Origin of the sequence: Marinobacterium sp. LSUCC0821 (assembly GCF_012848475.1) — a bacterium.
Lineage (GTDB): Bacteria > Pseudomonadota > Gammaproteobacteria > Pseudomonadales > Balneatricaceae > Marinobacterium_E.
Map to the genome: position 1 here is coordinate 2,265,248 of NZ_CP051666.1, position 57,671 is coordinate 2,322,918.

The 57,671-nt window shown below is 47.6% G+C and carries 53 protein-coding genes and 4 tRNA genes (1 of these 57 cut by a window edge); 50 read left to right on the forward strand and 7 right to left on the reverse strand.

What is annotated here, in order from left to right; genetic code table 11:
• The 4 genes in view from rfbB to rfbD are tightly spaced (at most 8 nt apart) and all read left to right on the forward strand, a layout consistent with a single transcriptional unit that may run on beyond the window.
• Positions 1-902, forward strand: the 3' portion of a protein-coding gene (gene rfbB, locus HH196_RS11070) for a dTDP-glucose 4,6-dehydratase (protein ID WP_169452173.1). The gene continues 178 nt to the left of window position 1, outside the view; the window shows 902 of its 1,080 coding nt (coding positions 179-1,080); the start codon falls outside the window, past its left edge; its stop codon occupies positions 900-902.
• Positions 899-1,783 carry a glucose-1-phosphate thymidylyltransferase RfbA gene (gene rfbA, locus HH196_RS11075; RefSeq protein WP_169452174.1) on the forward strand — a complete coding sequence of 295 codons (885 nt, stop codon included), beginning with the start codon at positions 899-901 and terminating at the stop codon, positions 1,781-1,783. The genes rfbB and rfbA overlap by 4 nt, the downstream gene beginning before the upstream one ends.
• A complete protein-coding gene (gene rfbC, locus HH196_RS11080) occupies positions 1,770-2,315 on the forward strand; it encodes a dTDP-4-dehydrorhamnose 3,5-epimerase (protein ID WP_169452175.1) in 546 nt (181 codons plus the stop codon). The genes rfbA and rfbC overlap by 14 nt, the downstream gene beginning before the upstream one ends.
• 8 nt (positions 2,316-2,323) lie before the next feature.
• Positions 2,324-3,193, forward strand: coding sequence for a dTDP-4-dehydrorhamnose reductase (gene rfbD, locus HH196_RS11085; protein WP_169452176.1), 870 nt, complete (start codon positions 2,324-2,326; stop codon positions 3,191-3,193).
• Here the strand turns inward: rfbD and epmB are convergent.
• On the reverse strand, positions 3,186-4,190 hold the full coding sequence (epmB, locus tag HH196_RS11090; protein ID WP_169452177.1) for an EF-P beta-lysylation protein EpmB: 1,005 nt from the start codon (positions 4,188-4,190) through the stop codon (positions 3,186-3,188). The two genes, rfbD and epmB, sit on opposite strands and share 8 nt — an antisense overlap.
• A gap of 169 nt (positions 4,191-4,359) precedes the next feature.
• Between epmB and earP the strand changes: the two genes are divergently transcribed.
• From earP to epmA, 4 genes are all read left to right on the forward strand, one after another.
• Entirely contained in the window at positions 4,360-5,478 is a 1,119-nt protein-coding gene (gene earP, locus HH196_RS11095; RefSeq protein ID WP_169452178.1) for an elongation factor P maturation arginine rhamnosyltransferase EarP, read from the forward strand.
• Positions 5,479-5,521: 43 nt separating this feature from the next.
• Entirely contained in the window at positions 5,522-6,094 is a 573-nt protein-coding gene (locus HH196_RS11100; protein ID WP_169452179.1) for an elongation factor P, read from the forward strand.
• A 304-nt stretch (positions 6,095-6,398) separates the two neighbouring features.
• Positions 6,399-6,962, forward strand: a complete 564-nt coding sequence (gene efp, locus HH196_RS11105) for an elongation factor P (RefSeq protein WP_169452180.1) — start codon at positions 6,399-6,401, stop codon at positions 6,960-6,962.
• A 180-nt stretch (positions 6,963-7,142) separates the two neighbouring features.
• Entirely contained in the window at positions 7,143-8,111 is a 969-nt protein-coding gene (gene epmA / locus HH196_RS11110; RefSeq protein ID WP_169452181.1) for an EF-P lysine aminoacylase EpmA, read from the forward strand.
• On the opposite strand, the gene HH196_RS11115 is transcribed toward epmA, so the two are convergent.
• Positions 8,074-9,249: a MalY/PatB family protein gene (locus HH196_RS11115; protein ID WP_169452182.1), complete on the reverse strand. Its 1,176-nt coding sequence runs from the start codon at positions 9,247-9,249 to the stop codon at positions 8,074-8,076. The two genes, epmA and HH196_RS11115, sit on opposite strands and share 38 nt — an antisense overlap.
• 169 nt (positions 9,250-9,418) lie before the next feature.
• On the opposite strand from HH196_RS11115, the gene HH196_RS11120 reads away from it, so the two are divergent.
• From HH196_RS11120 to HH196_RS11145, 6 genes are all read left to right on the forward strand, one after another.
• Positions 9,419-10,957 (forward strand): 2-isopropylmalate synthase, encoded by a 1,539-nt coding sequence (locus HH196_RS11120; RefSeq protein WP_169452183.1) that lies wholly within the window; start codon positions 9,419-9,421, stop codon positions 10,955-10,957.
• 17 nt (positions 10,958-10,974) lie between these two features.
• On the forward strand, positions 10,975-11,817 hold the full coding sequence (locus HH196_RS11125; protein ID WP_169452184.1) for a hypothetical protein: 843 nt from the start codon (positions 10,975-10,977) through the stop codon (positions 11,815-11,817).
• A gap of 4 nt (positions 11,818-11,821) precedes the next feature.
• Positions 11,822-12,256: a ribosomal protein S18-alanine N-acetyltransferase gene (rimI, locus tag HH196_RS11130; RefSeq protein ID WP_169452185.1), complete on the forward strand. Its 435-nt coding sequence runs from the start codon at positions 11,822-11,824 to the stop codon at positions 12,254-12,256.
• 16 nt (positions 12,257-12,272) lie between these two features.
• Positions 12,273-12,941, forward strand: coding sequence for an energy-coupling factor ABC transporter permease (locus HH196_RS11135; RefSeq protein ID WP_248276858.1), 669 nt, complete (start codon positions 12,273-12,275; stop codon positions 12,939-12,941).
• A 183-nt stretch (positions 12,942-13,124) separates the two neighbouring features.
• Positions 13,125-14,708, forward strand: a complete 1,584-nt coding sequence (locus HH196_RS11140; protein ID WP_169452186.1) for a peptide chain release factor 3 — start codon at positions 13,125-13,127, stop codon at positions 14,706-14,708.
• Between the two features lie 11 nt (positions 14,709-14,719).
• Positions 14,720-15,496, forward strand: coding sequence for a TatD family hydrolase (locus HH196_RS11145; RefSeq protein WP_169452187.1), 777 nt, complete (start codon positions 14,720-14,722; stop codon positions 15,494-15,496).
• Between the two features lie 189 nt (positions 15,497-15,685).
• Here the strand turns inward: HH196_RS11145 and HH196_RS11150 are convergent, their stop codons facing one another.
• From HH196_RS11150 to map, 3 genes are read right to left on the reverse strand one after another with little or no spacing between them, the layout of a single operon-like run.
• Positions 15,686-15,982 (reverse strand): DUF1244 domain-containing protein, encoded by a 297-nt coding sequence (locus HH196_RS11150; RefSeq protein ID WP_169452188.1) that lies wholly within the window; start codon positions 15,980-15,982, stop codon positions 15,686-15,688.
• A 34-nt stretch (positions 15,983-16,016) separates the two neighbouring features.
• Positions 16,017-18,704 (reverse strand): [protein-PII] uridylyltransferase, encoded by a 2,688-nt coding sequence (locus HH196_RS11155; protein WP_169452189.1) that lies wholly within the window; start codon positions 18,702-18,704, stop codon positions 16,017-16,019.
• Positions 18,705-18,745: 41 nt separating this feature from the next.
• A complete protein-coding gene (gene map / locus HH196_RS11160) occupies positions 18,746-19,531 on the reverse strand; it encodes a type I methionyl aminopeptidase (RefSeq protein WP_169452190.1) in 786 nt (261 codons plus the stop codon).
• Positions 19,532-19,914: 383 nt separating this feature from the next.
• Between map and rpsB the strand changes: the two genes are divergently transcribed.
• The 26 genes from rpsB (at position 19,915) to rpoS (ending at position 47,363) form a co-directional block, all read left to right on the forward strand.
• Positions 19,915-20,652, forward strand: a complete 738-nt coding sequence (gene rpsB / locus HH196_RS11165) for a 30S ribosomal protein S2 (RefSeq protein ID WP_169452191.1) — start codon at positions 19,915-19,917, stop codon at positions 20,650-20,652.
• A 104-nt stretch (positions 20,653-20,756) separates the two neighbouring features.
• Positions 20,757-21,617: a translation elongation factor Ts gene (gene tsf / locus HH196_RS11170; protein ID WP_169452192.1), complete on the forward strand. Its 861-nt coding sequence runs from the start codon at positions 20,757-20,759 to the stop codon at positions 21,615-21,617.
• A gap of 95 nt (positions 21,618-21,712) precedes the next feature.
• The gene (gene pyrH / locus HH196_RS11175) at positions 21,713-22,462 is read left to right on the forward strand and encodes a UMP kinase (RefSeq protein WP_169452193.1); all 750 of its coding nucleotides are present in this window, start codon (positions 21,713-21,715) and stop codon (positions 22,460-22,462) included.
• Positions 22,463-22,464: 2 nt separating this feature from the next.
• Positions 22,465-23,022, forward strand: coding sequence for a ribosome recycling factor (frr, locus tag HH196_RS11180; protein ID WP_169452194.1), 558 nt, complete (start codon positions 22,465-22,467; stop codon positions 23,020-23,022).
• 40 nt (positions 23,023-23,062) lie between these two features.
• Positions 23,063-23,824: a polyprenyl diphosphate synthase gene (uppS, locus tag HH196_RS11185; protein WP_169452195.1), complete on the forward strand. Its 762-nt coding sequence runs from the start codon at positions 23,063-23,065 to the stop codon at positions 23,822-23,824.
• Positions 23,817-24,623: a phosphatidate cytidylyltransferase gene (locus tag HH196_RS11190; protein WP_169452196.1), complete on the forward strand. Its 807-nt coding sequence runs from the start codon at positions 23,817-23,819 to the stop codon at positions 24,621-24,623. The genes uppS and HH196_RS11190 overlap by 8 nt, the downstream gene beginning before the upstream one ends.
• A gap of 8 nt (positions 24,624-24,631) precedes the next feature.
• Positions 24,632-25,984 carry an RIP metalloprotease RseP gene (gene rseP / locus HH196_RS11195; protein ID WP_169452197.1) on the forward strand — a complete coding sequence of 451 codons (1,353 nt, stop codon included), beginning with the start codon at positions 24,632-24,634 and terminating at the stop codon, positions 25,982-25,984.
• An 18-nt stretch (positions 25,985-26,002) separates the two neighbouring features.
• A complete protein-coding gene (gene bamA, locus HH196_RS11200) occupies positions 26,003-28,336 on the forward strand; it encodes an outer membrane protein assembly factor BamA (protein ID WP_169452198.1) in 2,334 nt (777 codons plus the stop codon).
• Complete coding sequence (locus HH196_RS11205) at positions 28,336-28,830, forward strand: OmpH family outer membrane protein (protein ID WP_169452199.1); 495 nt, start codon at positions 28,336-28,338, stop codon at positions 28,828-28,830. Before bamA ends, HH196_RS11205 begins: the two co-directional genes overlap by 1 nt.
• Before the next feature lie 24 nt (positions 28,831-28,854).
• The gene (lpxD, locus tag HH196_RS11210) at positions 28,855-29,898 is read left to right on the forward strand and encodes a UDP-3-O-(3-hydroxymyristoyl)glucosamine N-acyltransferase (RefSeq protein WP_169452200.1); all 1,044 of its coding nucleotides are present in this window, start codon (positions 28,855-28,857) and stop codon (positions 29,896-29,898) included.
• A 3-nt stretch (positions 29,899-29,901) separates the two neighbouring features.
• Positions 29,902-30,339, forward strand: a complete 438-nt coding sequence (fabZ, locus tag HH196_RS11215; RefSeq protein WP_169452201.1) for a 3-hydroxyacyl-ACP dehydratase FabZ — start codon at positions 29,902-29,904, stop codon at positions 30,337-30,339.
• A 3-nt stretch (positions 30,340-30,342) separates the two neighbouring features.
• Positions 30,343-31,113 carry an acyl-ACP--UDP-N-acetylglucosamine O-acyltransferase gene (gene lpxA / locus HH196_RS11220; RefSeq protein ID WP_169452202.1) on the forward strand — a complete coding sequence of 257 codons (771 nt, stop codon included), beginning with the start codon at positions 30,343-30,345 and terminating at the stop codon, positions 31,111-31,113.
• Positions 31,097-32,266 (forward strand): lipid-A-disaccharide synthase, encoded by a 1,170-nt coding sequence (gene lpxB, locus HH196_RS11225; protein ID WP_248276859.1) that lies wholly within the window; start codon positions 31,097-31,099, stop codon positions 32,264-32,266. The genes lpxA and lpxB overlap by 17 nt, the downstream gene beginning before the upstream one ends.
• 1 nt (position 32,267) lies before the next feature.
• Positions 32,268-32,867, forward strand: coding sequence for a ribonuclease HII (gene rnhB / locus HH196_RS11230; RefSeq protein WP_169452204.1), 600 nt, complete (start codon positions 32,268-32,270; stop codon positions 32,865-32,867).
• A gap of 33 nt (positions 32,868-32,900) precedes the next feature.
• Positions 32,901-36,395: a DNA polymerase III subunit alpha gene (gene dnaE / locus HH196_RS11235; RefSeq protein ID WP_169452205.1), complete on the forward strand. Its 3,495-nt coding sequence runs from the start codon at positions 32,901-32,903 to the stop codon at positions 36,393-36,395.
• A gap of 68 nt (positions 36,396-36,463) precedes the next feature.
• Positions 36,464-37,423: an acetyl-CoA carboxylase carboxyl transferase subunit alpha gene (accA, locus tag HH196_RS11240; protein WP_169452206.1), complete on the forward strand. Its 960-nt coding sequence runs from the start codon at positions 36,464-36,466 to the stop codon at positions 37,421-37,423.
• Complete coding sequence (gene tilS / locus HH196_RS11245) at positions 37,423-38,682, forward strand: tRNA lysidine(34) synthetase TilS (protein WP_169452207.1); 1,260 nt, start codon at positions 37,423-37,425, stop codon at positions 38,680-38,682. Before accA ends, tilS begins: the two co-directional genes overlap by 1 nt.
• Positions 38,683-38,773: 91 nt before the next feature.
• Complete coding sequence (locus tag HH196_RS11250) at positions 38,774-40,402, forward strand: CTP synthase (RefSeq protein ID WP_169452208.1); 1,629 nt, start codon at positions 38,774-38,776, stop codon at positions 40,400-40,402.
• An 18-nt stretch (positions 40,403-40,420) separates the two neighbouring features.
• Positions 40,421-41,716 (forward strand): phosphopyruvate hydratase, encoded by a 1,296-nt coding sequence (gene eno / locus HH196_RS11255; RefSeq protein ID WP_169452209.1) that lies wholly within the window; start codon positions 40,421-40,423, stop codon positions 41,714-41,716.
• Positions 41,717-41,819: 103 nt separating this feature from the next.
• Positions 41,820-42,122, forward strand: coding sequence for a cell division protein FtsB (gene ftsB / locus HH196_RS11260; RefSeq protein ID WP_169452210.1), 303 nt, complete (start codon positions 41,820-41,822; stop codon positions 42,120-42,122).
• On the forward strand, positions 42,115-43,164 hold the full coding sequence (gene truD / locus HH196_RS11265; protein ID WP_169452211.1) for a tRNA pseudouridine(13) synthase TruD: 1,050 nt from the start codon (positions 42,115-42,117) through the stop codon (positions 43,162-43,164). The genes ftsB and truD overlap by 8 nt, the downstream gene beginning before the upstream one ends.
• Positions 43,165-43,182: 18 nt before the next feature.
• Entirely contained in the window at positions 43,183-43,941 is a 759-nt protein-coding gene (gene surE / locus HH196_RS11270) for a 5'/3'-nucleotidase SurE (protein ID WP_169452212.1), read from the forward strand.
• Positions 43,942-43,967: 26 nt separating this feature from the next.
• Positions 43,968-44,603, forward strand: a complete 636-nt coding sequence (locus HH196_RS11275; protein ID WP_371807859.1) for a protein-L-isoaspartate(D-aspartate) O-methyltransferase — start codon at positions 43,968-43,970, stop codon at positions 44,601-44,603.
• Between the two features lie 14 nt (positions 44,604-44,617).
• Positions 44,618-45,556: a DUF368 domain-containing protein gene (locus HH196_RS11280; protein ID WP_248276860.1), complete on the forward strand. Its 939-nt coding sequence runs from the start codon at positions 44,618-44,620 to the stop codon at positions 45,554-45,556.
• A 4-nt stretch (positions 45,557-45,560) separates the two neighbouring features.
• A complete protein-coding gene (locus HH196_RS11285) occupies positions 45,561-46,310 on the forward strand; it encodes a peptidoglycan DD-metalloendopeptidase family protein (protein WP_211160794.1) in 750 nt (249 codons plus the stop codon).
• Between the two features lie 57 nt (positions 46,311-46,367).
• The gene (gene rpoS, locus HH196_RS11290) at positions 46,368-47,363 is read left to right on the forward strand and encodes an RNA polymerase sigma factor RpoS (protein WP_169452215.1); all 996 of its coding nucleotides are present in this window, start codon (positions 46,368-46,370) and stop codon (positions 47,361-47,363) included.
• A 12-nt stretch (positions 47,364-47,375) separates the two neighbouring features.
• On the opposite strand, the gene fdxA is transcribed toward rpoS, so the two are convergent.
• Together fdxA and mutS are read right to left on the reverse strand one after the other, a co-directional pair.
• Complete coding sequence (gene fdxA, locus HH196_RS11295; protein WP_169452216.1) at positions 47,376-47,699, reverse strand: ferredoxin FdxA; 324 nt, start codon at positions 47,697-47,699, stop codon at positions 47,376-47,378.
• A 36-nt stretch (positions 47,700-47,735) separates the two neighbouring features.
• On the reverse strand, positions 47,736-50,342 hold the full coding sequence (gene mutS / locus HH196_RS11300) for a DNA mismatch repair protein MutS (RefSeq protein WP_169452217.1): 2,607 nt from the start codon (positions 50,340-50,342) through the stop codon (positions 47,736-47,738).
• 170 nt (positions 50,343-50,512) lie between these two features.
• Between mutS and HH196_RS11305 the strand changes: the two genes are divergently transcribed.
• The 10 genes from HH196_RS11305 (at position 50,513) to HH196_RS11350 (ending at position 57,454) form a co-directional block, all read left to right on the forward strand.
• Positions 50,513-50,989: a CinA family protein gene (locus HH196_RS11305; RefSeq protein WP_169452218.1), complete on the forward strand. Its 477-nt coding sequence runs from the start codon at positions 50,513-50,515 to the stop codon at positions 50,987-50,989.
• A gap of 81 nt (positions 50,990-51,070) precedes the next feature.
• Positions 51,071-52,120 carry a recombinase RecA gene (gene recA, locus HH196_RS11310; RefSeq protein WP_169452219.1) on the forward strand — a complete coding sequence of 350 codons (1,050 nt, stop codon included), beginning with the start codon at positions 51,071-51,073 and terminating at the stop codon, positions 52,118-52,120.
• 34 nt (positions 52,121-52,154) lie between these two features.
• Positions 52,155-52,643, forward strand: coding sequence for a regulatory protein RecX (locus tag HH196_RS11315; protein ID WP_169452220.1), 489 nt, complete (start codon positions 52,155-52,157; stop codon positions 52,641-52,643).
• A gap of 202 nt (positions 52,644-52,845) precedes the next feature.
• Entirely contained in the window at positions 52,846-55,440 is a 2,595-nt protein-coding gene (alaS, locus tag HH196_RS11320; protein WP_169452398.1) for an alanine--tRNA ligase, read from the forward strand.
• A 33-nt stretch (positions 55,441-55,473) separates the two neighbouring features.
• A complete protein-coding gene (locus HH196_RS11325; RefSeq protein WP_169452221.1) occupies positions 55,474-56,709 on the forward strand; it encodes an aspartate kinase in 1,236 nt (411 codons plus the stop codon).
• A 101-nt stretch (positions 56,710-56,810) separates the two neighbouring features.
• Complete coding sequence (gene csrA / locus HH196_RS11330) at positions 56,811-56,999, forward strand: carbon storage regulator CsrA (protein ID WP_169452222.1); 189 nt, start codon at positions 56,811-56,813, stop codon at positions 56,997-56,999.
• 61 nt (positions 57,000-57,060) lie between these two features.
• A tRNA-Ser gene (locus HH196_RS11335) sits at positions 57,061-57,150 on the forward strand.
• Positions 57,151-57,160: 10 nt separating this feature from the next.
• Positions 57,161-57,237 (forward strand) — tRNA-Arg (locus HH196_RS11340).
• Positions 57,238-57,277: 40 nt separating this feature from the next.
• Positions 57,278-57,354: transfer RNA gene (locus tag HH196_RS11345), tRNA-Arg, on the forward strand.
• A gap of 23 nt (positions 57,355-57,377) precedes the next feature.
• A tRNA-Arg gene (locus HH196_RS11350) sits at positions 57,378-57,454 on the forward strand.
• Positions 57,455-57,671 lie beyond the last annotated feature (217 nt).

The following is a 57,671-nucleotide window of genomic DNA, read 5'->3' on the forward strand; positions in this document are numbered from 1 at the left end:
ATATCTGTAATGGCGAACAACTAACCATGGTCTTTAATAGTTTCAAACCTGAAGTGGTGATGCATTTGGCGGCAGAGACTCATGTAGATCGATCTATCGATAGCCCAGCTGCGTTTATTGAAAGCAATATTGTTGGTACTTATTCAATTCTTGAGGTGACTCGGGCTTATTGGAGTCGATTGCCACGTGATCAAAAAGAGGCATTTCGTTTTCATCACATCTCTACGGATGAGGTTTTTGGTGATCTATCTTTTCAGGATATTGCTAGTACAGAGTCATCCTCCTATAAACCGAGCTCTCCATACGCTGCTTCAAAAGCAAGTTCGGATCATCTAGTGCGGGCCTGGCACCGCACCTTCGGGTTGCCGGTGGTTATTTCGAACTGCACGAACAACTATGGCCCATACCAATACCCAGAAAAGTTTATACCGCATACCATTTTAAATGCGTTAACGGGGCAGAATATTCCCGTTTATGGCGATGGCAAGCAGATTAGAGATTGGCTCTATGTTGACGACCATGTAGAAGCCTTGATTACTGTTGCGACTGAGGGGCGAGTGGGCGATAGCTACAATGTTGGTGGCAATAACCAGGTGGCCAATATTGATCTGGCCTATGCAATTTGTGAGCTGCTAGATGAGCTAGCCCCTAATAGGCCTAATGATCTGCAAAGTTATTCTGAACTCATTAAGTTTGTTGAAGATCGGCCTGGTCATGACAAACGCTACGCACTTAATAGTTCTAAGATATCGGCTGAATTAGGGTGGTTACCTAAAGAGAGCTTTAGTTCGGGCCTTCGTAAAACGGTCCAGTGGTATTTGGATAATCCCTCTTGGTGGCAAGCTCTCATTGAGGGTGGCTATACGCTGAATAGACTTGGCCTCAACGAGGAGCAGCAATGAAAGGTATTGTCCTTGCCGGTGGTTATGGCACACGTCTTCACCCTATTACCAAAGGGATCTCCAAGCAGCTCTTGCCCATCTACGATAAGCCTATGATCTATTACCCATTGTCAGTCTTGATGTTAGCGGGGATTCGGGAGATTTTGATTATTACCACGAGTGATGATCAAACAGCTTTTCAAAACCTATTAGGCGATGGGCGCGAATTTGGAATTACGCTTAGTTACGCTGTTCAGCCATCACCTGAAGGTATTGCCCAGGCTTTGCTTATTGGGGCGGATTTTATCGGTGACGAATCAGTCTGTTTGATCCTTGGTGATAATCTCTTCTATGGATATGGTTTTACAGCGCTTTTAAAGCAGGCGGCAGAATTGAATCAGGGTGCACATATTTTTGCATATCCAGTTAAGCACCCAGAGCATTTTGGTGTGGTTGAGTTAGATGAGAAAGGTAAGGTGGTTTCCATACAAGAGAAGCCAGCACAGCCAAAATCCGCGTTAGCGGTTACCGGTCTCTATTTTTATGACAATCGCGCCATTGATTTCGTTAAACAACTTGCCCCTAGTCAAAGGGGGGAGTTGGAAATTACCGATCTAAATAATCTGTATTTAAAAGATGATGAACTGCAGGTAACACAGTTAGGGCGCGGTTTTGCTTGGCTGGATACGGGTACCCATGACGCACTGATGGAAGCTGGACAGTTTGTCCAGGCAATAGAGCATCGTCAAGGCTTGAAAGTAGCTTGCCTTGAGGAGATCGGTTTTAGAAATGGCTGGCTAATCGCGCAAGCACTTAAAGAGCAGGGGCAACGTTTATCTAAAACCGGTTATGGCCAATATCTGCTTCGTATTGCAGAAGAAGGTTTTGATGAACGTAACTAAAACTCAGTTGCCGGGGGTGCTCATAATTGAGCCTCGGGTCTTTAGTGATGAACGTGGTTACTTTAAAGAGACTTTTCAGGTTGATAGATATGCTGAAGCTGGGGTTCACTTCCCTTTTGTGCAAGACAATGTGTCTCGATCCAAGCAGGGTGTGCTGCGCGGACTGCACTATCAACGCAATCATCCTCAAGGCAAGTTAGTTAGCTGTACCCTAGGTGCTGTCTACGATGTGGCTGTAGACGTAAATCCCACTTCAACAACCTTTGGTCAGTATGTAGGTTTAGAGCTATCAGCTGAAAATCACAAACAGCTGTGGATCCCGCCCGGATATGCACATGGGTTCTTGGTGCTCAGTGAGTTTGCCGAATCGCACTACAAATGTACTGAGTATTACCACCCACAAGATGAGGCAGGTTTGATCTGGAATGACTCAGATGTGGCTATTGATTGGCCGTCGGTCGAGCCCATCTTGTCCTATAAGGATTCTAAGCTTCCTACTCTTCGTGAGATTGCCGCGGGTTACTCGCGGTGAGAGTAATTGTGACGGGATGTAAGGGGCAGCTTGGTCAAGCGTTGTTGAGACTTTCTCGGCTCTCAGATCTCGAGCTTTTGGGTGTTTCACACACAGAACTTGATATCACTGATAAGTTTCAGATTGATGCTGTTTTTAAAAAAATTAAACCGGATTTATTGATTAATACAGCGGCCTTCACGGCAGTCGATAAAGCTGAAAGTGACTCACGCTCAGCGTTTATCACTAATAGTGAAGGCCCGCGTTATCTTGCGGAAGCTTGTAACCAAGCTGAGATTCCTATTATTCATCTATCAACCGACTATGTATTTGATGGTGAATTGGACCGCGCATATTGCGAATCCGATGTTCCACATCCTCTTAATGTGTATGGCGAGAGCAAGTTGTCTGGTGAGCGTGCAGTGCAGCAGGCAGCGGAGCGTCATATCATTCTGCGAACATCTTGGCTCTTCTCTGAGCAATCACCTAACTTTGTTATGACGATGCTTAAACTTGCTAAGAGTAAAGCTGAGCAACTTAAAATTGTGAATGACCAAGTTGGTGGGCCGACGAGCGCTACCTCAGTAGCCAATCTCCTGTTATTAATGGCAACCCGATATTCTGAACAAGGCGCTCTTAATTGGGGGACATACCACTTTGCAGGCCAGCCATATTGTTCATGGTATGAGTTTGCTGAGACGATTTTTACGTTGGCACAAGAGAAAGGTTTGCTAGAAAGAAGGCCCGACACAACCCCGATTCAAACGCATGAATACCCCAGTTTAGCCAAACGTCCTCAAAATTCGATGTTAGATTCTTCTAAGGTAAGTCGAGATTTTGGTGTGTACCCTTGTGATTGGAGGGCAGAATTGGAGAAGGTGCTTCAGAGAGTCACGTAATTAGAGTCTTAGAACTTCTGCCAGGAATCTCTTTAGCAAGTTTCGGCAGTAAATAGCCAGGTAGCTCCGCTTGAAGCTCCTTGTAAATTGTTAAACCTTCTTCATCTCCAACATCAAAGTGACTTGCGCCTGCTACAGGGTCAAAGAGGAAAAGGTAGTAAGGTAGCGCCCCGTGATTGAAGAGTTTGCGCGATAGGTTGGCCAGTTCGTTCGCGGTGTCATTAACCCCTTTTAGCAATACTGCTTGGTTTAATACCGTTGCACCAGCTGATTTTAGTTTGCTAATAGCATCGCCAAGATCACGATCGATCTCGTTACTGTGATTAATGTGCAGTACAACGACGCTGTTCAATCTCGTATTGGCGAGTATCTGGCAAAACTGCTCTGTAATTCGCGTTGGGATAACGACAGGAAAGCGAGTATGGAATCTGACTCGCTCTAGGTGCTCTATCGACTCAAGATCATTTAGCATTTTTAAGAGTCGTGTATCACTTGTTACTAATGGGTCGCCGCCTGAGAAGATCACCTCTTTAAGATCTGTGTTTTCTCTAATATATTGCAGTGCGAATTGCCACTGCGCGCCGCCCAGTTGGTTTTCTTCATAGGGGTAGTGTCTACGAAAACAGTAGCGGCAATTAATGGCGCAGGCACCGCTGGTTATAAGCAGTACTCTGTCTTTATATTTGTGCACCAGGCCCGGCACTGGAGATGCGCTGGCTTCTTCGAGTGGGTCATTACTATACCCAGGTACCTCAGCATGTTCTAAATGGATAGGAAGTATCTGACGCAGAAGTGGGTCATTTTCATTGCCTACTTCGATTCTCGATACAAACTCTCGTGGCACGCGAAGTGGAAACAGCTCTGCTGCAGATTTCGCTGCAGGTAGCAGCTCATTCGGAAGTTTAAGAAGCTGCAGTAACTCTTCAGGTCGAGTAACCGCATTGCGCAGTGCATGCTGCCAATCATCATTGTTACTGACTTGAATGAGGTTATTCATCGACTTGGGTAGATCGCTTGATAGATAGTTGCTTTGGTAGTTGTTTTGATAGTGGTGCCATCATGCCACATTGAATGATTTGAGGACATTATTTGAGTTTCGCTAGGCAGAAAGAGAGAAGGAAAGTTAGGTAGAATATGCTGATACATTTTTCGAAGGCTAAAGCGCTATGAAATCTTGGGATATCTTCTGTCACGTCATCGATAACTATGGCGATATTGGTGTTACCTGGCGCTTGGCACGACAGCTCTCCCAAGAGTTTAATTTTCCTGTGCGTCTCTTTGTGGATGATTTGGCATCATTCCAACATATCTGCCCAGAGGTTGATCAGTCTGCTAGTGAGCAATCCGTATATGGGGTTTCGATTATTCATTGGCTTGCGGATCTTTCGATAACTCCATCAGATATCGTTATTGAAGCTTTTGCGTGTGAACTTCCCGATTTATTGAAACGAGCGATGTCAGAGCGTACGCCAGCGTCGCTTTGGATTAATCTTGAATATCTAAGCGCTGAGTCTTGGGTTGAAGGGTGTCACCGTTTACCCTCACCGCAGATGATTGGCCCCGATAAATATTTCTTCTTCCCTGGGTTTGCTGCGCAGACCGGTGGGCTGCTGCGAGAGTCTGATCTTATCTCTCGACGCGATGCGTTCGACAAGCAACAGCAAACGGAGTTTCTTAAAAAGCTGGGTGTGGTGAGAGATGCTGATTCAACGCTGATTTCACTCTTCACCTATGAGAATACAGCTATAGACTCTTGGTTAGATGCTCTCTCTAACGCTCCAGATTCATCGCACCTTTTGGTTCCTCGAGGAAGAGTTGAATCAGGAGTGGCAGCTTGGTTGGGAGTTAATGGGCTTGAAAAAGGCGAGGTTCATAGGCGCGGCACATTAACCATTCAATCTATTCCATTCGTCTCACAGCTTGAGTATGACCAACTCCTGTGGAGCTGCGATATCAATTTTGTCCGAGGTGAGGACTCATTTGTGCGTGCCCAGTGGGCAGGTAAACCGTTTATTTGGCATATTTATCAGCAAGAAGAGTTGGCGCATATTGAAAAACTTGAAGCGTTTTTAAGCCACTATTTAGCCGATGCAGACCCCGTCACATCAAAAGTAATTAGAGATCTCTGGATAGCGTGGAATCTTGAAGAATCACTTGGTGATTCTTGGAACTTCTGGAAACTCAATGGGTTAGCAATAGCGGGGCATTCAGAGGATTGTTGCAGGCAACTTAGTAAGCAAAAAAGCCTTGCAGAATCTCTAGCAGAATTCACAGAAAACTGGTAAAAAGCGCGCAGCAATTTTGCTCACTTTTTAACCGAGAACCATCTTGAAAACAGCACAAGATATTAAAGTAAACAACGTCGTCCTAATCGATGGCGCACCATGGATCGTTCAGAAAGCGGAGTACACCAAATCTGGCCGCAATAGCGCGATCATGAAAATGAAGCTGAAAAACCTACTTTCAGGTTCAACATCAGAAACTGTATACAAATTTGATGACAAAATGGAGCAGGTTATCCTTGATCAGATCGATGTAACTTACTCATATAAATCTGATGAGATGTACGTCTTTGTTGATGAAGAGTACAACCAGTACGAACTCAACGCTGAAGACATCGAAAGTGTTATCCCTTACATCATCGACGGTATGACCGATGTATGTAGTGCCGTGTTCTTCCAGGGTAAAGTTATCTCTGTAGATCTACCAACAACGATTATTCGTCAGGTTGAATACACTGAAGGTTCTGACCGTGGCAACACCAGCGGTAAAGTTATGAAGCCTGGCCGTCTAAGCAACGGTACTGAGATTAAGATCCCAGACTTCTGTGAAATCGGCGACTGGATCGAAATTGATACACGCAATGGCGAATACAAATCACGTGCTAAGGCTCCGGTTTAATAGATTTACACTATATCCCGAAATCTAAGCTAAATCAGGCCCTGTGAATGCATAGTTCCCAGGGCCTGATTTATTTCTACTCTAGCGAATCTTCACTCAACCCCTGCCAAAAATCTTGCATTTCATTTGATCTTCTTAGATTTGAGTCCTATTTCGGCAATTTGTGCTCAATTTGAAGGGATTAAAGTTTTGACCCTCACCTCCCTAGGGGTATACTCACCGCACCATTAGTGCGCTCTTAATTGTTTAACACACCGTTAGAAGCTGATTGCGCGTCAAACAAGTAATTACACTGGGAATTTATATGGCAAACGTCTCTAGTGGCCAGTTCAAAACTGGTATGAAAGTAATGATCGATGGCGATCCATGTAACATGGTTGAAGTTGAGTTTGTAAAACCGGGCAAAGGTCAGGCTTTTACTCGCGTACGCCTTCGCAACCTTCTAACCGGTCGTATTTGGGAACGTACCTTCAAATCGAACGAATCAGCTGAAACTGCAGATGTTATGGATCGTGATATGGAGTATCTCTACAACGATGGCGAGATGTGGCACTTCATGGAACCGGACACCTTCGAGCAGCACGCAGCAGATCAGAATGCGGTAGCAGACTGTGCTAAGTGGCTGAAAGAGGGTGACAAAGTGATGGTTACTCTTTGGAACAACAACCCGATTGCTGTGACTCCACCAAACTTCGTAGAGCTAGAAGTAACTGAGACGGATCCTGGTCTCAAAGGTGATACGGCACAGGGTGGTACTAAACCTGCGACTGTTAGCACAGGGGCTGTTGTTCGTGTGCCACTCTTTGTTAACACTGGCGATGTATTGCGTATCGATACGCGTACAGGTGAGTATGTAAGCCGCGCTTAATTGTTATGTGGCTTTGAAACGGCAGCTTAGGCTGCCGTTTTTTGTTGGAAAGTGTAAATTGGAAATTTAGGGGTCAGAGTCGTCGAATCCGCAGGCAGGCTCGACTACTCTGACCCCTAACATCGTGGGTTAACAAGCGGTTGTCAGGCTGAAGCCGGACACCAAGGGTATAAAAAGTTAATGAATCGTAATCATTGGCAGCCAACGGCTGAGATTTTGACGCTTAGAGAGCGTGCCAAGATGCTGGCGCAGGTGCGAGCTTTTTTTGCTGAGCGTGGCGTAATGGAGGTTGATACACAGTGCATCTCTAAAGCGGCTGTGAGTGACCCCTTTATCGATTCAATTGAGGTCTCATTCCAAAGGCACCCAGCAGGTGACGTTGAACCTCACTACCTACAAAGCTCGCCCGAGTATGCCATGAAGCGTCTGCTAGCCTTCGATAGTGGCCCCATCTACCAGTTGGGTAAGGTTTTTCGTAACGGTGAAGTAGGGCGGTACCACAACCCCGAATTCACTATGCTCGAGTGGTACCGTCCTCGGTTCAGTGCTGACCAGCTCATGGACGAGGTACAAGCGTTGGTGAGTGCTATTTTGGGTGAGCAACACTGGCAACGTCTTACCTACAGAGAGTTGTTTCAGCAGTTCGTGGGAGTCGATCCTCATGCAGCTAGCATTGACGACCTCAAAGCCCTGCTAGAGCCTCATTTTGAATGCGCCTTTACTGATGCGCGAAAAGATACTTGGTTGGAGCTGGTGATGTCCCATCTAATTGAACCCAAGTTGATTGAACCAACACTCGTCACTGACTTTCCGGCATCACAGGCGGCTTTAGCAGAGATAAAGCTGGATGAGTTTGGGGTGAGTGTTGCGACCCGTTTTGAGCTCTATGCTGGGGGTATGGAACTTGCAAACGGTTACCAGGAACTTCGAGACCCGAACGAACAAGCCAATCGTATGGATGCTGACTGGGCCTTTCGTGAATCAGCAGGCATGCCACTTCGTCCACTTGAGACCCGTTTAGTATCAGCACTCGAAAGTGGCATCCCTCAGTGTGCTGGGGTCGCCCTAGGTTTTGATCGTCTCCTGATGATTAAAGTCGGCGCGCGAGATATCAAAGAGGTGATCCCCTTTGGGTTTGAGCGTTGTTAAGCGCCCGTTCCATTCTATCCAGTGCAGCTTTAAGCGTTGCGCGTGTGCATCCCAAATTCATCCTTACAAAATTGGGGTCTCCAAAATCCCTGCCGGGTGAGAGGCCGACACCTGCTTGCTCAAAAAAGGCGTGCGGGTCTTCGAGATTGGCTTTGCTGCAGTCTATCCAAGCCAGGTAAGTCGCCTCAAAGGAGTTAAGAGAGAGGCCGGGCATGCTATTGATACGCTCTAGGGTGAGATCTCTATTATCTTTAAGATAGTGACACTGCTGCTGATTCCACTCATCTCCTTCTCGATATGCAGCGATGGCTGCTGTGTAACCAAGCAGGTTTACGTCTGGCACAATCCCTTTACGTATCTGCTGAAACCTTTGGCGAATATCTGAGTTTTGAATGACAGCTACCGAGCAGCCTAAGCCTGCAATATTCCATGTTTTGCTAGGGGCCATCAGTGTGATGGTGCGCGCTGCGATCTCCGGTGAGATTGAGGCGAGTGGAATGTGTTTAGCTGCTGGTTCTAGCAGCAGGTCACAGTGGATCTCGTCTGAGCAGATTATAAAATCATACTGAATAGCCAGTTCGCCAAGTCTCTTTAATTCATCTTCGCGATAGATCGTGCCACCAGGGTTATGAGGATTGCAGAAGAGCAGTAGGTCTATCTCTTCTGCGACCTGTTCTAGCGCGCTAAAGTCGATCACGTAACGCCCGGCATCTTCCCTCATTGGCACAGTCACAACCTTACAACCTGAAAGCGCTGGGGCTGACTTAAAGGGTGGGTAGATAGGTGTAGGGGTCGCGACTGAGATGCTTTCGACTGAATTTTGTTTACTTGCACGACAAGCAAGATGCAGACCAGTCACCAACCCAGGTAGCCAAATGAGCTCCTCTTCTGAAACTTGCCAGTTATAGAGACGAGCCATACGATCGATAAATAGCCTGTTCAGCTCATCAGGGGTATTGGTGTAGCCAAAGATGCCGTGTTCAATCCGTTCGATCAGCGCTTTTTTAACGGGCTCTGGTGACATGAAATCACTGTCTGCAACCCACATCGGAATGATATCGCGCCCTTCATACTTGTCCCATTTCTGACTGCTGGTGCCGGTACGGTGGATCTCTGCATCAAAATCTGGCTTTTGCATTATCAATATCCTATGTCGGGATCGTATCTGCGAAGGAGAGTGACTCCCAATTAAACCTGTTTATGGGGTACTCGGGTATGCTGTTTTTCCGTTATCATAGCGGATACCAATATTAAGTATACGGCTAATGGCCTTATGTATCCGCAGCGCTGTGCAGGAGACGTTTTTTATGAGCAACGATCGCGTAATTATATTTGATACGACCCTTCGTGATGGTGAGCAGAGCCCTGGTGCTTCAATGACCGGCGAAGAGAAGCTGCGTATCGCACGTCAACTCGAGCGTATGCGCGTCGATGTTATTGAAGCTGGTTTTGCGATAGCCAGTCCTGGTGACTTTGAAGCAGTTAAGAATATTGCAGATAACATCACTGAAAGCCGTGTCTGCTCGCTAGCACGTGCCTTGGATGCAGATATTGATCGTGCTGGTGAAGCGCTGAAGAATGCAGCCCAGGGTCGAATTCACACCTTTATTGCAACCTCGCCAATTCACATGAAGTACAAGCTGCAGATGGAGCCTGATCGTGTGGTTGAGCAGGCAGTACATGCTGTTAAACGTGCCCGCAATTTAATGGATGATGTTGAGTTCTCACTTGAGGATGCAAGCCGTTCTGAACTTGATTTTATGTGCCACATTATCGAAAAAGTGATCGATGCTGGTGCTCGCACAATTAACATACCAGACACCGTGGGTTACGCCGTGCCGCATCAATTTGCTGAGGTCATTGGTCAGCTCATTCAACGTATCCCAAATGCGGATAAAGCGATCTTCTCGGTACACTGTCACAACGATTTAGGCCTAGCTGTTGCCAACTCGTTGGCTGCAGTCGGTGCAGGTGCGCGTCAGGTTGAGTGTACGATCAATGGTCTGGGTGAACGTGCCGGTAATGCGGCGCTTGAAGAGATTGTGATGGCGCTTCGTACCCGTAAAGATGTGATGGGTGTTGAGACAAATATTAATACTCAACAGATTGTTGCGGCCTCTAAGTTAGTTTCTAGTGTGACAGGCTTCCCAGTTCAGCCGAACAAAGCCATTGTGGGGGCGAATGCCTTTGCGCATGAGTCTGGCATCCACCAGGATGGTGTACTTAAACACCGTGAGACTTACGAGATCATGACGGCTGAAGATGTTGGCTGGAGCACCAATAAAATGGTCCTTGGCAAGCACTCAGGTCGTGCTGCTTTTAAGTCACGCATGGAAGAGCTAGGTACAACCTTCAAAACGGATACTGAGCTAAATGCCGCGTTCCAAAACTTCAAAGTGTTGGCGGATAAGAAGCACGAGATCTTTGATGAAGATCTGGTTGCGCTTGTGAGCAATAGCCGAGCTGAAGCTGCAAGTGATCGCTTCCAGTTGGTTAGCATGTCGGTAACTTCGCAGACTGGTGAGACGCCAAATGCGCAGATGGTGATGAACGTCGCTGGCGAAGAGAAGCGTGCGGAAGCAAGTGGCAGTGGCCCTGTTGATGCCATCTTCAAAGCGATTGAGTCTATCGTGAATTCAGGTTCGACGCTGCTGATCTACTCTGTGAATGCAGTGACGGAGGGGACAGATTCACAAGGCGAGGTTACAGTGAGGCTAGAGCGTGGCGGTCGAATCGTCAATGGTCTGGGTGCTGATACCGATGTCATCATTGCGTCTGCCAAGGCCTACATCCACGCGCTGAATATGTTGGATGCAAACTCTGAAAAAGCGCATCCGCAGGTTTAAACCGAGAAGTCACTCCTATGAATACAACTCAGGCACACTACTTAGAGCAGTTAGGCATCCAGCAATGGCTGCCTCGTGCTCAGTTGTCGAATGCTCCAGCGTCGCCTGATTGGGTTTATCGCTTTGTCCATCCGTCAGAACTTTTGGGTGATGATGAATTTGAGAGTGCTCTGGTTATGGGTGCACATGCCCCTGTTGCACCACATGCAGAGCAGCGGGCAATGGCTCAAATTCATCACACGCTTGGGTCTGAGAATGGGCATGGTTATGTTGAGCCTGAATTTACTCAGCCAGCGAGCCCAACTGTTAGACCGAATTTAGAGTCGCTTACGGGTGTTGCTGAAGCCGCACCGAAAACTGAATTTACACCGCAGCCTAAAGTTTCGATCGAACCTGCACCTAGGTATCGCATTACGATGGCGCGTGTTGGTCGCCTGCTGGTAGTGGATGATTTACCGGTTCGCGGTAGGTTAGGTTTCTCTGATGCGCATAAGCGCCTGTTAGCAGGAATAGTGCGTAGTTTGGGTGAGGATGCGACACAGCTAACCCTTCCTATAACGCTTGAGTGGCCAATGTTTACCGGAAAAAGTTTGGATCAAGGTCCCCAAGAGGCGCTTCGCTACGCACAGCGTCAGGTGAAGTTCCTGCTTCGTGAGCCCGGCGTAGAGAATATCCTTATGTTTGGTCAGGCGCTGCCGCGATGGGTTGTCGACTCTGAAGCTGAGTCGGGTGTATTAACGGCTCACCCTGAATTGGGAGTTAACTATCTAGTTACTCAAACGCTGAGTCAGGCTTTGCAGTTGCCAGAGTTTAAGCGCCAAATCTGGAACGATATCCAGCCTCTAGTTCCCAAGCAGTAACGCAATGCGTGTCGCTTCTCAACAAGATCTCGCAACGATTGTTGCCTTAGATCAAGACACCTTTCCTGATCATTGGTCAGAATCGCAATGGCTTACGTATCTAAACCAAAGTAACCGTTATATCGTGACACTAATTGGTGATGAAAAGCCTGTTGGCTATGCGGTTTTTAGCATACTGTTTGATGAAGCTGAACTACTTCGTATAGGTGTTTTACCGCAATTTCAGGGTGCTGGAATCGGACATCGTTTGTTGCAATCAAGTATCAATGTTTTGCATGAACTTGGTACTAAACGCCTGCTGCTTGAAGTGCGGCAGAGTAACATTGCAGCGATTCGTCTCTATAAGAGCCTCGGTTTTAGTGAGGATGGAGTGCGTAAAGGTTACTACCCATTGCTGCAAGGCAGTGGTCGTGAAGATGCGATTCTAATGTCCAAATAGATCTGTTGGTTTGTCTATGAATAGTGAAACGATAACGATCAGTTTTGCGCTACAACTCATAAGTTGGTTATTTGTCTTATCAAGTTTAGGTTGGGCGATTCGAACATTACCCGTAGGTGCGCTTCGTGCCGAGCCTAGACTACAACACCTGCTTTTCGGCGCCATGGTGGTGTTGATGCTGACCTGGACCTTTCGGGCCGGCCTCTCACAAGGATTGAGTATCCACTTTCTTGGCATAACGACCTTGGTGCTGATGTTTGGCTGGGACTTGGCCGTTCTTGCAGGGGCTCTGGCATTAGTAGGGATTACAATTGTTGGAATTGAGGATTGGTCTAGATTGGGATTGAATACGCTGACCATCGTTATTATTCCCGCTACGGTGACACTCCTCATTCTGCGCTTTGTGGAGCGATCGATTCCGCCAAACTTCTTTGCGTATCTGTTTTTAGTCGCCTTCCTAGGTGGTGGTGTAACTGTTGCGAGTTCCGGTCTAAGTCTAGGTGTTCTGTTGGGGATCGATGGTGTCTTAAGCTGGGGGACGATCTACCATGAGTATGTGCGATATCTCCCGCTGATCAGTTTTCCAGAAGGCCTCATCAACGGCATTATCATGACGGCGATGATGGTGTTTCATCCGGATTGGATTCGCACTTTCGATGCGAAGGTCTATATCGATAGTCAGTAAGCCCTAGTAAATCAGTCACCGCCCCTGCGGGGAGGTTCCTACAGGGTGCGATTGTAGGAGGTTCCCCGAAGGGGTGCCGAAAGATGAGTCAAATTTTTCGATTTGTATCGTGAACGCTAATCAGCGAAAATACGCCCTTCCTTAAGCACGATGTGCTTTCAGCTAATTTCAGAAGATAGATTCATGTCAAACGCTCTGCATGCCGAAGTCGCTAAACGACGCACCTTCGCAATCATTTCGCACCCTGATGCGGGTAAAACTACTATCACCGAAAAGCTGTTACTTTTAGGTCAGTTGATTCAGGTGGCGGGTACCGTAAAAGGTCGTGGTAGCGATCGCCATGCAACGTCGGACTGGATGTCGATGGAGCAGGAGCGTGGTATTTCGATTACCTCTTCTGTGATGCAGTTCCCGTTCCGTGAACGTATCGTGAACCTGCTTGATACTCCGGGACACGAAGACTTCTCTGAAGATACCTACCGAACACTGACTGCGGTTGACTCTGCATTGATGGTGGTTGACGGCGCGAAGGGTGTCGAAGATCGCACAATCAAACTGATGGAAGTGTGTCGCCTTCGTGATACGCCTATCTTCTCGTTCGTGAACAAACTTGACCGTGAAATTCGTGACCCTATTGAGTTGTTGGATGAGATTGAGTCTGTCCTCAAGATTGAAGCTGCACCGATTAACTGGCCAATTGGTTCAGGTCAGCGTTTTAAAGGGGTCTACAACCTCTACACCGATACGATTCACCTCTTTACCAAAGGTCAGGGTCATCTACTTGCTGAACAGAAGACCATTGAAGGTCTCGAGAGCGACGAAGCGAAAACCCTGCTGGGTGCTGAGTATGAAGATTTCTGTGAAGAGATCGAGTTGGTGCGCGGGGCTACCCATGAGTGGAGCATTGATGCTTATCTAGCGGGTACACAGACGCCAGTATTCTTCGGTACAGCACTCGGTAACTTTGGTGTGCGCGAGATGATGCATGACTTTGTTGATTGGGCGCCAGCACCAAGCCAGCGTGCAACTGAGACTCGTGAAGTTAATGCTGATGAAGAGAAATTCTCAGGCTTTATCTTCAAAATTCAGGCCAACATGGATCCAAAACACCGTGACCGTATTGCCTTCATGCGTATCTGTTCTGGTAAATACACCAAGGGCTTGAAGATGCGTCATTCACGTATCGGCAAGGATGTGCGTATTGCCGATGCAGTGACCTTTGTTGCAGGTGATCGTGAGGCTGTTGAAGAGGCGTGGTCGGGCGATATTATTGGCCTGCACAACCATGGCACCATTCAGATTGGTGATACCTTTACCGAGGGTGAAGAGCTCAAATTCACAGGTATTCCCCACTTCGCGCCAGAGCTTTTCCGTCGTGTACGTCCAATCGACCCACTCAAAATGAAACAGCTTCAGAAAGGCCTGCAGCAATTGTCGGAAGAGGGTGCGGTGCAGCTCTTTATGCCATTGCGCAACAACGATCTGATTCTTGGCGCAGTCGGTCAGCTTCAGTTTGATGTGGTGATGTACCGTTTGAAAGATGAGTACAAGGTGGATTGTCTCTATGAGCCGATCACTGTTGCCACAGCGCGTTGGGTCGAGTGTAACGACGCTAAAATGCTCAATGACTTCCGTAAAAAAGCGCACGACAATCTTGCCGAAGATGGTGCTGGTCTTTTGACTTATTTGGCGCCAACTCGTGTAAATCTTAATTTGACCGAAGAGCGCTGGCCGGACGTTGAGTTCCGAGCAACTCGTGAGCACTAAGCGGTTATAAAATGAACCTCATCGACTCCCACTGCCATCTCGATTTTCCCGAATTGGCAGAGGGACTCGAGCAAGAACTGGACGCCTGCGCTGATGCAGGTGTAAACCAGATCATCATTCCCGGTGTCACTGCTGCCGAATGGCAACGTGTTTTGGACTCTACGCTATTCCATCACCCAGTCACTCGCTATGCAGCTCTTGGTCTGCACCCCTGTTTTCTTAATCATCACTCGCTTAAGACTGATATTGAACGGCTAGAATCGCTTTTGCGAACTCACTCCAATATCGTCGCTGTGGGCGAGTGCGGGTTAGATCTCTTTATTGAAAACCCTCAATTGGAGCAACAGCTGCAGTTATTTGACGCTCAGCTTGAGCTTGCGAAGCAGTTTGAACTACCCGTCATTTTGCATGTGAGGCGATCTGTCGATCTGGTTTTGAAGTCCCTACGTAGACATCAACTGAAAGCAGGCGGCGTTGCCCATGCATTCTCGGGCAGTATTCAGCAAGCTCAAGAGTCTACAAGGTTGGGTTTTAAAATTGGTATCGGTGGTTCAATCACCTATGAGCGTGCTCAGCGTCTTCGAAAAGTCGTTGTTGAAATTCCGTTAACAGAAATTTTGCTCGAAACTGATGCGCCTGATATGCCGCTGAATGGCTTTCAAGGAGAGTCTAATCGCCCCTCTCGAGTTAAGCTGGTAGCAGAGTGTTTAGCCCAGCTGCGTGGAATTTCTGTTGAAGAGGTAGCAGAGCAAACAACGGCGAATGCTAAGCAGTTGTTCGGGCTCTAGGTGTTTGTCCTGAGCCTGAAGGCGCTCATTGATTGACGCTTTATACCGGGGTCAGAGTAGTCTAACACCCAAAGGGCGTTAGACTACTCTGACCTCAATTGTATGACCCCGGTATGTGCACTACCAGCTCTGGAAAGTGCTGCTATTGCGGATGACAGGCTGAAGGCCTGTCACCAAGGTAGCAAATATTTATTTACTACCAGTTACTTCATTGTATTTAGCGATCTGGTCTGCAGTTGCTTCGCTCTGGTACTTATCTTTCCAATCTGCGTATGGCTCGCCGTAAACAAGCTCACGAGCCTGCTCGTAATCGATGCTCTCACCGCGCTCTTCGGCAGCAGCTACATACCATTTAGAGAGGCAGTTACGGCAGAAGCTTGCAAGGTTCATTAGGTCGATGTTCTGCACCTCTTTGTGGTTATCAAAGTGGGTGAGTAAGCGACGGAAAACGGCTGCTTCAATCTCGGTTTTAGTCTGTTGGTCCATGTCGGCTCCTAATCTTTATAAATACGTTTATCTATCAATGCATATGCTGGTCGAGTTCGTCGCAGATCGCGTGTGTAAGTCGATCGCAAATCTCGGGATCTGTAATAGGCTGTTTGTTCACATCGGTGACGTAGAAGAAGTCCTCCACGCGCTCGGCGATGTTGGCGATTTTTGCCTTATGAACGTTTACTTCAAACTGCGCGAAGATACGTCCTATACGAGACAGCAGTCCAGGGCGATCGGCGGTGAATACCTCAAGTACGGTCTGCTGTAGCACGGGGTCGGTGTGCATCGACGCGCTGGTTTTAATTGGGAATAACTTAAGCTGTCTTGGTACGCGACGGTGAATAATCTCGGGGAAATCATCGGGGTCATCAAGTTGTTCTACTAGGTAATCCTGGATTTCACGCAGATAATCAGGATTGTCGCTTAGCGGCTGATTATCCTCATCGAGCACGGTATAGGTGTTTAAGGTGTAACCGTTATTGGTCGCTATGATGCGCGCATCCTGAACGCTTAGGTGTAGTTGGTCCAGTGCCGCTACTGTTGCCGCAAATAGGTTGTTTGTATCAGGAGCGTAGATGAAAATCTCAGTCGCCCCTTCATGCGCCCTAAAGCTGTGTCTGTGGAGATTCACTACCGGCAGCTGTTGATTACCATGCTCAAGTATCGCTTGAGTATGTCGCGCAATTGCGCGGCTATCTACGCGAAGGAAGTAATCATCACCGAGTAGTGCCCAAAACTCCTCAACTGCACGCTTATCTGCACCGACACGTTGCAGAGATTGCATCGCTTCGAATTGGGTCTGCTCGACGAGCTCCTCTTTACCGATTGGGTTCTCGAGACCGCGGCGCAGGGCGCGGCGTGTTTCGGCATAGAGCTGGCGCATTAGGGTTGCGCGCCAAGAGTTCCAAAGCTCATTGTTGGTGGCATTAATATCTGCAACGGTCATTACGTAGAGGTAGTCTAGGTGGGTTACGTCACCAACAATGGATGCAAACTCATGAATCACTTCTGGGTCAGAGATGTCGCGACGTTGTGCAGTCATCGACATTAATAGATGCTTCCCAACAAGCCAGGCGACAAGCGCGCCATCCCATTTGCCCAAATGGTGTCGATTACAGAATTCGATAGCATCAACTGCGCCTAGTTCAGAGTGGTCCCCGCCACGCCCCTTAGCAATGTCGTGATAGAGACCGGCTACATAAAGCAGTTCAATCTTTGGAAGGTTGTTAACCACGCGATGCGCCACAGGGAAGGTGTCTCTAAATTCAGTGTGGCGGAACTGCCGCATCATCTGAATCACTTTGAGCGTGTGGGCATCAACCGTGTATATGTGGAACAAATCATGCTGCATCTGGCCGACAATATTGCCAAACTCAGGTAGGTAGAGCCCGAGAATACCATAGCGATTCATACGTTTTAGTTCTGTTGAAACGCGCTCTGGTGAGCGAAGTAGCTCCATAAAGAGCGATGTGTTGCGCAGATCATTGCGGAACTCATCATCTATTAGATGGCGGTGATCGCGTAGTAGGCGAATTGTTGATGCTCGAACACCCTTGATGTCTGGGTTTTGGGCCATCAGCACAAACAGCTCTAATATTGCAAAGGGGTTGTGCTGAAAAACCTTTTTGTGTGCGACGGCAAGGTAGTTGTCGCGAACAATAAATCGAGAGTTTAGTGTGCGAACTTCATGATCATCGTCGGCACGAAGGATAACTTCATCGAAGTATTGCAGGAGCATGTCGTTGAAACCCGCCATCGCTTTTGCGATACGGTAGTATTTGCTCATGAACTGCTCTACTGCGAGTGATTCATCATTGGTTTCGTAGTTGAAATATTCCGCTAGTGTGCGCTGGTGGTCAAAAAGGAGACGGTCCTCACGGCGCTTATTGTGCATGTGGAGTGCATAACGAATTGTCCAAAGGTAGAGCTCTCCTCGGTTGAGGGTCTCTAATTCAGACTCTGTCAAAAATCCGTGGTGGACCAAATCTTTAATGTAGGTCGCACCGAAGTGACGTTTAGCCACCCAACCCACGGTCTGTAGATCTCGTAAGCCGCCAGGTGAGTTTTTGATGTTGGGTTCTAAGTTGTACTCAGTGTTGTTGGTCGCGCTATGACGCTCGGTCTGCTCTTTAAGCTTCGCTTTGAAAAATTCGGAGTCGGTCCAAGCATCATCAGATGTGACGCGATCATACATGCGCTGTTGAAGCGCTGGATTGCCTGTTAGCGCGCGTGACTCTATTAGGTTGGTGGCGATTGTGATGTCGTGTTTACACTCGTTGTAACACTCCTCAATTGAGCGAACACTAGAGCCGATATCAAGATTAATATCCCAAAGAAGAGTTAAGAAGCCGCTGATGGACGTTTCGTATTCGGTTGCATCAACGCCATCCAAAAGAATGAGAATGTCGACATCTGAATGGGGGTGGAGTTCGCCACGTCCATAACCGCCGACAGCTATTAAGGAGATTTGCTCCTCACTTGGCCATTCAAAGTTATCCCAAACAACGCGCAAAATTTGATCTATGACCCAAGCGCGGCCATATATCAGTTTGCGAATATCCTCTTTGGCCTTAAAGGCCTCGTGCATCTTATGAGTCGAATCTTTAATGACCGCTTTAAGTGCTGCGGTAAGTGAGCCAGATGCGATTTTCTCAAGCAGTAGATCGGTATCCAAAAACTGCTCAATACCTTTGATTGGAACGGGTGACACCTGCATGGGTCTGCTCCTTAACGCAGCGGATTAATCAGTGCGGCGAGTTATGCTCGCTCTTCGTTACGAAGGGTTAGGATCTCATGGCCATCAGCAGTCACTAGAATAGTGTGTTCATACTGAGCTGAAAGAGATCTATCTTTAGTGCGAACTGTCCAGCCATCGTTCTTGTCAAGCGTGACCTGGCGTTTGCGAAGGTTGATCATAGGTTCAATCGTGAAACACATTCCCTCTTCAAGAATAACGGCTTCACGAAATAGAGACTCTTTTGGATCGTAGTAGTGCATCACCTGGGGCTCTTCATGAAAGCCTGCGCCGATTCCATGACCACAGTATTCACGAACCACGGAGTAGTGATTTGCTTCAGCATGTTTCTGTATCGCCTTGCCAATGTCGCGAAGATCGGTGCCTGGTTTCACCATCTCGATTCCGAGATTCATGCACTCCTGGGTAACTTTACACAAGCGTGAAGCGAATTGAGGTACTTCGCCTACGCAGAACATTTTGCTGGTGTCGCCGTGGTAACCATCTTTGATCACGGTGATATCGAGGTTAACGATGTCGCCTGCTTTAAGTGGGCGGTCATTCGGGATGCCGTGACACACAACCTCATTCACTGAAGTGCAGATAGATTTAGGGAATCCATGGTAGTCAAGCGGTGCAGGGATCGCCTTTTGTACATCAACAATGTAGTCGTGACAGATCTTGTCCAGCTCGTTAGTCGTGATGCCAGGCTGAACATGCTCTTCGATCATTTCGAGTACTTCTGCAGCCAAACGGCCAGCGACACGCATCTTTTCAATTTCATCAGCTGTTTTGATGATAATAGTCATCGGAAATCCTATCTAAATCGGTGTGTAACGCTTTGGGTATTTAAAGCGTGTTTTGATAGTGCTTATTGTACAGGAGGTAGGCGCAGGGTCTACCGATGTTTGTAACGTAAAATGAAAGCAGATGTCAGGTAGATGGCCAGACACCGTTACTCCGAAGGTGGGGTTTTTCGTGGTGTCTGGCTTTCAGCCCGACATCCGTTTTTGTGGTGGGCAATGAATTAAATAACTTCTCAAAACTTGGTTGTTATGGTATAAACTGCGCTCCAAAATTTCGTGCCTCGGCACATAACTAAAACACACACACTTCGTCACGTGTATCTGGGTGCCCGAAAGGGTTGATATATGGGGGGTGTGGAGGTTTAAACCCTAAAGGAAATTGCAAAATGGCAAAAGTTAATATGCGTGACCTGCTTAAAGCAGGCGTACACTTCGGTCACCAGACTCGTTACTGGAACCCAAAAATGTCGAAGTTCATCTTCGGCGCGCGCAACAAAATTCATATCATCAACCTTGAGCACACGCTACCTGCTATGAACAACGCGCTTGACGTTGTTAAAGGTATGGCTTCGAACAAGAACAAGATTCTTTTCGTTGGTACTAAGCGTGCAGCTGCTAAGGTTGTTAAAGAAGAAGCTTCACGTGCTGGCATGCCGTACGTAAACCACCGTTGGTTGGGTGGTATGCTGACTAACTACAAGACTATCCGTCAGTCGATCCGTCGTCTACGTGATCTTGAAGCTCAGTCTCAGGACGGTACTTTCGCGAAGCTAACTAAGAAAGAAGCACTAATGCGTGCTCGTGAGATGGAAAAGCTTGAGCTTTCTATCGGTGGTATCAAGGATATGGGCGGTCTTCCAGACGCACTATTCGTTATCGACGTTGACCACGAGCGTATCGCTATCAACGAAGCTAACAAGCTAGGCATCCCAGTTATCGGTGTTGTTGATACAAACAGCAACCCAGATGGCGTTGATTACGTTATCCCAGGTAACGACGACGCACTTCGCGCTATCCAGATCTACGCTCAGTCTATCGCTGATGCTTGTCTAGAAGGCAACGAAGCAAACGCTGGTGCTCCAAGCGAATTCGTTGAGGTTGAAGAGCAGGCAGCGGCTGAGTAATCAGTCATAAGTTTGTTATAAAAGCCTGACAACATATACAAACAAGGGGGCTTCATTGCCCCCTTTTTTTGAATTTGAACTGTAAATTTTAAGAGGATTGCGTAATGGCAACTATCTCTGCAGCAATGGTTAAAGAGCTGCGTGACCGTACTGGTCTTGGCATGATGGAATGTAAGCAGGCACTGACTGCTGCTGAAGGCGACATTGAAAAAGCGATTGATGATCTTCGTAAGTCATCTGGTCTAAAGGCAGCTAAAAAAGCTGGCCGTACAGCAGCTGACGGTGTTGTTGCTGTTCGTGTTGCTGATGACGCTAGCTACGGTGTTCTTCTTGAAGTTAACTCTGAAACTGACTTCGTTGCTCGTGATGAAGGTTTCCTTGGCTTCGTAAACAAAGTTCTTGATAAAGCATTTGCTGACAAGCAGACCGATGTTGCTGCCCTTATGGCTGGAGAACTAGAGTCTACTCGTGAGGCGCTTGTTCAGAAGATCGGTGAAAACATCACCGTTCGTCGTGTTGAACTTGTTGAAGGTGCGGTGGTTGATGGTTACGTTCACTCTAACAACCGTATCGCTGTTCTAGTTTCTCTAACTGGTGGCGATGCTGAACTTGCTCGTGATGTTGCGATGCACGTTACAGCCTCTAACCCACGCGTTTGTAAGCCTGAAGATATGTCTCAAGCTGAGCTGGATAAAGAGAAAGAGATCATCATGGCTCAGCCTGATATGGAAGGCAAACCACAGGAAATCAAAGAGAAGATGGCTGTGGGTCGAGTTAAGAAGTTCCTTGCTGAAAACAGCCTTGTTGAGCAGGCGTTCGTTAAGAATCCAGAGCTTACAGTTGGTAAGCTAATCTCAGCTGCTGGCGCAGATATCAACGGCTTTACTCGTCTAGAAGTAGGTGAAGGTATTGAAGTTGAGAAGAAAGACTTCGCACAAGAAGTTGCAGAACAGCTAAAAGGCTAATTCTGCTCCAAAACTAGCCCTGCATACTTGCGGGGCTAGTTGCTTTCGATATACCTTTATTCCACTGCAATTTTTCGCCTGTATCGGAGGTGTCCATGGCCGCATCTAAACCAAACTCAAAATATAAGCGCATACTGCTAAAACTTAGTGGTGAAGCGTTGATGGGCGAGGAGAATTTCGGCATCGACCCTAAAGTACTTCACCGTATGGCACTTGAGATCGGCCAGTTGGTCGGAATCGGTGTTCAGGTCGGTATGGTGATTGGTGGTGGTAACCTGTTCCGTGGTGCTGCATTAAGCGCAGCGGGACTGGATCGTGTAACAGGCGACCACATGGGTATGCTTGCTACCGTTATGAATGCGTTAGCGATGCGTGATGCGCTTGAGCAGTGCAACATTGCAACACGCGTTATGTCTGCAATTCCGATGAGCGGCGTGGTAGATCAATATGATCGCAGAAATGCGATGCGTTACCTATCTCAGGGTGATGTGGTGATCTTCGCGGCTGGTACCGGTAACCCCTTCTTTACTACAGACTCAGCTGCTTGTTTGCGCGGTATTGAGATCGAAGCTGATGTTGTCCTTAAAGCGACCAAAGTTGATGGTGTCTACACAGCGGATCCAATGAAAGATCCTACTGCTGTCCGTTATGACCGTCTTAGCTTCGATGAAGTGCTTGAAAAGCAGTTGGGTGTAATGGATATGACAGCTATCTGTCTAACTCGCGACCACGACATGCCTGTGCGCGTATTCAATATGAATAAGCACGGTGCGCTTGTTAACCTGTTGGTGGGTGGCGATGAGGGCACGCTGATTGATAGCTGCCGTGATCTTGGAGATAAATAAGAATGATTAATGATATCGTTAAAGACGCTGATCAGCGCATGGCTAAGAGCGTTGAGTCGCTGATTGAGCAGTTCAAAAGAATTCGTACAGGTCGTGCCACACCTGCGATTCTAGATTCTGTAAAAGTTAACTACTATGGCTCAGAGATGCCAATTAATCAGGTAGCTAACGTGACTGTGGAAGATGCGCGTACTCTCTCAATTATCCCTTGGGAAAAGCCAATGGTGCCTGAGATTGAGAAGGCGATCATGAAGTCTGATCTAGGTCTTAACCCAGCGACTGCGGGTGATATTATTCGTGTGCCAATGCCCGCTCTTACTGAAGAGACGCGTAAAGGCTACATTCGTCAGGCGCGTCAGGAAGCTGAAGGTGCGCGTGTTGCTGTGCGTAATGTGCGTCGTGATGCAAATGGCGATATTAAAGATCTTCTGAAGGAGAAAGAGATCACTGAAGATGATGCTCGTCGTGGCGAAGATCAGGTTCAGAAAGAGACCGACAAGCATGTTGCTGAAATTGAGAAGCTACTTGCTCAGAAAGAGAAGGATCTGATGGAGATCTAATCTCCTTCAGGTCTAGCTCTATGCTAGGACCGACCTTTTAATGGCCGATAATAACGATAAGACCCAAACAATCCGCCCAGTTCCCCGCCATATCGCTGTGATCATGGACGGCAATAATCGTTGGGCCAAAGAGCGCAGATTGCCATCGTTAGCTGGGCATAAGGCTGGCGTTGATAGCGTGCGTGATGTGATTCGCGGCTGTATGGAAGCCGGTGTCGAGTCACTTACCCTTTTTGCATTCAGTTCTGAAAATTGGCGTCGCCCTGCGAATGAAGTGAGCGGGCTCATGGATCTTTTTGCCTGGGCGCTTGATCGTGAAGTCAAAAAGCTAATCAAGAACAATATCCGTCTTCGTGTTATTGGCGATAAGTCTGGCTTCTCTGAGTCGCTGCAGGCCCGCATAGCCAAGGGTGAAGCGGCAACTGAGCACTGCACTGCACTCAATCTGAATATAGCTGCAAACTACGGTGGGCAGTGGGATATTACTCAGGCAGTTCAGCAGTTAGCCGAAAAAGTTCAGACGGGCGAATTAGCTCCTAGTGATATCGATTCAGAGATGATCTCTCAGCGGGTTTCAATGGCGGACCAGCCATTACCTGATCTCTGTATTCGCACAGGTGGTGAACAGCGTGTCAGCAATTTCTTGATCTGGCAGTTTGCTTACACTGAGTTTTACTATAGCGATCTTTTCTGGCCAGATTTTGGCCACGCTGAAATTTTAGGTGCTATTAAAGATTTCCAAACTCGCGAGCGTCGTTTTGGGCGTACAAGTGAGCAGGTAGAGGCAGGTGATAATGTTTAAGCAACGTGTCATTACAGCTTCAATACTGGCCCCAGTTGCGCTAGGTGCGGTTTTTCTTCTACCGCCTTCACTGTTCTCTGTGGTTATGGGGCTGGTAACGCTCATCGGCGCCTGGGAGTGGGCGAACTTTGCGGTTCATACTCGTCGAGAGCGTTACGCATTTGTTGCTGTAGTCGCGCTAATCATGGCTCTATTGTCGCCACTTTTAACCCAGTTAACGCCTATGCTCTTGATTTTGACTGCAGGTTTTTGGGTGTTCGCTATTTCGCGAGTTCTTAAATACCCAAGCACTCTTGGTGTCGATCAGAAGCTGACAAAACTACTCATTGGTATTTGTGTATTGATCCCCTCCTGGGTCGCTATGGTCGGTTTGAAGTCGCATGAACAGGGACACACGCTGTTGGTGATGTTATTCCTGTTGGTTTGGGGGGCTGATATTGGCGCCTACTTTGCGGGCAAGCGTTTCGGACGCGTCAAGCTCATTCCAAAAGTGAGTCCAGGAAAAACCCGAGAGGGTATGTATGGCGGTCTGCTTGCATGTCTTTTGATTGGTCTTGGATTCTCAATCGTTATGGGAGTCTCGCCAGTAGCTGTAGTCGCGCTGCTCTTGCTGGCATTGATTACCGGTGTAGTATCTGTATTTGGTGATCTATTTGAGAGTATGTTCAAGCGTGAGCGTGGCATCAAAGATAGCGGCAATATTTTGCCTGGGCATGGTGGTGTGCTTGATCGAATCGACTCGCTGACAGCTGCCGCGCCAATTTTTCTTCTCGGTATTTTGATTCTGCCAATTCTTTAGAGGCTTTAATGGGTTTGTTGCAAACTATTTTAGCGACACTGGTTACCTTAGGTGTATTAGTTACTATCCATGAGTGGGGTCACTACTTTGTGGCGCGCTTGTGTGGTGTCAAGGTGCTGCGTTTCTCGGTCGGTTTTGGTAAGCCCCTGTGGATGCGAACTGCAAAGGATGGCACTGAGTATGCGGTAGCTGCTATACCTTTGGGTGGGTATGTTCGCATGCTGGATGAGCGTGAAGCTCCAGTTCCAGATCACCTTAAAAACCAAGCCTTCAATAATAAATCTGTGCTGCAGCGCATCGCTATTGTGGCTGCGGGTCCTTTCGTAAATCTTATCTTTGCAGTATTGGCATACTGGGCTCTCTTCGTTTCAGGTGTGACGGTTGTGAAGCCTGTTATTGGGTCAATTGCCCCTGGCTCACTCGCTGAAGTGGCTGGTCTACAGGCAGGATCTGAGATTGTTGAGATCGATGGTCGTGAGGTCCTTGCTTGGGAAGAGGTTAATTTAGCCTTAGCTGCCCGTGTCGGCGAAACAGGATCGATCGAGATTAGAGCCGGAGAGCCTGAATCTGGTTGGCTGCGTAGTTACACACTTCCGATCGACAGTTGGGCTGTGGATCTTGAGAGTGAGTCACCACTTCGAGCTTTAGGATTGCGCCCATGGCAGCCCGAAGTTGAGCCAAGAATCGGTCAGCTATCTGAAGATGGACCGGCAATGCGCGCAGGTCTTCGTTCTGATGACCTAGTGCTTGCTATTAACGGTGTTGCTGTTCCAAATTGGATGGATCTAGTTGGAATTGTCCAGGCTTCACCAAATCAGCTTTTACAATTTGAAGTGTTGCGTGCGGACGCGCGTTTAGTGCTTGATGTTACTCCGTCGCTACGCCCAGAGCCTGGTTCAGATCAGGGTTATATTGGTGCAGGAGTCGTTGTGCCGGAGTGGCCAGATTCGATGTTGCGTGATTTGAGTCAAGGGCCGATAGATGCACTTGTGAGCGGTTTCTCTAAAACGTCGCAAATGATCGGTCTGACGCTAGACTCAATTAAAAAGATGATTCTTGGGGCTATCTCAGTTAAAAACTTGAGTGGGCCAATCACCATTGCTAAAGTGGCAGGAGCTTCAGCAGCATCGGGCCTTGAATCATTTATCAGCTTCTTGGCCTATTTGAGTATCAGTTTGGGTGTGCTCAACTTGCTGCCGATTCCAATGCTCGATGGAGGGCATTTGGTGTACTACATTGTCGAGCTTGTACGTGGTCGCCCTGTGAGCGAAAAAGTGCAGATGTTCGGAATGCGTATTGGCATGGCGCTGCTATTTAGCTTGATGGCGCTGGCGATGATTAACGATATAGCGCGTCTATAGCGCTTAGGACTATTTTGAATGAAGCGTTCTCTCTTACTATCCTTGGCTGCACTTCTTCTCTCTACCTCTGTGTATGCGGCTGACTTTGCAGTTGATGATATTCGTATCGAAGGTTTGCAGCAGGTTGAGCCTGGTATCGTTTTTCGTAACTTCCCAATTCTTCGTGGTGATCAGGTTGATGATCGCCGTTTGAACGAAGCAACCAAAGATCTCTTTGATTCGGGTTATTTTGATGATGTTGAACTGCTTCGTGATGGTGATGTTCTCGTTGTTCGAGTAAAGGAGCGTCCATCAATTGCTCTAATTAGGCTTGAAGGAAATGACTTGATTAAAGAAGAGCAACTGCGCGCAGCTCTTAAAAGATCAGGTTTAGATGAAGGCTCTATCTTTAAGCGTTCTGCTCTTGATCAAATTCGCCTTGAGCTTCTTAAAGTTTATAACGAGGCAGGTCGTTACACTGCACAGGTTAACTCTGAAATTGAAGAGCTCTCGACCAATCGTGTTGCTTTAAATATTTCGATTAAAGAGGGCAAAAGCGCAGTTATCGAGAAAGTTTCTATTATCGGTAACAAGCAGTTTAGTGATGAGGAGTTGCTGCCCCTATTTGATCTGAGTGTCACTAACGCATTCTCTTGGTGGACCGACAATGACAAGTATGCTCGAGAAAAGCTCTCTGCTGATATCGAAAGACTTCGCTCATTTTATCTTGATCGCGGTTACATGCAGTTTGAAGTTACCTCAACCGATGTCTCTATCAGTCCTGATCAGAAACAAGTTTATTTAACAATAAACGTATCTGAGGGGGCCCAGTTTTACTTGAAGTCAGTTGAAATTACTGGAAATTTGGCAGTTCCAAAAGAGCAGCTTGAACAGCATTTGCAGGTCGCTGCTGGCGAGTTGTTTAATAGAAAGATGATCGTTGAATCAAATGACTTAATTCAGCGCGAACTAGGTAATTCTGGATATCTTGCTGCTCGATCTAATGCAATCCCTGAGGTGGATGGCAAAGATAGTGTGAAGCTTAAGTTTTATGTTGAGCCTGGTAAGCTAACCTCGATTCGCCGTATCGAAATTCGAGGTAACTCCATGACGGCAGATGAGGTGATTCGTCGTGAACTACCTCAAATGGAAGGTGCCATCGCAAGTGCTGATTTGATCGAGAAGTCTAAGTCTAGGCTGAATCGCACTGGTTTCTTTAGTAAGGTTAATGTAGTTTCCAAGCCTGTTCCGGGGTCGGATGATCAGGTTGATTTAGAGTTTACTGTTGAAGAGCAGCAGTTGGGTCAAATTGCAGCTGGAATTGGGTACTCAAGCGCTGACGGTATTCTTTTCGATCTATCTCTACAGCAAGATAACTTCCTAGGTTCTGGTAAGCAATTTGGCTTTGCCTTTAGTAACTCTCAGGTTTTAACCGAGTACTCATTTAACTTTAATGATCCCTATTACACTTTAGATGGTGTAGGTCGCGGTTACAAAGCTTACTACCGTCAACGTGACTTTGCTGCTAGTGATGTTTCAAACTACAACACGAATGAAGTGGGCGGTTCTATTAACTTTGGTTATCCCTTAGATGAGTATCAGAGAATAACTCTTGGTGTAGGCATAGATAACACACAGTTGAACATAAACTTTAAAGATGCTGATAATGACGGGGTTAATGATATAAATATCCCTTCAACTATAACGACGTTTGTTTCTGGCCTTAGCGACAATTACCTAACTTACAATCTAACCGCTCGTTGGAAGGATAATCATTTGAATAATGGTTTTTTCCCGACAGATGGTTATTTGAATGAAATTAATGCCGATGTTGCAGTTCCTGGTGGAGACCTTAGTTACTTTAAAACCTCTCTTTTAGCTAGATACTACAAACCACTAGATCGTGATCATACTTGGGTTTTAGGTTTAAAAACTCGTAATGGATACGCTGATTCTCTTGATGGTAGCCCATACCCATTTTATCAAAACTTTTTTGCAGGTGGTTTAAGAACGGTGCGAGGTTACGCTAATAATAGTTTGGGGCCTAGAGATCCTAGTACTCAGGATACTATCGGCGGTAACATTTTAGTTTCAGGCTCTGCGGAGTTAATTTTCCCTGCACCATTCATTGATAATGAGTCGATTCGCGGTATTGCCTTCATGGATGCTGGCAACGTTTATGCCACAAATTGTGGTGGTTTAGATAACTGTTCTTCGAATATTAATCTTGATGACCTTAGACTTTCCGCTGGTGTGGCTATCAGTTGGATAACAGCTATTGGTCCGCTTTCAATATCTTTTGGTCAGGCACTTAATGCTCAAACAGGAGACACAACCGAATCTGTTCAGTTTGCACTAGGGCAAACATTCTGATGAAAAATATCAGTTTTTCCTTTCTATTGGTGTTGCTAGCATCAAATGTTAATGCTGGGGCGATGGTATTATTAGACGTTGATGCTGCGCTTCGTGCATCAGAGCCAGCAAAGGCATTCTCAGCATCTCTTTTACAGTCGACTCAGTCTGATGAGAAGGCTGTTAAAGATCTCGAGCAGCAGGCGCGTCAGTTGCAAGCAGATTTGGAGAAGAGTAAAGGCCTGCTCTCTACTGAAGAGTTGCAGCGTAAGCAGATGCAGTTCCAAAAGGTTTATGGCGAATACCAGAAACAGGGGCAAGCTCTTCAGCAGCTTCGCGCGCAGAAAGAGCAGGCGTTTATTCAAGGTATACGACCTAAATTGGATGAGGTGATAAAACAGCTCATTCAAGAACGTCAGATTTCGGTGATCTTGAATCGCCAGTCTGCTATCTATACCGAGCCTGGTGTAGATATCACTGCTGATGTTGTTAAAAAGCTTAACGAGCTTAAATAGCCCGCACAGAGACTAGGATACTGAGTGACCAATAAGCATATTAATGCATCCGAAATTGCCAATTTGGTAGGTGGAACCCTAGTGGGTGAGGATCTATCTGTATCTGGTGTTTCAACGCTTGCTGCAGGCTCGCCTATCCAAATTAGTTTTCTATCGAACTCCAAATATCATTCACAGTTATCTTCATCTAAAGCGGGTGTTGTGCTGGTTTCCGACGAGTTTGCGTCGCTGGTACCTAACTCTGCGATCGTTGTTGCCAATCCCTATCTCGCTTTTGCTCAGGTGACTCAACTATTCGATTGGCGTGTTGAAGTCCAGGGCTTTCAATCTGATCGGGCATCCATTCACCCTGAAGCACTTGTTTCTCCAGCAGCTTATGTATCTGCTGGAGCCGTGATTGAAGCGGGTGCAGTTGTATCAGAGGGTGCGTACATTGGCCCCAACAGTGTAGTGGGTTGCGGCTCTGTTGTTGGGGAGCAGTCACGATTGGAGGCTAATGTATCTATCTACCCGGGTGTAGAGATCGGGCAGCGTTGTTTGATTCACTCAGGTGCTGTGATTGGTGCGGATGGTTTTGGTTTTGCGCACGATGGTAAAGGTTGGGTGAAAATAGCTCAGCTCGGTGGTGTGACTATCGGTGATGATGTTGAAGTCGGTGCCGGAACGACGATTGATCGCGGCGCGCTTGAGAATACCCATATTGCCAATGGTGTTAAGCTGGATAACCAAATTCAGATAGCACACAACGTTCAAATCGGCGAAAGTACGGCAATTGCAGGTTGTACAGCGATTGCTGGTAGCACTCGTATCGGTAGTCATTGTACTATTGCAGGTATGAGTGGTGTTACTGGTCATCTTGAGATTGCCGATAAAACACATATCACAGCGATGACGCTGGTGAGTCGCTCAATTAAGGAACCCGGTGCTTACTCTTCGGGTACCGGATTAGAACCTCATGCTCAGTGGAAACGGAACGTGGTGCGGTTCAGACAGTTAGATCAACTGTCACAGCGAGTTAAGCAATTAGAGCTACTCGTCCAACAGCTTGCTTCAGAAGGTAAAGATTAAAAGATGATGGATGTAAACGAGATACGTAAGTACCTTCCACACCGCTACCCATTCCTACTTGTTGATCGTGTTGTAGAATTGACTCCAGGTGAGTCGATTGTTGCCTACAAAAACGTGACTGTGAATGAGCCATTCTTCAATGGCCACTTCCCAGATCATCCAGTAATGCCCGGCGTATTAATCGTTGAGGCTATGGCGCAGGCTGCTGGGATCCTTGGCTTTAAAACCATGGATAAGACGCCTCAGGATGGTTCAATTTACTATTTTGTTGGTGCTGATAATCTGCGCTTTAAGCGTCCAGTAGTACCTGGTGATCGTCTGCAGTTAGAAGCATCTGTGTTATCAGAGAAGCGCGGCATCTGGAAATTCGAAGTTAAAGCGACCGTAGATGGTGCTCTAGCTAGCTCTGCAACCATTCTTTGTGCTGATCGTAAGGTCTAAACGTTGATTCATCCACAGGCGATTATTGATCCATCCGCTCGACTGGCAAGTGATGTCACTGTAGGTCCGTGGACCTATATCGGCCCTAATGTCGAAATAGGGGCGGGTACACGTATTGAATCTCATGTGGTTATTAAAGGCCCTACGAAAATTGGCGCCAACAACCACATCTATCAATTCGCATCTGTGGGTGAGGATTGTCAGGATCTGAAATACGACGGCGAGCCAACAGAGCTTGTGATCGGTGATGACAACACCATTCGTGAAGGTTGTACCATTCACCGCGGTACTGTTCAGGATCAGGGCATTACTCGCATCGGAAATCACAACCTCTTTATGGCTAATGTGCATGTGGCTCACGACTGTGTTGTGGGGAGTCACATTATCATTGCTAACAATGCCGCCTTGGCAGGCCATGTGCATGTAGATGACCATACCATTCTTGGCGGATTCACTGCGGTGCATCAGTTCTGTCGCATAGGTGCGCATGTCATGTGTGGTGCGGGTACTGTGGTATTACAAGATATTCCTGCCTACACACTCGCTACAGGTAACGCTGCAAAACCTCACGGTATCAACGCTGAGGGTTTGCGCCGTCGTGGTTTCTCTGCAGAGTCAATTCGTGCACTGAAGAATGCCTATAAAACGGTTTATCGACAAAATCTGTCGCTTAGCGATGCAATCGATAAACTTGCTGTCGAGGCTGCTTCAGAACCTGCTTTGGATGCGCTTCTTCGTTCGTTGCGCAACTCTACTCGTGGAATTATCCGCTAAATCAACTAGACCCTTAAGAGTTGCGATTGTTGCTGGCGAAGAGTCGGGTGACATTCTCGGAAGTGGTCTAATCGAACAGATTCAGAAACTCTATCCCAACGCTATTTTTGAAGGTGTGGCTGGCGAACGCATGCAAGCCAAGGGTGCTAAGAGCTTATTCCCAATGGAGCGACTCTCTATCATGGGGTTGGTTGAGGTGCTTAAACGCTTGAGAGAGCTGTTGGGTCGTCGCAAGGGGTTGGTTGAACGTTGGTTAAGTAACAAGCCAGATCTTTTTATCGGAATAGATGCCCCAGACTTTAACTTAGGTTTGGCAAGGAAGCTCAAGGCCGCTGGTATTTCAACTGTTCACTATGTCAGCCCTTCTGTATGGGCTTGGCGTGAGAAGCGACTTAAGAAGATCGAACAGTCAGTCGATCTTATGCTCTGTTTTTTGCCGTTTGAAGCTGCTTACTATGCAAATAGTCGAGTTGATGCTCAGTTTATTGGCCATCCACTCGCCTCTAGGTTGCCCTTGGATATTACTAAAGAGGCTGCTAAAGAGGAGCTGGGTCTTGACCCTTCTCGTCCCGTGGTGGGGTTGATGCCTGGGAGTCGTGGCTCTGAAGTGGCTAATCTAACGCCAGATTTTATTGAGACAGCGATCTGGTTGTCAGAACGGCGGGCTGATGTGCAATTTGTGATTCCCGCCGCCAATGAGGCACGCTACCAACAGATATCTGAAATGTTGGCTTCGCATGCCAGCCGTATCTCAGCGCACCTAGTTAAACGTCAATCACAGACAGTGCTGATGGCGTCAGATTCTGTGTTGATCTCCTCGGGTACTGCAACGCTTGAAGCGATGTTGTGCGGAACCCCGATGGTGGTGAGTTATCGTATGTCAGCAATGACCTACGCTATCATTTCACGCATGCTGAAAACACAATTTGTTTCTCTGCCCAATCTTCTTGCCAATGAGTCGCTTATCCCGGAGCTGCTGCAAAATTCCGTGAGGGCTGAGGTGCTTGGCCCGCATCTATTAAGATCGCTTGAGGATGAGGCGTATCGTGATCATCTGCACGCTCGCTTCTCGGACTTGTCCGCCCTGATTCGAATGGATTCCGATGTCTCTGCAGCACTGGCTGTCGATCGCCTTATTGAGGCAAGGAGATAGCATGGAGACGATCGGTTTTGATTTTTCTGATGTGCAGTCTATTGCTGGTGTCGATGAGGTAGGTCGTGGCCCTCTAGTAGGTGATGTGGTTGCCGCTGCCGTTATCTTGGATCCACATAACCCGATTGATGGCTTGATGGATTCGAAAAAACTTTCGGAGAAACGTCGCGAGCAGCTGGCAGTTGAAATTAAGGAGAAAGCTCTGGCCTGGTCTATTGCTGTGGCAACGCCAGCTGAAATCGATCAGCTCAATATTCTCCATGCAACAATGCTGGCCATGCGCAGAGCTGTATTGGGTTTAAAAGCTAAGCCTGATTTTGTCTACGTTGATGGTAATCGCTGCCCTGAAATTCCTTATCCTGTTGAAGCTGTTGTGAAAGGGGACTCTAAGGTGGCAGAAATTAGTGCTGCATCCATTATCGCAAAGGTACATCGTGACCATCAGATGATAGAATTGGACGCTCGCTTTCCGCAGTATCAATTTGCTAAGCATAAGGGTTACCCCACAGCGGACCATCTGCGTTTATTAGAAGAGCATGGTGTGTTGCCAGAGTATCGGCGCTCATTTGGTCCGGTTAAGCGTTTAGTCGAGTTAAGTTAACGGCCGTTTGGCTTATAAAGGAGTAACGTCAGAATGTCTGACGCTAAGTTTGTTCATCTTCGCGCCCACTCAGAGTTCTCGCTGTTTGATGGATTGGTGCGTGTAAAAGAGTTAGTAAAGCAGGCTGCTGCAGAAAAAATGCCAGCCGTTGCTTTGACTGATCAAACAAACCTTTATGCTCTCGTAAAATTCTATAAAGCGGCTTTAGGGGCCGGTGTTAAGCCGATTTGTGGTGTCGATTTTTGGGTCGTCGATGACGAAGATCAAGCCGCTGAACCTTTCCAGTTAACCCTGATCGTGCAGAACGGCCAAGGCTATCGCAACCTGATGGAGCTGGTCTCGCAAGCCTATGCAGAGGGGCAGGCAATAGACCCAGAGCGAGCGCTTATTTTTAAAAGCTGGTTGGCGCCTAAAGCGGCTGGACTCATTGCCTTATCTGGGGGCCGTAAGGGTGATATAGGTCGTGCCCTGTTGGCAGGCTCAGAGGATATATCTGAGCGTTTAGCCTTCTGGCAAGCTCTTTTCCCCAATGCCTTCTACCTTGAATTATCGCGTACCGGTCGCCCAGATGAAGAACGCCTGATTCATGCAAGTGTGGAGCTTGCACGCACTACAGGTTTGCCAGTTGTGGCTACCAATGAGGTGATGTTTGTCCGTGAGGATGATTTCGATGCTCACGAGGCGCGGGTATGTATCAACCAAGGGCGTACTCTTGATGATCCAAGCCGGCCACGTGAATATACCGATCAGCAATATTTTCGCTCTACTGCTGAGATGGTTGAGCTCTTTTCGGATATCCCCTCGGCCATTGCCAATACGGTAGAGATCGCTAAGCGCTGTAATATCGAGATTGAACTGGGTATCTACTACCTGCCTCGCTTCCCAATACCTGAAGGGGTATTGATGGATGACTACTTCCGCAAAGTCTCTGAAGTTGGTTTGGAAGAGCGTCTCGATTTCCTAATGGATCGCGAGTCGCCTGACTTTGCCGAGAAACGAAAGCCCTACGATGAGCGTCTTAAGTTTGAGCTCGATATCATCATTCAGATGGGTTTCCCAGGCTACTTCCTTATCGTCATGGACTTCATCAAGTGGGCGAAGGATAACGGCATTCCAGTCGGTCCTGGTCGTGGTTCTGGTGCCGGCTCTTTGGTGGCCTATGCACTGAAAATTACCGATCTAGATCCACTTGAGTATGATCTGCTTTTCGAACGTTTCTTGAACCCAGAGCGTGTATCGATGCCTGACTTCGATATCGACTTCTGTATGGATAACCGCGATCAGGTGATTGACTATGTAGCGCGTACCTATGGTCGTGATGCGGTGTCACAGATTATCACCTTCGGTACCATGGCTGCTAAAGCGGTAGTGCGTGACGTGGCTCGAGTTCAGGGCAAACCCTTCGGTCTTGCTGACCGCCTCTCTAAGCTTATCCCCTTCGAAGTTGGGATGACGTTGAACAAAGCTTGGGAGCAAGAGGATGCGCTTCGCGAGTTTGTGAACGGTAGCGAAGAGGCGCAAGAGATCATGGAGATGGCCTACAAACTCGAGGGCGTTACTCGAAATGTAGGTAAGCACGCTGGTGGTGTCGTGATTGCACCGACCAAGCTAACAGACTTTTCTGCAACCTACTGTGACTCTGAAGGTCAGGGCCTGGTTACTCAGTTTGATAAGAACGATGTTGAAGAGGCTGGCCTCGTTAAGTTCGACTTCTTGGGTCTACGAACTCTTACGATCATTGATTGGGCCTTAGAGACAATCAATAGAACCCGTGCCGAGAAGGGCGAAGAGCCATTACAGATTGAAGGTATCGATCTTGAGGATCCTACCGTCTACGATCTGCTAAAACGGGCCGAGACGACCGCAGTATTCCAGTTGGAGTCGAGTGGCATGAAAGATCTGATTCGTCGTCTTTTGCCGTCGCGCTTTGAGGATATCGTCGCACTGGTGGCACTGTTCCGCCCAGGTCCGTTGCAATCGGGCATGGTTGATGACTTTATCAACCGTAAACACGGCCGTGCAGAGATGGCCTGGCCGCACCCTGATTACCAGTTAGATAGTCTCCAGCCCGTCCTTGAGCCAACCTACGGCATCATCCTGTATCAGGAACAGGTTATGCAGATTGCCCAGGTGATGGCAGGTTATACCTTAGGTGGCGCGGACATGCTCCGTCGTGCTATGGGTAAGAAAAAGCCAGAAGAGATGGCTAAGCAGCGCCACTCTTTCATCGAGGGCTCTAGTGCGCAAGGGATTGATGAGACTCTCTCGGGTAACATCTTTGATCTGGTTGAAAAATTTGCGGGCTACGGCTTCAACAAGTCGCACTCAGCCGCGTATGCGCTGGTCTCTTACCAAACAGCTTGGCTGAAAACGCACTACCCTGCGCCGTTTATGGCGGCAGTTATGTCATCTGATATGCAGAACACCGATAAGGTCGTGACCTTTATCGAAGAGTGTCGCCAGATGAAGTTAAAGGTGCTGCTGCCAGACGTAAACCTCTCCGAATTTAAATTTACCGTAAGCCCCGCTCAGGAAGTGATCTGTGGCTTGGGTGCTGTGAAAGGGGTGGGTGAAGGTCCTGTTGAAGCGATCATGGAAGCGCGTAAGTCAGGCCCATTTAAGGATCTGTTCGACTTCTGTCAGCGTGTAGGCTCAAAACGTCTTAATAAGCGCGTTTTGGAATCACTTGTTCGCTGTGGTGCTGTTGATGCTTTAGGGCCTAATCGCGCTGTATTGTGGGCGTCGATCTCTGCTGCACTGCAAGCGGCTGACCAAGATGCGCGTAATCAAGATGCAGGTATGTTTGACCTCTTTGGCGAATCGGAAGAGGTGATCTCCGCAGATCCTTACGAGCCATTTATGGGGGCGCATGAGTGGAGTGACAAAGAACGTCTTACTGGCGAGAAAGATACTCTGGGCCTCTATGTGACAGGGCACCCGATCGATCAATATGAGTCAGAATTAAAACACTTTGTGTCGCGCAAACTTGTTGAGCTGCAGCCAGCGCGTGGTCGACCACAAAAGATGGCAGGTTTGGTTGTTGATCTGCGTGTGAAGAAGACAAAGCGTGGCGAGAACCTCTGTTTTGTTACACTAGATGATCGAAGCGCGCGTATCGATGTCAGCCTTTTTGGTGAAACCTACGATGAGGCGAGACGACTGATTCAGAAAGACCAGGTGATCGTTGTTGAGGGAGAAGTTGCCACAGATGATTACAATGGTGGGCTTAAAGTACGAGGTCAGCAGGTGCTGGGTGTCGCGGAAGCACGCATTCGTTATGCTCAATCGCTAAAGATTAAAACGACTGAAAAATCACTAGCGGGTCGCAGAATTCGTGAGCTGCAGGATGTTCTTAAGAGTGCAAAAGCGATTCAGCAGGGTGTGCCTGTGGTGCTCGATTATCAGTGTGGAGATGCGCAAGGGCGTATCCAGCTTGGGCCTAAGTGGGTGGTGACACCTACAGATGATCTGATGCTGGCGCTGCGTGAGCTATTTGGAAATAACGAAGTCGAACTTGAATACGTCTGAAGGGTGGCGACTTTTTTGCACCCGCGGTAAAATTCATTCAACAGTTTTTATAGAAAGAAGCGGATACTATGAATCCCAACTACTTGGATTTTGAACAGCCTATCGCTGACCTTGAAGCGAAGATCAATGAACTACGTCATGTTGGCGAAGATAACGCAGGTATTAACCTCTCGGATGAGGTCTCTCGTCTGCGTGAAAAGAGCCAGTCACTTACGCGCTCGATCTTCTCTGATCTATCTGCATGGCAGGTCTCTCAGCTAGCGCGTCATCCGCAGCGTCCTTACACACTTGATTACGTAAAGCACATCTTCGATGAGTTTGAAGAGGTGCATGGCGATCGTCATTTTGCCGATGACCAAGCTATTGTTTGTGGTCTTGCGCGTATTGATGGTCGTCCAGTGGCGGTTATCGGTCACCAGAAGGGTCGTGAAGTTAAAGAGAAGGTGCGTCGGAACTTCGGTATGCCGCGCCCTGAAGGCTACCGTAAAGCGCTTCGCGTAATGGAGATGGCAGAGCGTTTTAAAATGCCAATCCTTACCTTTATTGATACTCCAGGGGCATACCCAGGTATCGATGCTGAAGAGCGTGGCCAATCTGAAGCGATCGCTTTCAACCTAGCGAAGATGTCTAAGCTGAAAACCCCAATCATTGCGACTGTAATTGGTGAAGGTGGTTCAGGTGGCGCATTGGCGATCGGTGTCTGTGATGAGCTACTGATGCTTCAATACAGTACCTACTCAGTTATCTCCCCAGAGGGTTGTGCTTCAATTCTTTGGAAGAGTGCAGAGCGCGCATCAGATGCGGCTAAAGCGATGGGTATTACATCAGAGCGTCTTCATGAGCTTGGTCTGGTGGATAAGATTGTTGGTGAACCGCTTGGTGGTGCACACCGTGATCCAGCGTTGATGGCAGCTAGCCTTAAACAGCAGTTGGTCGCTTCACTCGACAAACTGACTGATCTTGAGCATAGCGCTCTGCTTGAGCGTCGTTACCAGCGCATCCTTTCCTACGGCGCTATCGATCGCTAATGAAGACTCAATCTGCCGCACTGGTGAAAGACCATTTGCGGCAGTTTTTCTCTCAAAACGAACATGTCCCTCACTGGTATGTCGGCTTTAGTGGTGGTTTAGACTCCACCCTTCTCTTAGTTCTTGCGGCAGATCTGCTCTCTAAAGAACGACTTACCGCTGTTTATATCAATCATCAACTCCAGTCTGCTGCGAATGATTGGCAAGGTAGATGCCAGGGTGTTGCTGATGCGCTGGGTATTCCCTACAAGGCAATTCAAGTTGATTGTGCATCTAGCTCTGAATCGGCTGCACGTGAAGCGCGTATGGGTGCTTTTCAAGCAGTGTTGCCTGCAAATTGTGGATTGCTACTAGCTCATCACGCAACAGACCAGGCGGAAACGCTGCTGATGAGGCTGATTCGCGGTACCGGTGTTTCAGGTGCTGCGGGTATGCAATTTCAGCGCAGGTTTGGCCTGGGTGAAATGTTTCGCCCATTTCTGTATTTAACTAGAAGGCAGTTGGAGCAAGCTGCGCAAGAGCTTAAGTTAAGTTGGGTGGAGGATCCCTCCAATCAAAATAGCGATTACACACGTAACTTTATTCGCCAGCAGGTAGCCCCGCTAATTGAAAGTCGTTGGGTAGGCTGGGATAAAAATATCGCTAAAGGATCTGCTCGATTTGCTGAAGCTGATGAGCTGCTTAAAGAGCTTGCGGATGCAGATATTTTAAAACTAGTTGAATCGCAGAAGCTAGATCTGACAGCGTTTGCTCAGCTATCACTAGCGAGACGAAAAAATGTTATCTATCGTTGGCTCGGCAAGTACCTGCAAATGGTACCCTCGAGTGATCTGGTTGAGCAGTTAGCGTCGCTTGCTCTTAATGCGAAGGGTGAATGGCTTGTTTCATCCATTACACTGCATGCTTACAAAGGCTATCTCTATCTTGAGCAGGTAAGGCCGTTTGCAACTGACTCCTGTGAATGGATCTCTCCCTCAGTATCCTGCCAATTTACATGCGGTGAATTACGCTTATCACAAGGTGAGTGTAATGATGTTTTGCACGTTCGAACGCGAATCGATGGTGAGAAAGTGCTAATACCCCAGCGAGGCGGTCAGGTTGCTATAAAAAAACTGATGAATGAGCAGCAAATTCCTCCTTGGCATCGTGGCTTATGGCCAGTAGTTGAACTGAATGGAAAAGTGATCTCTATCCCGGGTGTCTGGGAAGATGAATCGATCCCTTTTTCTATAGAATTTAAGGTAAATTCAGCCCCTTAATGTTTGTGGATTATCCACTCTTTTGGTAGACTGATTTCCCATCTTGAGTTCGCAAGGACTCCCCCTAAAATATCGATTTTGCAGGTTTCTGATGACGCGTTATATCTTCGTCACCGGTGGTGTTGTGTCCTCTTTGGGCAAAGGCATCGCTTCCGCATCTCTTGCTGCTATTCTTGAGGCTCGTGGCCTTAAGGTAACCATGCTCAAGTTGGACCCATACATCAACGTCGATCCAGGTACGATGAGCCCTTTCCAGCACGGTGAAGTGTTTGTTACTGAGGATGGTGCAGAGACCGACCTAGACCTTGGTCACTATGAGCGCTTCATCCGTACCACAATGACGAAACGTAACAACTTCACAACAGGTCGAATCTATCAGCATGTTCTTCAGAAAGAGCGTCGTGGTGATTACCTTGGTGGTACTGTTCAGGTTATCCCACACATCACTGATGAGATTAAGCGCCGTGTTATTGAAGGTGCGGGTGATGCAGATATCGCACTTTGTGAAATTGGCGGTACTGTTGGTGACATCGAGTCGTTGCCATTCCTTGAGGCTGTGCGTCAGCTGAAAGTTGAGCTAGGTTCAAACCGTGCGCTGTTTATGCACCTGACACTTGTCCCATACATTGCTACTGCGGGCGAGATTAAGACCAAACCATCTCAGCACTCTGTAAAAGAGCTTCGCTCAATCGGTATTCAGCCTGACATTCTAGTATGTCGTTCCGATTTCGCTCTGCCTGAATCTCAGGCTAAGAAGCTTTCTATGTTTACCAACGTTGAAGAGCGTGCCGTTATCTCGCTTCCGGATGCAGATACCATCTACCGCATTCCTTCAATGCTTGCTTCGCAGGGGCTTGATGAGATCGTTGTTGATCGCTTCCGTTTAGACTGCCCTAAAGCGGATCTTACAGAGTGGGATCGTGTAGCTGATGCATTCCTAAATCCAGAAGGTGATGTAACTATCGCGATGGTCGGTAAGTACATGGAGCTTCTAGATGCCTACAAGTCGTTGATAGAAGCAATTTCGCATGCAGGTATCGCGCATCGTAAGAAAGTTAAGATCGAATACATCGATTCTGAGCGCGTTGAGCGTGAAGGTGTAGAGATCCTTAAAGGCTTCAGCGGTATTCTTGTGCCGGGCGGCTTTGGTGAGCGCGGTGTCGAAGGTAAGATCGAAGCGGTTCGCTATGCACGTGAAAACAAAGTGCCTTACCTAGGTATCTGTCTAGGTATGCAGGTTGCAGTTATCGAGTACGCGCGCAATGTTGCGGGTATTCAGGGTGCAACCTCTTCTGAGTTTAAGAAGGATGCGGAGCATCCAGTTATCGGTCTGATTACAGAGTGGAAAGACCATACCGGTGAAGTTGAACAGCGTACAGATAGTTCAGATCTTGGCGGTACTATGCGTTTGGGTGCACAGCTTTGTCACTTAAAAGCGGGCTCACATGTAGCAGAAGCCTACGGCTCTACTGAAGTGACAGAGCGTCACCGTCACCGTTACGAAGTTAACAATACCTACGTGGATCAGCTAGAATCGGCTGGCCTAGTTATCTCTGGTCGTTCAACCGATGGTGAGCTTGTAGAAGTTGTAGAGGCTCCAGACCACCCTTGGTTTGTCGCTTGTCAGTTCCACCCTGAGTTCACATCGACACCGCGTGATGGGCACGGATTATTTAAAGGTTTCATAACAGCTGCGCTTGCACACCAAGCGAAAGCTTAATTTTAGGAGTTAGGGACGATGTCTAAAATCGTAGAAATTAAAGCCCGCGAAGTACTCGATTCGCGCGGAAATCCAACCGTTGAAGCGGATGTGGTTCTAGAGAACGGAATTCTCGGAACTGCTTGTGCACCATCAGGTGCATCGACTGGTTCACGTGAAGCGCTTGAGCTTCGTGATGGTGATAAATCACGTTACCTTGGTAAGGGTGTTCTTAAAGCTGTTGGTGCTATCAACTCTACTATCAAAGCGGCTCTTGTTGGCATGGATGTAACTGATCAGCGTGCACTTGATAACAAGATGCTTGAGCTAGACGGTACCGAGAACAAGAGCAACTTAGGTGCTAATGCTATCCTTGCAGTGTCACTTGCAGCGGCTAAAGCGGCAGCGCAGGCTAAAAATGTCCCACTTTATCAGCACATTGCTGAGATAAATGGTACGCCAGGTCGTTACTCTATGCCTGTGCCAATGATGAACATCCTTAATGGTGGTGAGCACGCAGATAACAACGTAGATATTCAGGAGTTCATGGTACAGCCTGTTGCTGCTAAGAACTTTGCTGAAGCGCTGCGTTGTGGTGCAGAAATTTTCCACGCCCTAAAAGCTGTTCTTAAAGCACGTGGTCTTAACACTGCTGTGGGCGATGAGGGTGGTTTTGCACCTAACCTTGCCTCTAACGAAGAGGCACTCGTTGTTATCAAAGAAGCTGTTGCTAACGCAGGATACGAACTTGGTAAGGACGTAACGCTTGCGCTTGATTGTGCATCTTCTGAGTTCTACAAAGATGGTAAGTACGATCTTTCTGGTGAAGGTAAAGTGTTCGATTCTGAAGGCTTTGGTGACTACCTTAAAGCACTTAGCGAATCGTACCCAATCGTCTCTATTGAAGATGGTATGGATGAGTCTGACTGGGAAGGTTGGGCTAGCCTAACTAAGAAGATCGGCGATAAAGTTCAGCTAGTGGGTGATGACCTATTTGTAACGAACACTAAAATCCTAAGCCGTGGTATTGAGCAGAGCATTGGTAACTCAATCCTGATTAAATTTAACCAGATTGGTTCGCTATCTGAGACACTTGATGCGATTAAGATGGCGCAGGATGCAGGCTTTACAGCTGTTATCTCACACCGTTCTGGCGAGACTGAAGATACAACGATTGCAGATCTTGCAGTGGGTACAGCGGCTGGTCAGATCAAGACCGGTTCACTCTGTCGTTCAGATCGTGTAGCTAAATATAACCGCCTTCTTCGTATTGAAGAGGAGTTGGGTGCTGCTGCGGTATACCCAGGCTTGGCAGCAATCAAAGGTCAAGCTTAAGTAAACATGATATAAAAGGGGGCCTAGCCCCTTTTTTTGTACAGGGATGTAATTTTGCTGCGGGCACAGGTAGGTGTAGGAGCAGTATTTTTGGAGTCCGTTCTTGGTTCGCTGGTTCTGGTTGATTCTCTTCTCTTTGGCTTTACTGCTGCAGTATCGATTGTGGTTTGGCGAGCCTAGCCTCCCTCAAGTTTGGAATTTGAAAGATCAAATTGAAGAGCAGAAGCGTCATAATCAAGTTTTGCTCGAACGCAACACGCAGCTAGAGGCTGAAGTGCGTGACTTAAAGCAGGGCTTATCAGCTCTTGAAGAGCGAGCTCGATCTGAGATGGGAATGATCGTTAAAGGTGAGACCTTTTTTCAGGTCGTTAAACCCCTATCACCTGCTGGAAAAGTGAATGAATAAATTTCCCCTAGAGTCTTTTGCTTTCCTTAATGGCCAGCCAAATGTCACCGCAACCCTTCGCCAATACCCTGAAGACTTTATTGTCCAAGAGGATTTGGGATATGAGCCGGAAGGTGATGGTGAGCACCACTATCTATACATCCGTAAAATTGGTGAAAACACCGATTGGGTTGCACGCCAGCTAGCCAATTTCTGCCAGGTGAGTCCAAGAGATGTGGCGTATGCCGGCAAGAAAGATCGTCACGCGATGACTCAGCAGTGGTTTAGTGTGCATCTTCCAAAAACACGCCGGACTATAAATTGGGCGCTTTTTGGGGGCGATTCGATCAGGGTTCTTCGTTCTGAAAAGGGCCGTCGCAAGATCAAGTTAGGCAATCTTAAGGGTAATCGTTTCGATATCACTCTTAGAAATGTCTCAAATATGGAGACTCTGCTTGAGAGAGTAGAGTTTCTTAAAAACGGCGTACCAAACTATTTTGGTGAGCAACGCTTTGGGCAAGAGTTTGGTAACCTCTTCTATGGTGCAGCTATGTTGGCCGGTGAGCATGAGGAGCGCGCTCGTCATAAGCGTGGGCTCTATATCTCAGCCATTCGTTCTTACCTCTTTAACTGCACCTTGTCCGATCGAATCAATCAGAAGCGCTGGTCATTACCTGAGCTAGGTGATGTGCTCATTGAAGATTACACACAGCGCTGTCAGATTTTTGAACAGGATAATTCTGAACAGCTAGCTAGATTTAATGCGTTAGATCTTCACCTAAGTGCACCGATGTGGGGGCAGGGTGAGCTCTATTCTAACTCTGCAGTGGCAGAGCATGAGCAAGCGGTTGCTGATCGCTATCCAGATCTTTCAAAGGGTTTGGAGCAGTTAGGTTTAAGGCAGGAGCGAAGAGGTATGCGTTTGGTGCCACGAGACCTTGAAGTTGTCGTAAGGGGTGAGGGAGAATGCACCCTAGGGTTCTCGTTACCTTCGGGTTCATTCGCGACCAGTATTTTGAGAGAGTTGTGTGTTTGGGATAGCGCTCAAACACTCTATGAATAGTTATAAGAGAGTTTAATTATGCATATTTTGGTTTCGAATGATGACGGCGTATATGCTCCAGGAATTAGAGTACTCGCTGAGTATCTAATGGCAGCAGGTCACCGCTGTACCGTTGTTGCGCCAGATCGTAACCGCAGTGGTGCGAGCAACTCTCTTACGCTTGATAGACCGCTAGATGCGATTAAGCACAGTAGTGGTTTCTTTGGTGTGGATGGTACGCCAACAGACTGTGTGCACCTTGGCGTTTCGGGGATTTTCTCTGATGGTGATATCCCAGATATCGTTGTATCTGGTATCAACGCAGGTGCCAACCTAGGTGATGATGTTGTCTACTCTGGGACTGTCGCTGCAGCGACCGAAGGACGTCACCTTGAGTATCCGCCCATCGCAGTTTCTGTAGCTAACTACCATCCGAAACATTATGAAACTGCCGCTAAGGTTGTGGTCGATATGGTTGCTAATATCAATGCACTGAATGTTGCACCGCGTACGGTGATCAACGTTAATGTGCCGGACTGTCCAATTGAAGAGCTCGCTGGTGTGCAAATATGTCGTTTAGGGCATCGCAGTGCAGGCGAGAAGCCTATAGCTACCGTCGATCCTAGAGGTCGCACGCGTTACTGGATTGCTCCAGTGGGTAAGGCTGAAGATCGCTTTGAAGGTACCGACTTTTTTGCTATCGAAGGTAACTATGTGGCGGTAACCCCTCTTCAGCTTGATATGACCCGTTACAGCGATATGGATGGCGTTGCTGATTGGTTGGAGAGCTCTGAGTGAGTGAGCAGCTCCATCAAGGGATAGGAATGACCTCTAAGCGAACACGCGATCGGCTGATTGCGCGTTTGCGTGAACAGGGCATAACTGATGAGGCGGTGCTTGAGACGATCGCTGAGACACCTCGCCATCTCTTTATCGATGAAGCCTTATCCCACAAAGCGTATGAAGATACTGCGCTTCCTATTGGATTTAATCAAACTATCTCGCAGCCCTACATCGTAGCCAGAATGACAGAGCTTCTACTGGAGTTTGGCGCTAAAGATAAGGTGCTTGAGGTAGGTACGGGTTCGGGTTATCAAACCGCGGTATTAGCAAAGCTTTGCCAGAAGGTTTTCAGTGTTGAACGTATCCGTCCTCTCCAGGAGCGAGCGGCCAAGCGTCTAACACTTCTTGAGATGTTTAACGTATCGCTATTTCATACTGACGGTGGCATGGGTTTGCCGCATGAAGCACCCTTTGATGCAATTTTAGTGACAGCCGCTCCGCCTGAGCTTCCCGAGTCGCTTAAAGAGCAGCTCGCAATTGGTGGTGTTCTGGTTGCTCCAGTGGGTGGTGATGAACAGCGATTGATTCGCATTTTGCGACGCAGCGATTCGCATTTTGAGAAAAAAGAGATAGAACCGGTTAAATTTGTACCCCTGCTACAGGGCTTGGTAAGTTAATTTTTGAGGTTTGTGTGAATCAGGTAAGAGATACATTGGCGTACGTTAAGCTCTTTCTTAAAGGTCTTCTAATGGGTGCTGCAGATGCGGTTCCGGGTGTCTCGGGGGGGACGATAGCCTTTATAACAGGTATCTATGAAGAGCTCATTCACTCCATTCGTCGATGTGATCTATCTGCCCTCAGTGTTCTTTTTAAAGAGGGTGTGCCTGCCGCTTGGCGATACATCAATGGTAACTTCTTAGTTGTTCTTCTATTGGGTATCACTGCGAGTATTTTGACCCTTGCTCGCCTGGTGCTATTTCTTCTAGCGGAACATCCGGTTCTTCTGTGGTCATTCTTCTTCGGTTTGATATTGGCATCAACTTGGAGTGTTGTGCGCCATGTTCAGGGTTGGAGTGGCAATCGCATCTCAGTTTTTCTGCTAGGCACCGTTTTAGCCTATCTAATAACATCGCTCACACCTTCAGCCATTGTTGTAACGCCTGTAACGATTTTCCTATCAGGCATGATCGCTATTTGCGCAATGATACTGCCTGGGATCTCCGGTAGCTTTATCCTCCTTCTATTAGGGATGTACTCCGCCATTCTTGGTGCAGTAAAGGAGCTAGATCTATACACGTTAGCTATTTTTGCAGCGGGTGCCCTGGCTGGCTTATTGGCCTTTTCTCGAGTGTTAAGCTGGGCGTTTAATCACTATCGCTCTATGACTTTGGCGCTACTAGGTGGTTTCTTACTTGGCTCGTTGAATAAGGTGTGGCCGTGGAAATATACCCTAAGTTACACGATCAACAGCAAGGGTGTGCAGGTGCCTTTGGTTGAGCAAAACGTCTCTCCTAATGCCTTCACTGATCTGACTGGTGGGGTAGCCCAGGTTGAGTTTGCAATCGCTCTGGCTGTAGTTGGCTTTGCACTGGTTCTTGTTATTGACCTCTGGCCGCGAAAAGGGCGATAGGTTGTTGGTAAAGGCACTAACGGTACTCTTAACTCTGCTGCTGATTGGTTGCGGCGGTGGTTATGCGACTGTCTCTGATCAATCACTAGGCCCCAATACACGTCGTCTGTCCGCTGATGAGTATCGTGTGCAATCAGGCGATACCTTGGCTGCCATCGCGTTTCGATTTGGTATTGATTACCGTGAATTGGCTCGAATCAACGGTATTGAAAACGAAGATAAAATCTATTCGGGCCAGATTCTGCGAACTAAGGGTAATCCAGTTTCTAAGCCCTCTTCTGCTGTTGCTAAGAGGAAGCCAGTCTCTAAAGCGGCTTCTAATTCCTCCTCTAAACCGTCCTCTAAACCTGAGAGTGATCCTGCTCCTAAGCCGGCGCCAACAAATTTTGTTTGGTCTTGGCCATATTCTGGCAAGCTTCTTGCAGGGTTCTCATCTAAAGAGGGTGGTAACAAGGGTATAGATCTCTCCGGTAAGCTGGGAGACCCAATTAAAGCAGCGGCCGATGGTCAGATTGTTTATGCGGGAAGTGGCTTGCTTGGATACGGGAACCTTGTCATTATCAGTCATGGTCAGGACTTTTTGAGCGCTTATGCTCATAACAGTCGAATACTGGTCAAGGAGAATCAGCAAGTTAAAGCGGGTGATGTGGTTGCAGAATTGGGTAATACCGGAGCAACACTTCCTATGCTTCACTTCGAGATTCGAAAAGATGGAAAGCCGGTTAATCCTTTAGGTTACTTACCTAAGCGTTAACTCAACTCCATCGGGCTGTCTTCCCTCATCACGTTTAGATATGTAGGTGAGTGTATTATGAATTCTGATATCAATATCGAGTTTGAAGATCAAATCGATGATGAGGTGATTTTGTCTGACGACGAAGTAGACGACACCAATCAGGTTGATTCCGACATAGATACTGGGCGAGGCTCTGGTAGCCGTGCTCACGATGATCTTATGTCCGCTAAAAGCTTCGATGCGACGCAGCTCTATCTCAACGAAATCGGGGTTCCAAACCTACTCACCCCCGATGAAGAGAAGCATTTCGGCCGTCTAGCGCTACAGGGTGATATGCCCGCGCGTCAGAAGATGATTGAGTGTAACTTGCGCTTGGTTGTTAACATCTCTCGCCGCTATCTAAATCGCGGCCTCTCACTTCTTGACCTAATTGAAGAGGGTAATCTGGGGCTTATTCGCGCGGTTGAGAAGTTCGATCCGGGTCGTGGCTTCAGATTCTCGACCTATGCAACCTGGTGGATTCGCCAAACAATAGAGCGGGCTATCATGAACCAGACGCGAACCATTCGCCTCCCTATCCATATAGTAAAAGAGCTTAATGGTTATCTTCGTGTTGCGCGTGAGTTATCACTCACTATGGATCGTGAGCCAACAGCCGTTGATATAGCAGCGCACTTAGGTAAAGACCCAGTTGCTGTAGATAAGATTCTTAAGCTAAATGAGCGAGTCGGTTCCCTCGACTACACCTACAGTGGCGATGATGATGACCGCTCATTAACTGAAACAATTGCTGATGAGAACTCTTTGGGCCCAGAGGATCAACATCAGAGTGATGATCTGCACTCAAGCCTAGAACGCTGGTTGTGCGAGCTTCCCGATAAACATGCCGATGTGTTGGCGAGACGTTTTGGTCTTAGGGGGTACGATGCAGCTACTCTCGAAGTTGTGGGTGATGAGATCGGTTTAACCAGGGAGCGTGTTCGTCAAATTCAAGTAGAAGCACTTAAACGGCTGCGTGTGATTTTTGAAGAGAATGGTTTGGATGCCGAGGTTCTTTTTCAGAACACCTAAGTCAATTTTGATTTAGCGTTCTAGTAGACCAAATTTATTCGCTTTTCCATTCCACTCTTCAGCATCACTGAGTGGCTCAGTTCGATACTTTATATTTGGCCAAACTTCTGCAAGCTCTGCATTAAGGTTGTAGAACTTATCCTCTTCGGGGAGTAGGTCATCCTCGTGCTTAATAGCCTTTGCCGGACATTCTGGTTCACAGAGTGCACAGTCAATGCACTCATCAGGATGAATAACAATAAAGTTAGGACCTTCATAGAAACAGTTAACCGGACAGACATCGACACAGTCAGTGTATTTGCACTTGATACAGTTCTCGGTCACGACAAAACTCATTGTCTAATCCTCAGTCTCTATTATCTTCAGTATAGATCAACGTTTGCTGCTTAGCGCCTTGAGCTCATAAAGAATATCTAACGCCTCACGAGGTGTTAGCTCATCCGGATTGATCTTCTCCAACCTTTGATCACTCTCTGACGGTACCGGTGCGATGAAAAGATCACTCTGAAGTGGCCGCTCCACTTTCTCTTTGTGAACCGTTGCAGGTCGATGAGGGGATGCTTGGCTCTCCTCCTCTAACTGTATAAGTTTTGTTTTGGCCTTTTGGATCACACTTTTCGGCACGCCAGCAAGCTGAGCGACCTGCAGTCCATAACTTTGACTAGCAGGACCTGATTGCACCTCATGCATGAAGACAATGTGATCGTTATGCTCAACAGCTGTTAGGTGTACGTTTTCAACTTCACTAATTAGATCTGCAAGTTGGGTCAGCTCAAAATAGTGTGTAGCGAATAGTGTTAATGATTGTGACCTCTCGGCTAAGTACTCCGCTGCAGACCAGGCGAGGGATAGGCCATCAAAGGTGCTGGTTCCGCGTCCAACTTCATCCATCAGTACCAGTGATCTTTCGGTCGCATTGTGAAGAATGTTTGCGGTCTCAGTCATCTCAACCATAAAGGTTGAGCGTCCGCCAGCTAGGTCGTCAGATGAGCCCATTCGTGTAAATATTTGGTCTGTTACACCAATGGTTGCGCTCTCTGCTGGTACATATGAGCCAATTTGTGCCAGCAGGGTGATCAACGCAATTTGACGCATATAGGTTGATTTACCACCCATGTTTGGACCGGTAATCACCAGCATGCGCTGTTCGTGATTGAGTTGCGTATCGTTCGCGACAAATGGGGTATCGAGAACCTGTTCCACGACAGGATGGCGGCCACCATGAATTTCGATCTGTGCGCTATCCACCAAATTTGGGCGATGGTATTCAAGTGTCGTCGCTCGTTCTGCAAGGTTGCGAAGCAGGTCGAGTTCAGAGAGTGCCTCGGCAGAGTTTTTAAGAGGTATAAGTTTTTCTGCTAGGGTCTCTAAGATCTCATCATAGAGCGCCTTCTCGCGGCTAAGTGCTCTTGATTTAGCGCTTAGAGCCTTATCTTCGAATGTCTTAAGCTCTGGGGTAATGAATCGTTCTGCATTCTTGAGAGTCTGTCGACGCTGATACTCTGCAGGGATCTCAAACTGCTGCACCTTACCTACTTCAATGTAGTATCCGTGCACACGGTTATAGCCTACTTTGAGGGTTGCGATGCCAGTGCGCTCACGTTCACGCGTTTCAAGATCAATAAGATAACTGCCGGCATTCTCGCTAAGGCCTCTTAGCTCATCCAGTTCAGCATCATAGCCCTCTGCAATCACACCACCATCACGAATCACGACTGGAGGATTCTCTTTAATTGCCCTAAGCAGGAGATCGGCTAGCTCAGGGAAGGTGCTGATATTTGTTGCCAGTGATGATAAATGTGATGTATCGCAATTCTCCAGAAGCGACTGGATCTGAGGTAACTGATGTAACGCGGTTTTAAGACGCTCTAAATCACGAGGTCTTGCTGAACGAAGTGCGATACGCGATAGGATACGTTCCATATCACCAATCTGACGAAGGTGGTCATCAAAAAGCTCAAATCGATACTGATCTATAAGCCAGGCGATCGCGCTTTGGCGAGACTCTAACGTTTTAATGTTACGCAGTGGTCGGTGAAGCCAGCGGCGCAGTAAACGTGCCGCCATCGGTGTGCGGGTGCGATCAATAACCGAAGCGAGAGTCTGTTCAGTGCCGCCGCTAAGATTTAGGTCAATCTCGAGGTTTTTACGTGTAGCGGCATCGATATGTACAGCCTCACTGCTCTTTTCAACGGCAATGGAGTTGATGTGTGGAAGCGCACCGCGTTGGGTATCACGAGCATACTGCATTAAGCAGCCGGCAGCGGCGATAGCAAGATGCATACCTTCACAACCAAATCCTGAAAGATCTTTGGTTTTAAATTGATCGTTTAGCAGTCGAATCGAAGTTTCGAATTCGAAAGCCCAAGGGGGTTGTCTGCGTAAGCCAGTATTGCGAAGGAATTGAACCCAAGGATGTTCGTATAATTCGTCTGGAATGAGAAGTTCTGCTGGACGAAGACGGCCGAGCTCGGTTTGCGCTGCAAGTTCAGACTCATGTTCAGAGACATGAAATCGGCCAGCACTTAGGTCAAGTACCGCAATGCCGTAGCGCCCTTTAAGCTCATAGATAGCAGCTAAAAGATTATCGCGGCGCTCATCAAGTAGGGCTTCGTCTGTAAGGGTTCCGGGCGTAATAATGCGAGCAACTTGGCGCTCAACAGGCCCTTTGCTTGTTGCAGGGTCACCCACTTGTTCACAAATAACAACAGATTGGCCAGCTCTTACAAGCTTGGCAACGTAACCTTCGGCAGCGTGAAATGGAACGCCGGCCATGGGAATAGGTTCACCGGCGGACTTTCCACGTGCAGTTAGAGAAATATCTAGTATTTCAGCGGCACGTTTAGCATCATCAAAGAACAACTCATAAAAGTCCCCCATACGATAAAAGAGAAACTCATGTGGGTGCTCAGCCTTGATGCGAAGATATTGCTGCATCATTGGAGTGTGTTGAGAAAGTGCTGGGTTATCGCTGGCCATGATTCTGTTAGTTCGGTGTTTTGTAAACGCAAAATATAGGCGTTTGATTCTACGCGAATTATTGGGCTAGGGAACCTTGGATCGTAAAAAGCCTAGCTAGGGCTGATAAACCAAGAGCAAGAAACCTAGAACATGAAACCAAGATAGCAAAATTTAGGGAGATAGGGTTGATGGAAAACGAGTTGTCAAATATTGCTGAAGCCCTGAGGTCGAAAGGTTTAATGTTGGCAACAGCTGAGTCTTGCACCGGCGGTGGTATTGCAGAGTATTGCACATCGGTTGCTGGAAGTTCTGAGTGGTTTGATTGTGCTGTAGTCTCATACTCCAACGAAGCTAAGCAGAAACTTTTAGGTGTTAATAGTGATACGTTATTAACTTATGGAGCTGTCAGTCATGAAGTGGCGACAGAGATGGTTACAGGTCTTTTAGCAAATACAAATGCGGATGTTGGAATCTCCGTAACAGGGATAGCAGGACCTGGCGGTGGGTCGGATATTAAGCCAGTCGGTACTGTATATATCGCTTGGGGAATGAAGAAAAAACCAGTTCTAGTTAAGAAATTCCAATTCGCTGGCAACCGAGAAGCGGTCAGAAAAAGTTCTGTGGAGGCTGCAGTGACGGGGCTTGTGAGCTACCTGCAGGATTAATTTTAAACTCAAGCTTGCAATCTTTCAGATCTGTGATTAAATACTGGTTATTAATACAGTATTTTAGTTGAGGTACTACTCATGGATCAGAATCGTCAAAAAGCACTTGATGCTGCACTATCTCAGATCGAACGCCAATTTGGTAAAGGCGCAGTCATGCGCATGGGCGATCAACCGCGTGAAGCTATCCCATCAGTTTCAACGGGTTCACTAGGACTAGACATCGCACTGGGTATTGGCGGTCTGCCTTTTGGTCGTATCGTTGAGATCTATGGTCCGGAGTCTTCTGGTAAAACAACACTGACTCTGCAAGTAATCGCAGAAGCGCAACGTGTTGGTAAAACCTGTGCATTCGTTGATGCTGAGCATGCACTGGATCCTATCTACGCCGAGAAACTGGGTGTTGATGTAGATGCGCTTCTTGTTTCGCAGCCAGATACTGGTGAACAGGCGCTAGAAATCACTGATATGTTGGTGCGCTCAGGTGCAGTGGATGTAATCATCGTCGACTCAGTTGCAGCACTTACACCAAAAGCGGAAATCGAAGGCGAGATGGGTGACTCTCACGTAGGCCTGCAGGCTCGTTTGATGTCGCAGGCACTGCGTAAGCTTACCGGTACAGTGAAACAGTCAAACTGTCTGTTGGTGTTCATCAACCAGATCCGTATGAAAATTGGTGTTATGTTCGGTAACCCAGAGACAACAACTGGCGGTAACGCACTTAAGTTTTACGCATCAGTTCGTCTAGATATTCGCCGCACAGGTGCTGTGAAGCAGGGTGATGAAATCACCGGTAACGAGACACGCGTGAAGGTTGTTAAGAATAAGGTTGCACCACCATTCCGTCAGGCTGAGTTCCAGATTATGTATGGCAGCGGTATCTACCATATGGGTGAAGTAATCGACCTTGGTGTGCAGCAAAAGCTGATTGATAAGAGCGGTGCTTGGTATGCTTACAATGGCGATAAGATTGGTCAGGGTAAAGCTAATGCTGCGAAGTTCCTTGAAGAGAATCCAGCGATTGCAAAAGAGATCGAAGCTGAAATTCGAAATCAGTTGCTAGCGGCTCCTAAAAAAGGAAAAGCTGACGATGCCGATGCTGGTGAGAGCAACGCAGGGTTAGAATTTTAAGAAGTTGTAAGGGGTCGAAAGACCCCTTTTTATTATGTCTAAATCTAATTTCCCACTTGAAAAAGAGTCAGAGATCCGAGCATTAGCTTTTAATTATCTGGCGCGTCAAGAATGCACTCAAAAACAGTTGCGCGACAAGCTGCTTCGAAGAACCGAGCAGGTCGAGCTGGTTGAAAAAGTTCTTAAGCAAATGGTTGAGGATGGCTATCAGTCAGATCAGCGCTTTACTGAAATCTATGTTCGCCAAAAAAGTGAATCGGGTCAGGGTGCAATCAAAATTATCTTTGATCTCAAGCGTAAAGGGGTCGATGAGCAGCTCATAAAGCGTTGTTTAGCCTCACAAGAGTCGGATCCTAAGCAGTTAGCGCTGGAGTATTTGCGCAGAAAATTTGGCTTAGTTGCGGCCAGAGACCAAAAAGAGAAGGCTAAATGGATGCGTCATATGGCTGGGCGTGGATTTGGCTTTGATGAGATATCCTTCGCTCTGCGATACCAGCAGCAAGATCCTGATGAGTGGCTCTGAACCTAGTTTTAATTCTAAACACTGTCCTGTTCTTCGCTGTGCTTAGCGAAATCGCGTGAAAATCAGCTTCCCCTCTTCGAACTACCTCGCTCTTTGTATATAATTACGCGCTATTTTGCCGAGCTTGCGTCTTATTGGGTGCTTGTTAACTATCGGCGACCATTTTTTGAAGATTGAGACTTGGTTCAAACCTATGAAAAAGATGACCAGCGCGGAGATTCGCCAAGCGTTCCTTGACTACTTTAAGGGTCAGGGCCACGAGGTGGTTCCAACAAGTCCGTTGATCCCTGGAAACGATGCTACGCTGCTTTTTACCAATGCGGGCATGGTTCAGTTTAAAGATGTTTTTTTGGGCGATGATAAGCGTAACTATTCACGCGCGACCACTGCTCAGCGTTGTGTGCGTGCCGGCGGTAAGCATAATGACCTTGAAAACGTTGGTTACACCGCTCGTCACCACACCTTCTTTGAGATGTTGGGTAACTTCAGTTTCGGTGACTACTTCAAAGAGGATGCGATCCGCTTTGCTTGGACCTTCCTGACAGAGGTTCTAGGTCTTCCTAAAGAGCGTCTATGGGTAACTGTTCACCATAGCGATGATGAAGCTGAAAAGATCTGGAAAGAGACCATGGGTATCGACCCAGAGCGTTTCTCAAAATTAGATGAAGATAACTTCTGGGCAATGGGTGACACAGGTCCTTGTGGTCCTTGTACTGAAATCTTCTTCGATCACGGTCCAGAAATTTGGGGTGGCCCACCAGGCTCGCCTGAAGAGGATGGTGATCGTTACATCGAGGTTTGGAACGTTGTATTCATGCAGTACAACCGCTCTGCTGATGGACAAATGACGCCGCTTGAGCGTCCATCTATTGATACCGGTATGGGTCTTGAGCGTATCGCTGCTGTTATGCAGGGTGTGCATAGTAACTACGAGATCGATTTGTTCCAGAATCTTCTTGCCGCAGCAGCTGAAGCTGTCGGAACTCAGGATCGTGATAGCAAGTCACTGCGTGTAATTGCCGACCATATCCGCTCATGTTCATTCTTGATTACTGATGGTGTTACACCATCGAATGAAGGCCGCGGTTATGTGTTGCGTCGTATTATTCGTCGCGCTATTCGTCATGGTAATAAGTTGGGCGCTAAAGGGGCATTCTTCTACAAGCTTGTTGCTCCTCTCGTTAAAGAGATGGGTGAAGCTTACCCAGAGCTTGCAAAGATGCAGGATCAGGTTGAGCGTGTACTTGCAAAAGAGGAGGAGCAGTTTGCTCGTACTCTAGATAACGGTATCGCCCTTCTTGAAGAGGTTATTGCTGGCCTTAATGGCGCGGTCGTTCCAGGTGAAGCGGTATTTAAGCTTTACGATACCTACGGATTCCCAGTTGATTTGACTGCGGATGTTGCGCGTGAGCGTGAGCTTACCCTTGATATGGAAGGGTTCGAAGCGGCTATGGATGCACAGCGTGAGCGTGCGCGCGCTTCTGGCTCTTTCAGCGTTGATTACAACGATAAGCTTGAGCTTACCGGTGAGACTGAGTTTAGCGGCTACGAACATCTTGAAGATCGTGTAGCTGTCTCTGCGATATACAAGAATGGCGAGTCTGTTTCTGAATTAAGCGCTGGCGAGTCAGGTATCGTTGTGATGGCTCGTACCCCGTTCTATGCAGAATCGGGTGGCCAGGTCGGTGACACAGGTTCGTTGAACTGGGATCGTGGAAGCTTCTCGGTTGTTAACTGTACTAAAGAGAGTCGTAACCACTTACACCATGGCTCTGTTGCTGAAGGTGTTCTCAAGGTTGGCGATCAGGTTGTTGCAGAGGTTAATAAAGCGCGTCGTCTGGCTGCTGCTCTTAACCACTCTGCGACTCACCTTTTGCATGAAGCACTTCGTCGCATCTTGGGTGATCATGTACAACAGAAAGGCTCGCTCTGTAATGATGAGCGTCTGCGTTTTGACTTCTCTCATTTTGAAGCAGTTACAGCAGAAGAGCTAAAGCAGGTTGAAGCGATTGTTAACGCAGAAATTCGTGCTAACAGTGCTGTTGAAACTGAGATCATGGCCATTGATGCTGCAAAAGCTAAGGGTGCTCAGGCGCTCTTCGGTGAGAAGTATGATGACGAAGTACGTGTTCTCACTATGGGTGGCGACTTCTCGGTAGAGCTATGTGGTGGTACGCATGCGAAGCGTACTGGCGATATCGGTTTGATGAAGATTATCTCTGAATCAGGCATTGCCTCGGGTGTCCGTCGTATTGAGGCTGTTACCGGTCAGGTTGCAATGCAGTGGTTTGAGCAGAGTGAAGAGATTCTTGCTGAGCTCTCGTCGATGGTCAAAGGCTCGCGTGACTCTGTTGTTGCTAAGTTCCAGTCACTCAACTCACGTACACGTGATCTTGAAAAAGAGATCGAGCGTTTGAATGCTAAATTAGCATCAGCTCAGAGTGGTGATTTGATCTCAGCCGCAGTGGATGTTGATGGTATCAAAGTACTCGCAACTGAAGTTGAGGGTGTTGAGCCTAAAGCGCTACGTGATCTACTCGATCAATTGAAAAATAAACTGGGCTCAGGTGTTGTTGTTCTTGCTGTTAAGGATGGCGACAAAGTGAGCATGGTAGCTGGTGTTACAGCTGACCTAACTAGTCGAGTGAAGGCCGGTGATCTGATCCGTGATCTAGCTACGCAGTTGGGTGGTAAGGGTGGCGGTCGTCCTGATATGGCTCAGGGCGGCGGTACCGATGTGGCAGCATTGCCAAAAGCAATTGCTAGTGTGGCTGATCTCGTTAGAGCAGCTGGCTAAGTTAAGACCGACTCTTATTGGATAGATAGAGAAATGGCTTTATACGTACAGAAATATGGTGGCACTTCAGTAGGTTCAGTTGAACGTATCGAAGCTGTTGCAGACAAAGTTAAGCGCTTTAAAGAGCAGGGACACGACATCGTCGTTGTAGTCTCAGCTATGAGCGGTGAGACAAACCGTTTAATCGGTTTGGCTAAAGAGATTCAGGAAACACCTGATCCACGCGAATATGATGTGCTTGTATCAACTGGAGAGCAGGTAACTATCTCTTTGCTCTCAATGGCCCTAAAAAAACGTGGTCTTGGTGCTCGTTCATTTACTGGTGGTCAGGTTCGTATCCACACTGATAGCGCACATACTAAAGCGCGTATTCAGGATATCGATACCACAGTTATGCGTGCTGAATTAGATGCAGGTAATGTGGTTGTGGTTGCTGGTTTCCAGGGTATGGATGACGAAGGCAACATCACAACCCTAGGTCGTGGTGGTTCTGATACTACCGGTGTAGCACTGGCTGCAGCTCTAAAAGCGGATGAGTGTCAGATCTACACTGACGTTGATGGTGTCTACACCACTGACCCGCGTGTCGTTGAGAGCGCGCGTCGCCTAGATAAGATTACATTTGAAGAGATGCTCGAGATGGCAAGTCTCGGCTCTAAAGTTCTTCAGATTCGCTCTGTTGAATTTGCTGGTAAATACAAAGTTCCATTACGTGTACTGTCGAGCTTCCAAGATGGTGGCGGCACACTGATTACTACTGAGGATGATAACAACGTGGAAAATCCAATTATCTCTGGTATCGCGTTTAACCGTGACGAAGCAAAGCTAACAGTACTTGGTGTGCCTGATCTGCCTGGCGTAGCTTCACGCATTCTTGGCCCTATCAGCGACGCGAACATCGAAGTTGATATGATTGTTCAAAACGTAGCTGCAGACCAGACAACAGACTTCACCTTTACCGTACACCGTAACGATTACGATAAAGCGCTATCAATCTTGAATACCATCTCTACCGAGCTCAAAGCGCGTGAAGTGAAGGGCGATAACAAGATTGCTAAAGTCTCTATCGTAGGTGTTGGTATGCGCTCACATGCGGGTGTTGCGAGCAAAATGTTCACAACACTTGCACAAGAGAATATCAACATTCAGATGATCTCTACCTCTGAAATTAAAGTCTCTGTTGTGATCTCAGAGAAGTACATGGAGCTTGCTGTACGCGCGCTGCATTCTACTTTCGACTTAGATCAGGCAGAAAATGTTGCAGAATAGTGGCGTAATTTGAAATCTGGGCTAGACTCAATTTGATAAAGATTACTGGGCTGAATGGTTCGGCCCAGTCAAACGCCATTAAATGGACTTTGGAGCGCTAGATGTTAATTCTTACCCGCCGTGTTGGTGAAACCCTTATGATCGGAGACGATATCTCAGTAACTGTTCTGGGTGTTAAGGGTAATCAAGTACGTTTAGGTGTTAACGCACCTGATGACATTTCTGTACATCGTGAAGAGATCTATCAGCGAATCCTCGATGAAGAGGGTGAAGCGAGAGAAAACTCGTAACTTTTTCATAGAAAAGGTTTAACTTTAACGGCCCGTCTTGTACTATACGCGCCGTTGTAAAGGAACGGTGGCCGAGTGGCTGAAGGCGCACCCCTGCTAAGGGTGTATACGTTAACCCGTATCGAGGGTTCGAATCCCTCCCGTTCCGCCATTTAAGATAAGCGCCCGTAGCTCAGCTGGATAGAGTACCTGGCTACGAACCAGGCGGTCGCACGTTCGAATCGTGCCGGGCGCGCCATCTTAAATCATCTCAAAGATAACAACGAATTACTGAATCAGCGCCCGTAGCTCAGCTGGATAGAGTACCTGGCTACGAACCAGGCGGTCGCACGTTCGAATCGTGCCGGGCGCGCCATTCAGTACCGCAACACCCATTTCGCGCCCGTAGCTCAGCTGGATAGAGTACCTGGCTACGAACCAGGCGGTCGCACGTTCGAATCGTGCCGGGCGCGCCATATTCAATAAAAATGCCACCCTTGAGGTGGCTTTTTTATTGAACTGGGCTTTGCCCAGCCGATTCCACGTGCCAGTGCACGTTCGACCAATTTGTCTGGAACAAATTGGCGCAGCCGCAGGCTGGGGCGAAGCCCCGAGGGCAGGAAGCCCGAGCCAATCGTGCCTCCCGAAGTCTTCCGCAAGAGTACCTTAGCCGTTTTTTATAGCCCAACCCCC

Coding starts and splice junctions, on each gene's coding strand:
- rfbA (WP_169452174.1), top strand. CDS start 899: ATGAAAGGTATTGTCCTTGCCGGTGGTTATGGCACACGTCTTCACCCT.
- rfbC (WP_169452175.1), top strand. CDS start 1,770: ATGAACGTAACTAAAACTCAGTTGCCGGGGGTGCTCATAATTGAGCCT.
- epmB (WP_169452177.1), bottom strand. CDS start 4,190: ATGAATAACCTCATTCAAGTCAGTAACAATGATGATTGGCAGCATGCA.
- earP (WP_169452178.1), top strand. CDS start 4,360: ATGAAATCTTGGGATATCTTCTGTCACGTCATCGATAACTATGGCGAT.
- efp (WP_169452180.1), top strand. CDS start 6,399: ATGGCAAACGTCTCTAGTGGCCAGTTCAAAACTGGTATGAAAGTAATG.
- epmA (WP_169452181.1), top strand. CDS start 7,143: ATGAATCGTAATCATTGGCAGCCAACGGCTGAGATTTTGACGCTTAGA.
- HH196_RS11115 (WP_169452182.1), bottom strand. CDS start 9,249: ATGCAAAAGCCAGATTTTGATGCAGAGATCCACCGTACCGGCACCAGC.
- HH196_RS11120 (WP_169452183.1), top strand. CDS start 9,419: ATGAGCAACGATCGCGTAATTATATTTGATACGACCCTTCGTGATGGT.
- HH196_RS11125 (WP_169452184.1), top strand. CDS start 10,975: ATGAATACAACTCAGGCACACTACTTAGAGCAGTTAGGCATCCAGCAA.
- rimI (WP_169452185.1), top strand. CDS start 11,822: ATGCGTGTCGCTTCTCAACAAGATCTCGCAACGATTGTTGCCTTAGAT.
- HH196_RS11135 (WP_248276858.1), top strand. CDS start 12,273: ATGAATAGTGAAACGATAACGATCAGTTTTGCGCTACAACTCATAAGT.
- HH196_RS11140 (WP_169452186.1), top strand. CDS start 13,125: ATGTCAAACGCTCTGCATGCCGAAGTCGCTAAACGACGCACCTTCGCA.
- HH196_RS11145 (WP_169452187.1), top strand. CDS start 14,720: ATGAACCTCATCGACTCCCACTGCCATCTCGATTTTCCCGAATTGGCA.
- HH196_RS11150 (WP_169452188.1), bottom strand. CDS start 15,982: ATGGACCAACAGACTAAAACCGAGATTGAAGCAGCCGTTTTCCGTCGC.
- HH196_RS11155 (WP_169452189.1), bottom strand. CDS start 18,704: ATGCAGGTGTCACCCGTTCCAATCAAAGGTATTGAGCAGTTTTTGGAT.
- map (WP_169452190.1), bottom strand. CDS start 19,531: ATGACTATTATCATCAAAACAGCTGATGAAATTGAAAAGATGCGTGTC.
- rpsB (WP_169452191.1), top strand. CDS start 19,915: ATGGCAAAAGTTAATATGCGTGACCTGCTTAAAGCAGGCGTACACTTC.
- tsf (WP_169452192.1), top strand. CDS start 20,757: ATGGCAACTATCTCTGCAGCAATGGTTAAAGAGCTGCGTGACCGTACT.
- pyrH (WP_169452193.1), top strand. CDS start 21,713: ATGGCCGCATCTAAACCAAACTCAAAATATAAGCGCATACTGCTAAAA.
- frr (WP_169452194.1), top strand. CDS start 22,465: ATGATTAATGATATCGTTAAAGACGCTGATCAGCGCATGGCTAAGAGC.
- uppS (WP_169452195.1), top strand. CDS start 23,063: ATGGCCGATAATAACGATAAGACCCAAACAATCCGCCCAGTTCCCCGC.
- HH196_RS11190 (WP_169452196.1), top strand. CDS start 23,817: ATGTTTAAGCAACGTGTCATTACAGCTTCAATACTGGCCCCAGTTGCG.
- rseP (WP_169452197.1), top strand. CDS start 24,632: ATGGGTTTGTTGCAAACTATTTTAGCGACACTGGTTACCTTAGGTGTA.
- bamA (WP_169452198.1), top strand. CDS start 26,003: ATGAAGCGTTCTCTCTTACTATCCTTGGCTGCACTTCTTCTCTCTACC.
- HH196_RS11205 (WP_169452199.1), top strand. CDS start 28,336: ATGAAAAATATCAGTTTTTCCTTTCTATTGGTGTTGCTAGCATCAAAT.
- fabZ (WP_169452201.1), top strand. CDS start 29,902: ATGATGGATGTAAACGAGATACGTAAGTACCTTCCACACCGCTACCCA.
- rnhB (WP_169452204.1), top strand. CDS start 32,268: ATGGAGACGATCGGTTTTGATTTTTCTGATGTGCAGTCTATTGCTGGT.
- dnaE (WP_169452205.1), top strand. CDS start 32,901: ATGTCTGACGCTAAGTTTGTTCATCTTCGCGCCCACTCAGAGTTCTCG.
- accA (WP_169452206.1), top strand. CDS start 36,464: ATGAATCCCAACTACTTGGATTTTGAACAGCCTATCGCTGACCTTGAA.
- tilS (WP_169452207.1), top strand. CDS start 37,423: ATGAAGACTCAATCTGCCGCACTGGTGAAAGACCATTTGCGGCAGTTT.
- HH196_RS11250 (WP_169452208.1), top strand. CDS start 38,774: ATGACGCGTTATATCTTCGTCACCGGTGGTGTTGTGTCCTCTTTGGGC.
- eno (WP_169452209.1), top strand. CDS start 40,421: ATGTCTAAAATCGTAGAAATTAAAGCCCGCGAAGTACTCGATTCGCGC.
- truD (WP_169452211.1), top strand. CDS start 42,115: ATGAATAAATTTCCCCTAGAGTCTTTTGCTTTCCTTAATGGCCAGCCA.
- surE (WP_169452212.1), top strand. CDS start 43,183: ATGCATATTTTGGTTTCGAATGATGACGGCGTATATGCTCCAGGAATT.
- HH196_RS11275 (WP_371807859.1), top strand. CDS start 43,968: ATGACCTCTAAGCGAACACGCGATCGGCTGATTGCGCGTTTGCGTGAA.
- rpoS (WP_169452215.1), top strand. CDS start 46,368: ATGAATTCTGATATCAATATCGAGTTTGAAGATCAAATCGATGATGAG.
- fdxA (WP_169452216.1), bottom strand. CDS start 47,699: ATGAGTTTTGTCGTGACCGAGAACTGTATCAAGTGCAAATACACTGAC.
- mutS (WP_169452217.1), bottom strand. CDS start 50,342: ATGGCCAGCGATAACCCAGCACTTTCTCAACACACTCCAATGATGCAG.
- HH196_RS11305 (WP_169452218.1), top strand. CDS start 50,513: ATGGAAAACGAGTTGTCAAATATTGCTGAAGCCCTGAGGTCGAAAGGT.
- recA (WP_169452219.1), top strand. CDS start 51,071: ATGGATCAGAATCGTCAAAAAGCACTTGATGCTGCACTATCTCAGATC.
- HH196_RS11315 (WP_169452220.1), top strand. CDS start 52,155: ATGTCTAAATCTAATTTCCCACTTGAAAAAGAGTCAGAGATCCGAGCA.
- alaS (WP_169452398.1), top strand. CDS start 52,846: ATGACCAGCGCGGAGATTCGCCAAGCGTTCCTTGACTACTTTAAGGGT.
- HH196_RS11325 (WP_169452221.1), top strand. CDS start 55,474: ATGGCTTTATACGTACAGAAATATGGTGGCACTTCAGTAGGTTCAGTT.
- csrA (WP_169452222.1), top strand. CDS start 56,811: ATGTTAATTCTTACCCGCCGTGTTGGTGAAACCCTTATGATCGGAGAC.